Source organism: Photobacterium sp. 1_MG-2023 (genome assembly GCF_030547945.1).
Classification (GTDB): Bacteria; Pseudomonadota; Gammaproteobacteria; order Enterobacterales; family Vibrionaceae; genus Photobacterium.
In genome coordinates, this window is sequence record NZ_JAUORR010000005.1 from 57,672 (window position 1) to 115,342 (window position 57,671).

Genomic DNA, 57,671 nt, shown 5'->3' on the forward strand with positions numbered 1-57,671 from the left:
TGCCATCATCGTAGCCTCGGAAGCCGCCGTTGAAAAATATGGGCTGACCCCATTGGCTGAAATTCAAGGTTATGCGCAAGCCGGTGTTGCACCTGAGGTCATGGGATTAGGTCCTGTTCCGGCAGTCCAGAAAGCCTTGGAAAAAGCTGATTTAGGCATTGATGCTGTCGGTTTGTTCGAGTTTAACGAAGCTTTTGCCGGACAGGCATTAGGCGTGTTGCATGAGTTGGCTGACGCGTTGGATACCAAAGTCGAAGATTTGGCTGAGCGTAGCAATGTCAATGGTGGTGCGATTGCACTAGGTCACCCGCTGGGTGCCTCGGGTAATCGGATTATCGTGAGCCTGCTTCATGAAATGCGCCGCCGTGGCACAGAGCATGGTTTGGCCACACTTTGTGTCGGTGGCGGTATGGGTACGGCGATCGTACTGAAAAAAATCGAACAAGACTCTTGACCAAACTGGCGTTTGTTCCGGCAAACGCCTTTAAATAGCACTTAAATTGAAGGAAACATATTATGTATACGGAAATGTTTAAATCGTTCTCTGAGCAAACTGAAAAATCACTGGCACCTTACGTGAAATTCAACAAGCTGTTCACGAAGAATGTTGAAGAGCTGACTGAACTTCAACTGGCAGCCGTGCGTGCTTACAGTGATCTGGGTCTGTCTCAGCTGAAAGCAATCAGCGAAATCAAGGATCTGCAATCGCTGACTTCTTTCCAAAGCCAGCAGTTGGAAAACCTGACCAAACTGTCTCAGCAACTGGTTGAAGACAGCAATAAATTTTCTGCACTGGCGCAAGGCTTCAAATCTGAAGTTGAAGTCCTGGTAGCCGAAAACGTAAAGCAAGCTACGCCAGCTTAAGTTCGATTCCTACCCTAATGCCGTCCCAATTTGTGGGCGGCATTTTTAGTCCAAAAGCAGAGGTCATTGCGATGAACCCGAATTTTTTCACGGACTACTTTGCTAAACTCCAGGAAATGAACCAAGCGTGGTGGAAGGAGTTTGATTCCGGCAAGGCAGCCATTAACACCCCATTCAACAAAGCAATGAATGAGTTGAATCTGGAAGACACGACGGCTTGGCTGGAAAAAGCATCGGCGCAGCCAGCTGTGATTGCAAAAATTCAGATGGATTGGTTTGAGAACCAGATGAAGATTTTGCAAAGTGTGACCAACACTGGCGATAATCAGGAAGTTGTCACTCCGGCGCATGATGATAAGCGTTTCATCGATCCCGCATGGCAGAATGAAGCTTTTTATAACTACATCAAACAATCTTATTTGCTGTTCAGCAATAAGATGAAAGAAACCATCGATTCGATTGATGGCCTGGATGACAAAGCAAAAGAGCGTCTGAACTTTTTTTCTCGTCAGGCCATTAATGCGCTGTCGCCAACGAACTTTATCACCACGAACCCTGAGCTGGCCAAACTGACGGTTGAGTCCAATGGTCAGAACCTGATCAAAGGCATGGAATTGTTGCATGAAGACATGCAGTCCAGTGCTGATGTGCTGAAAATCCGGATGACAAACGGCGATGCATTCCAGGTAGGTGATAATATTGCGAACACCCCGGGAGAGGTCATTTTTAAGAACGAGCTGTTTGAATTGATTCAGTACAAGCCGTTAACTGAAAAAGTGAACGCGACGCCGATCCTGATTGTGCCGCCATTTATCAATAAGTACTACATCATGGATCTTCGTGAGAAGAACTCTCTGGCGCGCTGGTTGGTAGAACAGGGCCATACGGTGTTCATGATGTCGTGGCGCAATCCAGATGCGACGATGAAGGACGTTGACTTTGATCATTACGTTCTGGATGGTGCGCTGAAAGCGCTGGACGTTGTGGAAAGTGTTTCGGGTGAAAAACAAATCCACGCAGTGGGCTATTGTATTGGCGGAACTTTGCTGGCGACCGCCTTGGCCTACAGTGCTGCGAAACGGATGAGGAACCGGGTAAAAACGGCAACCTTCTTTACCACGATTCTGGACTTTTCACAGCCGGGAGAGATTGGCGCATACATTAATGATCCGATCATTTCCGCGATTGAAGCGCAAAATGAACTCAAAGGCTATATGGATGGCCGCTCATTGAGCGTAACCTTCAGCTTGCTTCGTGAGAACAGCCTGTATTGGAACTATTATGTGAATAACTACCTGAAAGGGAATAGTCCAATCGATTTCGATTTGTTGTTCTGGAATGGCGACAGCACGAATGTGGCTAAAGCATGCCACAGTACGCTGCTGCGTCAGTTCTATCTGGAAAACAAATTGATGGATCCGAAAGGATTTAAAGTGGGTGGCGTTTATATTGATTTGTCGAAAATCAAAATCCCGACCTACTTCATTTCAACGCAGGAAGATCATATTGCTCTTTGGCAGGGGACGTACCGTGGTGCTCAGGTGCTGAGCGGTGATTCAGTCTTTGTGCTGGGTGAATCTGGTCATATTGCAGGGATTATTAACCATCCTGATAAGAAGAAGTATGGTTATTACACCAACGAGAAGGCTGAGGCTGATCCGGAGAATTGGCTGGCAGGTGCCAAGCGACATGATGGCTCTTGGTGGACACATTGGAACACCTGGTTGAACGGCTATAACGCTGAAGAACAGATTTCTGCGCGTGACATTGGTAACGAGAGTTACCCGTCAATCAGTCCGGCACCGGGCCATTATGTGAAGCAAACCTTGCCGATTGAACTTGCGGATAGCAAATAAGACCATGTTCTATCGGCATCCAATGGATGCTCTCTGACAAAAGGTCGCATCAAGCCAGTGATTTTTTCACTGGCTTTTTTCTGGCGTTGATACAATCAAGGTTGTCTTTGAGGATGCAATTGATCGTGAGCGATCAATTGCATCCTGTCATCTCCCTGTATTTGCACACTTTCTTTGATAAGAAACCCTGCGACTAATGTTTCGCGCTCTATACTGAGTATGTAGGAGCGAATTCAGGTGGAGTGTCTATGGTTCAGGAAAAGCGTGAAGCAGGGATGACGGGTTGCGAAGAATGTGGCCTTGTTGTCAGCCTGCCCGTGCTCGAACCTGGTCAGCGTGCCAATTGCCCAAGATGTGGTCACCTGTTGATGAAAACCATCAAACACCCGCAACACCGGACGTTAGCCTACGGAATCGCCAGTTTAATCATGCTGGTGTTGAGCGTCAGTTTTCCCTTTATGTCGTTCAGTGTGCAGGGAATTCGTCAGGAAATCACCCTGATGCACTCGGCCGAAATGCTGAATCAATTCGAAAACAGTCTGCTGGCATTATTGTTGTTAATGACTGTTGTGATTTTGCCTGCCTGCTATATCAGCTCTGTGCTCTATTTATATTGGTTGTCGGGGAAGCATGGAAAAATTGAAAAAGACAGTGTGAATCATCAGGTCAAACAACTCTGTCGGCTGACATTGGGTATTGAACCCTGGCTGATGGTGGATGTGTTTTTAATCGGGATTCTGGTGAGTTTAATTAAAATCGCAGCGCTGGCAGATGTTGGCCTTGGGATGTCGTTCTGGGCATTCTGTATTTACACGGTGCTGGTCGTGAAGTGCGTTTCTATGGTCGACAGAACCTGGTTATGGCTGCAGTTTGCCCCGATGGTACCACTGAAAGAAGTGAAAGCGGGCGACAGTCATGATTCTCTGAATCACATTGCCTGCCATGTGTGCGGACAGCTGAATGCCGTGGCGGAGCATGGCAGGGCGAGATGCCTTCGCTGTCATGGCACGTTGCATCCTTATCATCCCTGGAAAAATCTGCAATACGCTTGGGCACTGTTACTGGCATCGGCCGTTTTTTTTCTGCCCGCAAATTTGTATCCCATGATGTATACCGTCAGCTTGGGAAAATCCGAAGGTTCAACGATTTTAGAAGGCGTGGTATTGCTTTGGCATCATGGTTCGTATCCGGTGGCGATGGTGATTTTTCTGGCCAGTGTGGTGATCCCGCTGGCGAAAATTTTCACGCTGGGTTGGTTGTTTTATACGGCAGGACGAAGTCAGTCTGATGAAAGCTGGAAGGCCATTCGTCGCTTAAAACTTTACCGGGTAACTGAGTTTATCGGGCGCTGGTCGATGATCGATATTTTTGTGGTGGCTTTGCTGGTTGCTTTGGTTCAATTGCAAAACCTGATGGCAATCTATCCGGGGCCGGCGGCATTGTCGTTCGCCTCCGTTGTGATTCTGACCATGTTGTCTGCGATGATCTTTGATCCGAGAATTTTTTGGCAGCATGTAAAACCGGAATCAAAACAAGATAACCAATCCGGTCATGACATTTCCCCATTTCAGAAGGAGCCGCGTTCATGAGTGATCAAACGCCGCCAAAAGCTGAAGTCAGCCCAATCCGGCAACTTTCACTGATCTGGCTGGTGCCAGTCGTTGCCTTGGTGATCGGCTTCTGGATGCTGATTCAGTTTCTTGCCAGTAAAGGTCCCGAAATTACGCTGAAGCTGACCACAGCGGAGGGAATTGAAGTTGGCAAAACTGAAATTAAAGCACTCAATGTCAAAGTCGGGGTGATTACGGATGTCAAACTCAGTGACGATTACAATTCCATCATGGCGGTTGCGCAGCTCGACAAAGATGCCGAAAGAATGCTGAAAACGGATACTCGCTTTTGGGTAGTGAAACCGCGAATTGGAAAGCAAGGGATTTCTGGCTTAGAAACGTTGCTTTCCGGGGCATATATTGAACTTCAACCCGGTGTGCAAGAAGAAGAGCAGCGCGCTTTTAACGTGCTGGATACACCCCCTGTCGCGCCTTTGGATGCAAAGGGACTTCGCCTTATTCTGTCACATCAAGAAGCTGGTAAGCTCAGTGTCGGTGATCCGGTGCTGTATGAAGGGTTTACAGTGGGGCGAGTTGAAAAAGTCAGTTTTGATACCCAGAGCAAGAAGGCCAATTATCAGCTGTTCATTTTTGAACCCTATGACAGTCTGATCCGGAAACGCACTCGTTTCTGGCTGTCCTCGGGCGTTGAACTGAAAATGTCTGCGGAAGGATTCAATCTGAAAATTGGCTCTGTGGAGTCTTTATTAACCGGTGGCGTCAGCTTTAATGTGCCGGAAGGATCAGAACCGGGTGAGCTGGTGACACGGCAAATGAGCCGGTTCCGGTTGTACAACAATCAAAATGAAGTGCGAGAACGATTCTACGATCAGTATCTGGAATACGTCATGCTGTTCGATGAGTCTGTCCGGGGCTTAAATGAAGGTGCACCGGTCGAATACCGTGGGATCAGGCTCGGGACTGTCTCCAAAGTTCCTTTGCGTTTGCCCAATCAAAGTAAAGGATTTTCGAATCAGCAAATCCCGGTGCTGGTTCGTATTGAACTGTCTCGGGTCCTGGAATACGTTGATACCCGCAATTTGCAGGAGTTGCATGACAACCTCAGTCTGCAGTTTAGCAAAGGGTTGCGTGCATCATTGAAAACGGCGAATTTCCTCACCGGGCAGCTCATGGTCGATGTCGAGTTTTACACCGAAGAACCACTGCCCAGTGCGCTGACCTATAAAGATTATGATGTGTTTCCGACCACGGCTGGTGGCTTTGCTGAGATTCAAAAGCAGGTGGCTTCGCTGCTGGATAAACTGAATAACCTGCCTTTGGAAACCACCTTATCAGAGCTGAATCAGACGCTGGCGGCCGCCGAGAAAACCCTGAAATCTGCAGAGCAGGCAGCCAGAAGTGTCGATGCATTAATGGCTCAGCAGGAGACAAAAGCTATCCCGGCCGAGTTGAGAAACAGTCTGACGCAAATACAGGCCACGCTCAGCAGCTATGGGGCTGAAGGGGCGCCATACCGAAATCTTGAAAATGCGCTGGTCCGCTTCGAACAGGTGATGAAGGAACTGCAACCTGTGCTCAGACAGGTGAATGACAAGCCGAATTCACTGATTTTTTCAGACAGCAAGGGTAAAGACCCGATTCCTGTCGCGGGGGAATGAACATGTTGAAACAAGATTGGCGATTGTTGCTGTGTGTACTGGCACTCTGGGGTTTAGCCGGATGTAGCAGCCAGCCGGAAGAGTCGGATATCACGACGTATCTGTTGCCACAGGCGACAGAGCAAACGGTACCGGCGATACTCAACCGTCAGCCTGTTTTGGTTGTTTCACCGGTTGAAATGGCATTGCATCTGACCGGAACAGGGCTGGTTTATCAAACCAGCGAGACGGCTATCGTTCAGGCGCAACAGAATCTTTGGGCGGAGGACGTATCTCGTCAACTGACCCGGCGAATTCAGGGGGATTTACGGATGAAACAAACCCGTTACTGGCCTTCTGAACTGTCGGCGGCGATTCAATCAACGGGTTTGCCCAAACTTCAGGTGCGGGTGAGTGAGTTTAATGGCCACTATTCAGGGCTGGCTCACTTCAGCGGAGAGTGGTTGTTGGTGAGTCAGCAAGGGGAGTTACAAACGATTCAGCCATTCAGCGTGCAGGTCCCCTTGAAAGCGGCCGGATACAGTGCTCAAGTGTCGGCATTGTCGGAAGCTGTCAGCCGACTGACGACACAGATTGCGCAGCGGCTCTCGACAGCTTCGCTTTATCAGTCGGACTAACGTTGTTGCAACCGGTAATACCCATTCACCCAACACTCCGGTAATCCTTCGCCGGATGGGAACGCCAGTTGCTGCTTCTCCAGTATGACGGGCTCCGCCAAATCTTCACCCGATTGAAATTGTACGGTGACATGGCGTTTGAATGGATTGGTCAGAGACGCCATGTCAACGACATCCACTAAGTCGCCTGTTCTCGATTCTTTCAGAAACATCACGCTAACCTCCTGTCGCTGGGGTACTCTAATTATGGCCGATTTTATTGCGGTCGTGAAAAAGGACAGGCTATGAACGACTTTTATTGGGGGATCGATCTGGGCGGTACCAAGGTCGAGTGCGTTGTGATTGATCGAAAAGACGACCGCTGCGTGCTCCGGGAACGGATACCGAGTGAGGCCGACCAGGGATATCGCCACATTCTGCATCGAATCAAAATTTTGGTTGATCAATGTGCCGCTCAAATCGGACATGACCCGGATGCGATTGGGTTTGGTACACCCGGCGCACTGGATCCTTCAACCGGGCTGATGAAAAACTGTAACTCGACGGCGCTCAATGGCCAGCCATTGCAGCAGGATCTCGCCGATCTGCTGGGTGTTGCGGTAACACTGGCGAATGATGCGAATTGTCTGGCGCTGGCCGAAACGCATCTGGGGATCGTCAGGCAGATCTGTCCGGATGCCGAAGTTGTTTTTGCGGTGATTATGGGGACAGGCGTGGGTGCGGGTATTGTTGTTCATGGCCGTTTGATCAATGGCTTACATGGGATTGCAGGTGAGTGGGGGCACAATGTGATTGAGCCCGACGGTCAGCTTTGCTATTGCGGAAAGCGGGGATGTTTGGAAACGGTGATCTCTGGGCCGGGGCTGGAACGGGCTTATCAGGCGCTGACCGGAGAAGTCTGCTCACTCAGTCGGGTGATGAAGCTGGCTCAATCCGGGCAAGCAGAAGCGCTGCAAGTGAAAGCCCGCCTGATTCACTATTTTGGACGAGCAGTCGCACAAATCATCAATGTGCTGGATCCAGACGTCATCGTGATTGGGGGTGGTGTTGGGAATATTGAAGATTTATATGATGCGGGCAGAGAAGCGGTGATGCCTCATTTGTTCAATCCGACCTTTCACACGCCAATTGTGAAGCCTATTCTAGGCGATAGTGCCGGGGTTTTTGGTGCGGCGATGCTGGTGAAATAGAACAATTTCTTCCGCTGAATGTGTGGATTGAAATAATTTCCGGGATAAAGTCTGCTGTGCTTGTAAGAGATATCTCACAATGACGTGGGAAATCTTGCTTCCTTTGATACGGAAAATACGATTAAAGAAATTACAATGCTCTATCTTTCATTGGCTTACATGGATTTTCGACTTTGTTTCTTTTGTTGACACTGAAAATGTGATCTTCGTTCGTTGCGCAGAATTCTGAATCAAGTAATCTTTACCCCGTCGGAAGGAACTGACGGAACGGAACAGGAACAGGCCAGGGAATTTGGCAGCTTCAGGATGAAGCAGGTACGTTAGGATGATGTATCTACAGGGACTGTGAAGGGAAGCATCGAATGGATTCGATACAGTGAGTAGGATGCTTACTGGTCAGGACGACATCACGGACCACTTCAGGATGAAGTAACGGACACCTCCAGGACGGAGACGAGAGTTGTAACAGGACGTTGCAATGGGTCAGGGTCAGACCAAAGGAACACCTCCAGGATGGAGTTTTAGGGAACGCTGAAGGATACAGCATTATCAAGGAATGATGCAGGGAGCACTATCGTAGCGGGATTGCTGCAAGTAAGACCTAAGGGCGCAACGAAAGTTGCGCCCGCTCTTTTTTCTGCTGAATGAAATTAACCAGCAACCACCTGAGGCTTTTGCTTCAGACTCACCATCAACATATACACCGCGGTACTTGCCAGCGAGATGAAGAAAAAGTTCATCAGCCCATTGGCATGATGTAAAAAACTGCCTGCGCCAAGTGGACCCGCCACAGATCCAATACTGTAACTGAACAACATCACCTGTGTGGCAGACACAATCTGGGTGGAATTCAGCGCATCACACGCCAGTGAAATCGCAATCGGGTACAACGCGAACGAGGACATCCCCAGTAATGCCAGCCCGATAACCATCACGGCGTAGCCTTCAAACAGCGTCATCATGCCGATTGCAAAAATGCCCAGTAAGCAAGCGGCAGCCATCAGCAGTGTTTTACTCATCTTGCAGGATAAAGCACTGACGACCGGCTGAATTGCCATGCCACCGAGCACAGTGGATGCCATCAAACCGCTGATCTGCTCGGCAGTCAATCCCTGAAGTTTCAGAGAAAATGGCAGCAGGCCATAAATGGTACTCATGACAATTCCGGACACCAGACACCCTAGGATTGCCGGTTTACTCAGCGCCAGAATTTGTTTGCTCGTCAGACTTGTATGTTGTTCGCAAGCGGGTTGTGAATGTTTGGAAACCAGTGCCGGAACCATCGCAAGCACGACCAGAGCCAGAATGCTGAAAAATGGCAAAAGCCCTTCAACACCGATGAACCCGATCCCAAACTGACCTAATGTGCCACCGCCGTATAATGCCGTCATATAGAAGCCCAAGCGTTTTGCTCGTTCTTTTTTATTGTCACCAATCAGTAACCAGGACTCGACGACAACAAAGATACCTGCAACCGCAATACCCGCGATAAAGCGTGCCAGCAGCCACACCCACTGCTCCGGCATGACAGGCATAATCATGATGGTTAAAGCAAGCAGAAACTGGAAGCCAATAAAGGACAAACGATGTCCAATCTTGGCAACGACTCTTTCAATCAGTAAAGCACCGATGAGCAGTCCTAAATAAAAGGTACTTGCCAGCCAGCTTGCCAGCGAAGCGGGCAGCTCAAAGTAGCTGAGTGTTAATGGAATCAGGCTCATGAGATAACCTGATGCAATAGCAAAAACCGCCAGTCCGGCTACGGGTACAAATATACCGCCGGACTGACGTGCCGCAGTGATATCACTCACGACAGAGATCTCCAAGTTTAGGGGGCAGGCCGGTGCGTGGCTGTCGAGAAGACAGTGATCTGGCCCGCTCAAGTCATTGCAGGAAGCGTATTCGGGTCAAATACCCAGGAATGATCGATTATCAAAAACCAGTCATTCTTGAAATTTGGGCAGAATATGGACTGAAAATGCGGTGAGGTAAAATGAGAAAAAGTAATAAACAAAGCGCATTTTTCTCACACAAAACATAAGGAAATAACAAACTTTAGAGCTATGAATGATACAGGGTGTTAAAACAAAGTTAATTAAATGATTTGTTCATTTTTATCAGCTGTTTGCCTAATGTGTAATGGTAATAAATAGCATTGTTTTGTGGTGTAATATTTTGCGTTCTATGTATTCTGATTGCCTGTTCATCTCAAAATAATTGCTCAATCATCTGAAAGAAATTATTGGCAGCGATTGATGATCCGGCGAGGGGCAAAGATGTAATTTTGGTGCACCCATTCACTGATATTGTGCATGATTGAGAATGTTGGCAGCAGGAGTGCTGAGGGAAAATATAAAAATTATTGAAAATCAACAGTTTAAAAAGTTGGCACGGTACGTGCAAAATTAACGGAAGACTGTGGTGGTGTTTTCTTGTGATGTAACAGGCTTAGATGACAAGTGATCTCCGCACTGCTGCAGGCTACTGAGTGTAGGTACATTTTGTCGATGATTGACTGTGGTGCTGTTCCGCGTAGCGGGGGAACAGCACCTTTTTTTATTATCTTTTGTTTCTCAGATAGCGCTTACGGCGCTCTTCTTTATTTTTGGCTTTTTCTGCTGCTTTTCGTTCGTTATCAAGCGCAACTTCAACCAATTCCTGTGTGATCATCTCTGGACGTTCCATTGTAATCTGGCCCAGTGTGCCATTTCGCAGTTCGTTGATCAGAATTTCAGATGCTTTATGCAGGTCTACTCTGCCGCCGGAACGCAAGCAGCCGCGCTTGCGACCGATGGCTTCCATCAGCTCGATTTCTGATTCAGGCAGTTCATCATCCAGCTCATAGCGCTGTTTGATGAGATCCGGATAGGCTTCTTTCAGGTACTCGACCGTGAAGAATGCAACATCAATGTAATCCATCGCGGTATCTTTCACGGCGCCTGTTGCAGCCAGACGAAAACCACTGTGCGGATTTTCGACTTTCGGCCACAGAATCCCTGGGGTATCCGACAACACAATGCCGTTTTGCAGGTTGATTCTTTGCTGCTGACGGGTCACGGCAGGCTGATTTCCGGTGATGGCCACCGAGCGGCCTGCCAGCGTGTTGATGATGGTGGACTTCCCGACATTCGGAATACCCATGATCATGGTGCGAATGTTTTTGCCCATTTCTTCACGATTTGGCGCAAGCTTGCGGCACAGTTCCAGAATTTTATGGACTTCATTCTGATTCTCTGTGGTGATCGCCATCGCTTTCACATTGTGTTCTTTTTCCAGATGCGAAATCCAAAGCTCCGTCATTTCAGGATCAGCCAAATCGCGCTTATTCAACACTTTGATGACTGGTTTTTCACCACGAAGCGAAGCAATCAGCGGGTTTTCACTGCTGAAGGGAATCCGCGCATCGAGCACTTCAATAATGACATCAACTTTCGGAATGGCTTCTTCAATCTCTTTACGGGCTTTATGCATATGCCCCGGAAACCATTGGATACTTGTACTAGACATTTGAAAAATAAACCTTTTACTTTGGTGTTAACGGTTTGGGGGTTATACAGGGTGCGTGAACACTGGGATCATTTTGGATGAACCCAATGTGAACCGTTTTCGGTGAATCAGAGAACCCGCAAAGCCGTGCTGATTTGCGGCGATCTTAACACTATAACGTCCGGACGTGGTAGGCGGGTTCTTGAGAAGGATGCATAACCGATACCGGTGAATCAGATTTCTCTTGAGTGCTGTGACACTCAGCCTTATAGTGCCTTGTGGTTTTTGAGGCTTTCGATTGATGTTCACGTATTTGATTCGTTTTTTCTGGCTGTTACTGTTTGCGTTGGCTCTGCCTGCGCAGGCGATGGCATGCCTGAGCGAACCCAATGCTGCGGCGTCACTGAAACAGATTGTTGCTGCGCTCCCCACTGCTCTGAAGCAGGACGTCCGGGAAGAGCAGCCACCTGCGCACAATCAACCTTCGTTACCCGCGACTCAAACCGGGTATGCCGGGTCAAACGTTGCAATTCTGCATTCTCTGCGCTGGAGCGCCCCCGCGCGATTTAATGCTCAGGGTGACGATCCGAACGCCGCGGATACAACCACACCGCTGATCCCCCAAACCGGTATCAGTCTTGCCTTGCGTGATCTGTCGCATTCAAGACATCTGCCGTATCTGAATTTCCATACTTCTTATCGTCTTTCTGGCTGGAAAGAGACCAATGCCATGTATGTGGCACTCAATAGTCAGTACTTCAGCTGATTCTCCCTTATCTCAGGTGACGTTGTCACAAATTAGTTTCTGCAACTCAGCATCATGCTGAGGGGATAATCATGAAGAAAAAAAACACAAAGGCATCCGCTCGGGTGCTGAACCGCTATGCTGCCTGGAAATATGTCGTTTTGGCGGTCACGATTGTTGTGCTTGCCTTGAGCGCGATTCCAACCTGGTTTGGTGAAAAGCCATCTATTCAGATTCATTTTGCGGATACCCGTCATGAACTGAACTCTGTGGTCGGGATTGATCATTATTTGAAGCAGCAAGGGATCGCTGCGCAGTCGATCCAACAGAAAAGTCACCAGATGGTGATCGTGTTTGAGAATGAAGCGACGCAGTCAAAGGCACGCGCTTCACTGGATCAGCAAGTGAAAACCGGAGACTCAATTACTTATGGCTATGTCTCTGTCGCGCCTGCCTGGTTTGGTCAATTTGGGCTTCACCCGATTCAGCTTGGGTTGGATTTACGGGGTGGCGTTCAGTTCTTATTGAATGTGGATGTGGAGAAAGCCTTTCAGGAACAGCGTGATACGCTGATGGATGATGTCCGAGACATGCTGACTGAGTCCCATGTCCGTGGGGCCAGGATGCAGCCACTGGGCAACGATGGCATTCGGGTTGAGTTGATGTCGGAGGCGGCACAGGGCCAGATCAGTCAGTATGTTGCACAGCATTATCCCGGATGGGAAATGAAGCGGAATTCTGGATCTCTGACCATCGCTCCAACCGCACAAAACAAGCTGGACTTCCAGGCGGCGACGGTCCAGCAAAACCTCAAAATCATGCGTGAACGGATTGAAGAGCTGGGCATTACCGAAGCACTGGTGCAGCGGCAGGGGGAACACAGTATCCGGATTGAGCTGCCGGGGGTACAAGACCCGTCTCAGGCCAAAAATGTCATTGGTGCGACGGCGAGCCTGGCATTTTATGAAGTGAAAACGGATTCCGAAGCGGGCGCTGGCCCGTACCTCACACTGAAAGATAACGAGGGCAGAACCGTAGTGCTGAACAAACGCCCGGTTCTGACCGGGGATCACATTGTGAATGCCAGCGCGGGTGTCGATCCGATGGGATTCTCTGAGGTGAACATCGCACTGGATCATGCCGGCGGCAAGAAGATGAGTGACTTTTCCGGGAAGCATATCGGCAAACCAATGGCGACGGTTTATCGTGAATATCAGACGAATAGCCGGGGCGAAACCGTGCGTAAGGAACGGGTGATCAGCGTTGCGACCATTCAGTCGCAGTTAGGGAATCAATTCCGGATTACCGGAGCTGGCAGCCAGGCAGAGGCGCAGCAACTCGCCTTGTTGCTCAGAGCCGGTTCATTGACGGCACCCGTGACGATCGTTGAAGAAAGAACCATTGGCGCGTCTCTGGGCGCTGAAAATATTCGCAATGGCTTTACTGCTCTGGCTTTAGGGATGGCAATGACACTGACGTTCATGGCGCTGTGGTATCGCCGGCTTGGCTGGGTGGCTAACGTTGCACTGCTGATCAATATGGTTTGTCTGCTGGGCCTGATCGCTTTGCTGCCAGGTGCAGTGTTGACCTTACCCGGTATTGCCGGTTTGGTGTTGACGGTGGGGATGGCTGTGGATACGAATGTGCTGATCTTTGAGCGGATCAAAGACAAGCTGGCAGAAGGGCGCAGTTTTGCGCAGGCGATTGATACCGGTTTTCGCAGTGCATTCAGTACCATCCTCGACGCGAATCTGACCACGATGATCACTGCATTGATTTTGTATGGGATCGGGAATGGGCCGATCCAGGGCTTTGCGTTAACCTTGGGGCTCGGGTTACTGACCAGCATGTTCACCGGGGTATTTGCTTCGCGTGCGTTGATTAATTGGGTCTGGGGACGCGACAGCCGTCGTGATGTGAGGGTTTGATGATGACTGAATTTTTCAAATTGCGGATTCGGAAAATCCGCTACCTGACCAGTGTGGTCTCCATTGCGTTGATGCTCATTTCGCTTGCGGCGTTTGCGATGCGCGGATTAAACATGGGTCTGGACTTTACGGGGGGCATGGTCACCGAAGCTGTTGTCAGTGCTGAGGTGACGCATCAGCAAATGCTGGAGGTACTCAAACCTGCACTCGGAGAAGCAACCACAGTGACTGCCGCAGGTGGCGAGGGGCGCTGGGTGATTCGCTATCCGCTGGCAGAACCGGATCAGGCACCGCCGGTTGTGGCAGATGTACTCCATCAGATTTCTGGTGAAGTTTCGGTGATCAGTAACAGCATGGTAGGTGCTCAGGTGGGTGAGGATCTGGTTGAACAGGGGGGATTGGCATTGCTGGTGTGCCTCTTGAGTATTCTTGCCTACCTGTGTTTCCGGTTTGAGTGGCGACTGGCCAGCGGGGCTTTGCTGGCGCTGATGCATGATGTTGTCTTAGTGCTGGGGTTTTTCGCGCTGACTCAGATGGAATTCAATCTGACCGTCTTTGCCGCAGTTCTGGCAATTTTGGGATACTCACTGAATGACTCCATCATTATTGCCGATCGGATTCGCGAACTGCTGGTCGCCAGGCAAGAGACGCCGGTTTCAGAGATCAATGATCAGGCTGTGATTGCAACATTTTCCCGAACCCTGGTGACTTCCGGAACCACACTCATTACCGTTGCGGCTTTGTGGCTGATGGGGGGCGCACCCTTGGAAGGTTTCGCCGCAGCGATGTTTATCGGGATCGTTTCTGGGACCTGGTCTTCGATCTCCATTGGAACGGTGTTACCCGAGTGGCTGAAGCTGGAACCGAAACACTATTTACCGGCCGAGGTTGATTCGGCTCCCTGATTGAGAAGATGGCACGAAGGTCAGCCGTTGCTGGCCTTTTTATCATTGTGAATCGACTGAATGAACCGAATCGGTGTATTGGCGCTGTTGAAATCATAGGACTATCTTTAAACGGAACTTTTTATGTGCAATGGAGGCAATATGGAAAATCCGTTTCAACAGCATGGGGCATTCAGTTGGGCTGAGCTCTTGGTTGATGACGCGCAGACCGCGATAGATTACTACACCAAAGTGATTGGCTGGGAGATTGAGTCCGTTCCTATGCCAGGCACAGAAAGCGGACAGCAGTATCATATCATCAAGGCGGGTGGGTCACCGGTTGCGGGTATTATGGAGCGGACGGCTGAGTTTCAGGATGCTCCAATTGGCTGGGGGAGCTATATCACGGTCGATGATGTGGACGCCTGTGCAGAGAAAGCAATCGCAGCAGGAGGCAAAGCTTTATACCCGCCGATGGATGTACCCAATGTCGGCCGGATGTGTGCCATGCTCGATCCTTGCGGGGCGATTGTGTCTGTGATCAAATATGTCGAGCAGACGTAAGCGGATTGCTGTATCATGGCACCTGTACACAGTTGAATCTTGCTTTTAATCGACCTTTTGTTCAACTGTCATTCAACTTCGCTATGCGAGGCTGAATTTCTGAAGGCAGGGATTCTCCTGCTTTCAGCCTATAAAGAGGTGTAAGATGAAAAATATCATTGCTGGTGTGATTGCGCTTGTCATTGGCTTTTTTGCGTTAACTTTCGCAACCGTGATGGGACTGACCATGGCTTTGGTGGCATTGATTGCGCAGCCATTCCTGAAACGTAAACTGGCCAAGCAGTACGCGACCTTTTACGCAGGGAATCCGGAAGCATCTTCGGGTCAGGGACGTGTGATTGAAGGTGAGTACGAGCCCGTGCAGAATCACAAATAACCCTCAGATACCAAACAACGAATACAGAACGCCAGCGAATCACGCTGGCGTTTGCTATTTTGGGACAGTCATTTAATTCGTGCGCAGGCAATGGAAAAAAGCATCCAGATCGCCATCTTCCAGATAGAAACGATATCGCCGATTGGCACTCTGTAATTCGAAGCGGCCTTCATCTTCAGCAATTAACCGGATCAGCAAATCAAAGGCTTGTCTTGGATTGTTTCCGCCCAGCCGGACCAAATGTGAAATGCTGTAACTACGGCGTGTGTCCGCCAGACTGATGCCGCCGTGGTATTTTTTCCAGTTTGCAGTAAAAATCTCAACGGGTTGGCCAGTCCGATAGTAACTGAAATTTTCAAACCCTCTCGGGTAAGCGATATCGGCTTTCAGCGCGACATAGCGGCGGTTGAAGTCCTGATCGGCAATAAAGGCAATCTGGAAATCAGTTTCTATCTGATTCCACTGATTTTTGGCCAGATGGTAGAGATCGAGCCGACAGAGCTGCTGTCCCAGCACGGTGGTGCTGGTGGGCAACAGATTGGCGGCGGCACTCTGCACAGTACCGATTGCGATGAATAACCATAACCAGCGTAAACTGGCAACAACCCGACACAACATTGCGATACGCCTTTGACTGCGAGGCGACAACATCCCCTGCATAACACTGAAAATCAGGACACGATACTAAAGCCCGGTCCTTGTTCTTTCTTTTCAGCATAGCGACTGGATGAATACACTTCCGCTGGCTGGATTGCTAAGCCTTTGATCCGATCTGGATTTCCTTTGTTCGTCTCACTCCTGAAGCGTTAAGCCTGATAAATTTTCGCTTTCACCATGTTCCGGTACTGCGCGGGACTGAGGCTGAATTCTTGCTGAAATCGGGTGCTGAAGTGGTGGGCATCTTTATAACCCACCTGTTCTGCAACATCTTGCAGGGATAAGCCGAAGTCACGCAGCAGGATTTGTGCTGCTTCCATACGCAGGGATTGCAGATACTCATGCGGTGTCTGTCCCACTTGGGCTTTGAAGCGGCGCTGGAATGTGCGAAGGGGTAAGCCGCATTGCCGGGCAATGTCTGCTGCGGTCATGCTTTGTCCCAGGTTTCGCTTCAGCCAGTCCTGAGCCAGGGCAATCGACTCATCGAACTGAACTTCGCCACCAATCTGATAAAAAGGTTGTTGATTTGACTGTGAAATCTCGTGGCCGAAATGTGTCTCCACTGTTTTTGCAACGTTTTGGCCAAAGTGTTCCCGGATCAGGTACAAAATCAGCTCCGACTGTGAGTTGATACTGACGGTGCAGTACAAGCCATTGGCGACGGTAATTGAGGCTTGTCGGTTCAGCGAAACATTGGGATACCGGGCCGCAAACTTATCGTAAAAATACCAGTGTGTGGTGGCGACCTGATGATTGAGCAGTCCGGTTTCGGCCAGCCAGCAGACGCCTGTCCCTGTGGCGATGATTTTGGCCCCCTGTCGGTACTGCTGACTTAACCATGGCACCAGAGTCGGGCATTGTTTGAGTGATGCCAGCGGGTTCCCCCAGATAGGCGGCAGGATAATAAAGTCAAAATGCTCCGGCTCTGACAACGTCATATCGGGCTGAATGTGCAGGCCTGAATTCAGTGTGATCGGGGCAAGGCTGGTGGCCACAACTGAAATCGTCACCGGCTGCGACTTTTGCACCCGCCGAGGGCGAAGGCTGGCTGCGCTGCTCAGCATCTCTGCTGCCAGCGAGATACCGGTGATGAGTGCGCGGGGATAAAGAACAAAAGCGATTTTCATGGTTGAATCCGTGACATGACCGTTTGGTCTCCGGGTTGCTGAACCATGGCTGAAATTTGACTCAGTCGTCCGGTTATTCAGCTGGTTTGGCGTGAATGGCAGTAATTATGGCGTAATATCCTAATGAAAAGCCAGTCCAAGCTGGTAATCTGTGTGGCAACTCCTATTAAAGCAAGAATCAAAACATGAAATTACCATTGATTGTCGGAATTGGCGGTATCAATGCCGCAGGTCGTAGCTCAGGTTTTCACAGTTATAAACGCATGCTGGCGGATATATTGCCGGCCAGCGAGATGCATTCGACCTGGCAGGATCTGGCACATCGAATGGGGCTGGAAAAAGATGACATCACGCCGTCCGTCATTGAAGCGATTCAAGCCGGCACCTTGATTCGCCGGATCGAAACCTTTGACCCGGATCGTGTCCTTCAGCAGTACAAAGCACAATTGAGTGCAGGCGATGATCAGATTCGCTTCACATTGCGTAAATCGAAACTGCCCGCGCAGATTCCTGCAAACTGGACACTGGAAGCAACCGGTTCGAAAGTTCAGGTGACGGTGCAGGGCGAACTGGATGCCTTGCTGGCAGATTACATCACTTTCCCGGTCAGCAGCGGCGGCAATATTCCCCGAGGCTTTGAGCCAGGGAAACTTTATCACTCCCGGCATCATCCAAGAGGGCTGCAACTGACCGTTTACGGCGCTTCAGATGCTCTGAATTCTCTGGGCGTTGATTGGGATGAAGTGCTGCAGCACATTCGTCCGGATGAAATTTCGGTTTATGCGGGCAGTGGTCTGGCTCAAATTGATGATCAGTCTCTGGCGGGAATGGTTGCCGCACCCCTGACGGGAGGCCGGGTCAGTTCTAAAATGATGGCGTTGTCGCTGGCGGAAATGCCCGCTGACTTTATCAATGGTTACGTGATTAACAGTGTCGGAACCACAGGCACGAACATGGGTGCCTGCGCCACTTTCCTGTATAACCTGCGTCAGGGCATACAGGATATTCAGAGCGGTCAGGCGAAAGTTGTGATTGTTGGTAATGCGGAAGCACCAGTTGTTTCGGAAATTATGGAAGGTTTCCGCATTATGGGTGCACTGGCGGAAGATGAGCAGTTAAAAGCACTTGATCAGAGTGAAACGGTTGATAACCGTCGTGCCTGTCGTCCGTTTTCCGACAACGCGGGTTTTACCATGGCCGAATCTGCACAGTTCACTGTGCTGATGGATGAAGAACTGGCACTGAAGCTGGGTGTGACCATTTACGGCTCAGCCGCAGACGTGTTTATTAACGCCGACGGGAATAAAAAATCTATTTCAGCGCCGGGCGTCGGGAACTATGTGACGGTTGCGAAAGCAGCGGCGTTGGCACAGGCGGTTCTCGGGCCGGACGGTGTTCAGAAAACTTTTGTTCAGGCGCACGGTACCGGAACGCCGCAAAACCGGGTCACGGAAAGCCATATCCTGAATGAGGTCGCGAAAACCTTTGGGATTTCAAACTGGCCAGTCACAGCGATTAAATCTTATGTGGGTCACTCAATGAGTGCAGCGGCAGGGGATCAGCTGATGGCGTCTCTGGGGGTCTGGCAGTACGGCTGGATTCCGGGCATTAAAACCATCGACCATATTGCAGACGATGTTCATCAGTCAAACCTTAATATTTTGATGGATCATTATTTTGCCGGAACGGCGGGTGATGACATGCAAGGGGTGATCATCAACGCGAAAGGCTTTGGCGGTAACAACGCATCGGCTCTGGTGCTGTCTCCGCAAAAGACATTATCCATGCTGGAGAAAAAGTATGGGCATGTTGCTGTCGCTGAATATCTGGCGCGAAATGTGAAAGTTCGGGAAGTCAGTGCCTCCCGTGATCAGCGGGCTTGTCAGGGTGAAGAAGAAATCCGCTACTACTTTGGTGAGTCGGTGATGGATGAAACCTCAGTCAGCCTGACACCAGACAGTATTCAGCTGTCGGCTTTTCAGGATGCCATCGCGCTGCCGACGGCAAATCCATATGTTGATTATGAGTGATCGGTCGCTCTGAGATTGGCGATAAAAACCGGGCAGCATTTGCTGCCCGTTTTGTTGAAAATGCCTGGTCATTGATTACTCTTCCCAACGGATGAGTTGATCTCTCGGCCAGTCGTTGCCCACATCGTGATACCGTTTTTCCAGCAAGTGGCGTTTGATCTTGAGCGTAGGCGTCAGGATACCGTTCTCAATACTCCATGGGTCGCTGATCATCAGTACGCCTTTAATTTTCGCGTGGGACTCCAGCTCTTTGTTGATGGTGCCAATGGCTTGTTGAATACGACGCGCATAGCGTTCACGGTCAAAATTCGGATAAGCATGTGGCACGGCCAGCAAAATCGGCGATGGCATGCCTGAGCCGATCAAACACATCATTTCGATACCGCTCAGTTCAAATAAACGCTTCTCAATCGGGACCGGAGAAACATATTTACCTTTGGCTGTCTTGAAGTTGTCTTTCTTGCGGCCCTGAATCGTTAGAAAACCGTCTTCGTCTAAGCTGCCCAAATCACCGGTGTGCAGCCACCCTTCACTGTTGAAGCTTTCTTTGGTCGCAATGTCATTTTTGTAATAGCCAGAGAACAGGCCCTGACTGCGAACCAGAATTTCATCGTCTTCGGCAATTTTGACTTCGACGCCGGGCCCGGCACTGCCGACGGTTCCGATTTTGTCGCTGCGGAATGGCAGGTTGAGGGTGCCGTAGGCAAAGTTTTCTGTCATGCCCCAGGCTTCAGTAATATTCAGTCCGACAGACTCGTACCAGCGCAGTAATGCTGGCGAAACTGGTGCAGACCCGCAGCCGAGCACCCGTGCTTCATTTAATCCCAAGCCGTCGGCCAGCTTCCGTTTGATGATCCCGGATACAAAAGGAATCTTCAGCAGGATATTGAGTTTGCTTTGCGGTAGTTTGTCCAGGATCCGCTGCTGGAACAGCGTCCACAAACGCGGAACGGAAATGAAGAGGGTCGGGCGGTGCATTTTGACATCTTCAATAAAAGTATCCAGCGACTCAGGAAAAGCAACCTGAACGCCTGCCATCATGGATGTCCCCAGAATGAAGACCCGCTCAGTGATGTGCGCTAACGGCAGGTAGGAGAACAAACGTTCATTTTCGATGATACCAATATGGTCGATCAGGTTTTGGGCAGAGAAAGCGAAGCCACCGTAGGACAGCATGGCGCCTTTCGGCAGCCCTGATGTCCCGGAGGTATACACCAGAGACATCATGTCATCATTCTGATGCGTTGGACGTTCTTCGGATGGAGTATGTTCTGCAATGAGCGCATTCAGTTCGTGCTGACAAGCCGGCGTATTGTCGTAAGGGAAACTGATTGTGATGAGATCCGTCAGTTTGTCTGTGACTGCGGTAATGGCTTTTGTATCGTCCAGTTTACCAATAAAGAGAAGCTTGGATTCACTATGGGTCAGGCAGTGCTCAATGGTGTCTTCTCCGGCTGTCGGGAAGACAGGCACGCTGACATAGCTGCCCAGCATCATGGCCAGATCGCAGATATACCATTCAGCACAGTTTTTCGAGATCAAGCCGATTTTATCGCCTGGTTGCAGCCCCAGGGCACGTAACGCGCTGACCAGTCGCAGTGCTTTATCTGCAACCTCAGCGAAAGTGAAATCCGTAAACTGGCGATTGATAATTTGTCGAAGAAAAATCTCATCCGGGCGTTCTTTCGCCCATTGCAACACGCGTTCGTGCGGTAATGCCTGCGTCATGAGTGATTCCCTTGAAGTATTTGGCTGTAAAGGCAAAGTCATTCTTCCATTCCTTGGTTGTTATTATCTTGTTAAAACAATTAAATGCATCTTTGCGGGATGCGTCAAGTGGGCACGGTGTTGATTTTTCAGAAAAAAATCGTACGAGTGACCGAAAGCAGCCCTTAACTTGTTGAACTTTAGACTGGAGTGAGACGTTGAGCCAGAATAATGCAGCTCTGTTTTTCTCAGAGCTGCGAGGCAGGTAGGTTTTATTTATGTTACAGGATGTGAATTCAGGGGCAATTATTGCGTCTGTACCGGTGTGGTTGGCATCTGATAGGCTTTTGTTCCCCACAGTGGCACGGTTGAGAGGCTGTGTTTGTAACTGCCGGAAGTTTCCTTGGTTGAATAAGATACATACATCAGTGTCTGGCTTTCAGGATCATAGATCCGGCGAATTTTCATCGTTTTGAAAAAGACGCTTTTTGATTTTTTGAACACCACTTCACCCGATTTAGAACGATCGATTGCTGAGATCATTTCGGGCGTGATTTCTCCTGTTTGACGACATGAAATGGAGGAATCACTCGGATCGGAAAAATCCAGATCGGCTTCAATACTGGCAATATGACAGGTCACACCCGGCACGAGCGGATCACTGAGGACATTCAGTTTAATGTCTTTGGTTGTAAAGACCCCCAGACTGACATCACCGACTTCGTTGTCTGAGCAGCCTGACAGTAAGGTGGTGCCAGCGATCATGGCGGTTAAGAGCAAAGCTCGTTTCATTGAAAGTCTCCATGGGTTTACAGTTTGCCAACGCATCGCTAGAGATGCAGCGATTACAGCTCCCTTTGATTCGGGGGTGGCTGGCGCAAGTCAGCGTTCAGAATTTGTTGACAGCATAACCGGAAAGTCATTGTTTTGCCTGACTGACCCTCAAATTTTTCCTCATTCATGAGGGCCACTTCGCTTCGATGGCGATCTTCGGGACTTTATCGCAGAGCAGGACAGCCATCCGCCCAGCATGACGCCAGCCAGATTAGCCAGAGCGTCAGCGAGAGAGCTTTCACGGCCTGGCTGAAGGAAGCTTTGTGAGGCTTCGAGCACCGTTCCGTACAGTCCTAACAAGAAAAGCAACCGGATATAGTGGGGTATGTATTTGTGAATCGGCAATGCCAGCATGGCCAGGAGCGCGTAGCAACCGGCATGCAGGATCGCATCCAGGCCAGTTACGCCATAGCTTTTTAAGTCGGTGAGCGATCCCGCTTCTGCTGCGGGCATCAAAGTCAGGCCGGTAATCAGTAATGCATGGAGCAGAAACAACCCCTTTGCCAGTGGAAGCAGGCTGTGTGCATGGCACCATTGATAGGCAGGATTGATGCTTGAATCACCCACGACCTGCTCTCCAGCCCGTTCAGGGCAGTTGCGTCATTAACTGGGCCAGGTAGCGAATCGGAATCGCGTATGTAATCGCACTGGGGTCAGATAAGGCATTTTCTTTACTCTTCTTCACCAGCACTTTGTTAATGATGGCAATCACTTCACCGGTGTTCTGATGATAAACCGGGCTGCCGCTGTTGCCGGGGTAGGCGGTTGCATCCAGCTGATAGACCAGATAGGGGTTTTTCAGTTGTTTGAGCCGTGCGATCGACAGCTCTTTTGCGGTTCTTGCCGGAATCGCAATCGGAGTAATACTGGAGATCATGCCCCGATGGGTAACGGGATAAAGCCCCAGAACTGCGCCGATGGGAAAACCGGTAAAGCTGTACATTTCGCCTTCCCGGACCGGATTTGCAGACAGGCGAAGGGGTCGAAGTGACTGTCCTGAAATTTTCAGTAATGCCAGATCGTGTTCATCGTCGCGGGCAATGACTCTGGCCGTGCGAACGTCTGGTGCAGTGCCTGTCCCGATAAAGACGACGATGTCGGTATTGCGATTGCTTGCAAGCGTTGCGGGCACGACATGGCTGTTGGTGGCGATGAACGAGCCATCCCCGACGGCAAACCCGGTTCCCATTAAATTGGCACGGGGCGTGTTCAGTTTGTGATAGGTGCCAACACCCACAACGGAAGGTTTAATTTGATGAATCACCTCGGGCAGTGCAGCCTGTACCGGGATCCCGGCGATCAGGAGGGCGAGCCAGAGACCCAGACTTTTGTATTGCAGACTGCAGTGATCCAAGATGGCGCGACAGATAACAGTGAACCGCATGTGCTGATGCCCTCACAATAATACCAATCGCAGTAAATAACTGGTCATCCTAGCTTGCTAAAATATTCGATAACTTCGTTAGATTTTTTGATTGTAGAATCAGGACTTATCTAAAAAATCCGCCTTGTTCTCAAACATTTTTCCGGCGCTATTTCTGATCATTGACTTACTTTGATGGGTATAAAAAAGATGCTGCACCCGCGGGCGGGTGCAGGCGATCCTGAGACTCCTTTCAGAGATTGATTTGCTTCTCCAGTTTATTTTTCAGATTCAGGAGTTCAGGGTCTGAAGTGTCTACGCCTGAAAGGATGGCTCTGGCATTGTCTGCTTTCTGGTTGGCCAGCAGGCTTTCCGCATAATGCAGGGCAATTTCGGCATTATTCCGGGCTTGCTTGTAGGCTTTCTCTAACATCGGCAGTGAGTTGGCTGTCTGTCCCGATTTGAGCAGGCAATAACCGTAAGTGTCCTGAATCTGCGGGTGCTCTTTTGCGAGTCCGAGTGCTTTCAAAGCATTGTCGCAAGCCTGTTTGTAGTCTTCCATCGTCATATAAATCCAGGCCAGATTGTTCAGCGCTACAACATTGTTCGGGTCTTTCTGGAGCACATCCCTGTACTGGCTGATGGCTTTCTCGGGCTGTTCTTTCAATTGAAGCTGAGCCAGCGGCAAACGTAATGGCGCCGCTTTGTCGCCATGTTCTTCGAGGACTTCTTCCAGAAATGCGATGGCCTGACTGTTTTGCTGATTCAGTGTATACGCACTGGCGACATCACCGGCGCTGAGGATACCGGGGTAAGCGTTATAGCGTTTCAATTGCCATTCAAGCGCCTGTTGATACTCTTTTTTCTGGGAATGAATCGCCGCCTGTAACTGCATAAAGTATTGCTGCGATCTGGCGTTCTCCGGGATTAAATCCAGTGTTTTCTGGGCGGCAGACAAATCTTCAGTTTTAATCTGAAGGCCAGCTTTCATCATGGTGAACATGGGCGTTTGCGGAAAAAGCGAAGCTGCTTTGTCTGCCAGTGCGATGCTTTCTTTCACCTTGTGATTCATCTCTTTGATCTGAATGTTGCGGACATAAGCCTGCTGATTCAGTACATCCATTTCCAGCCACTTGGCATAAGCGGGTTCTGTTTCCCGGTAGTCCTGCTTGCTGAAATAAAGATCCCCCAGCAGTCGCCAGCTCTGCGCCGTTTGTTGCTGCGGTGTCAGGGCGCGAATGAGTTGAATGGCTTGTTCGGGTTCTTTTTTCAGGATGTAGCCACGGGCCAGATCCAACTTCAGCGAAGTGTTATCCGGATGCGCTTTGACCTGGGCTTCAACCATGGCGAAAGCCTGGTCCAGTTTATTGCTCATCTGGGCATAGCGATACAGGGTTCGCGTGGTCAGGGAAGTGCCGGGCCGTTTCTCATACACTGCCTGCGCATATTGAAAGGCGGTATCCGGATTTTTCTCAATGGCAGCAATTTGAGCCAGGCCGAGTTTCGCCTGCAGGTTTTCCGGATCGTCATTCAGTACTTTCTGATAAATGGCTTTGGCCTGATCCGGTTTGTTTTCCACCAGATAGACCAGAGATTTCAGCATCAGTGCGGCCCGATCATTCGGATCCTGTGCAAGCCAGTCATTCACGACACCGTGGAGCTTTTCATACTCCCCTTGCCGGAGATAGAAGTAGGCCAGACCTAAATTGGCTTCCGGCAGATTCGGATCTTTCGCCAGCACCTGCTGGACAGTTTCAATACCGGTCGTGTCGTTGTTTGCCAGTTGCATCAGGCCAAGACGGAGTTGCGTATTGGTGCTGGGTGCCTCCGAAGCCTGCTCAGCCAGTGATATCGCGTAATCACTGCGGCCAATCCGGGCGAATTCCAGACTCATGGCGGAAATAAACTGACTGTTTTCTTGCTTTGATGCGTCGAAACCACTCAGGGTTTGCATGGCACCTTCAATGTCACCCAGTTTGAGTTGGCTGGAGGCATACAGGCGTTTCACCAGATTGTCTTCAGCAACAAAAGGCACGAGCTTTTCCAGCCGGTCGCTGGCCAGGTCATAATTGCCCTGGTGATATGCCACAACACCTGAAATGAGATAAGTCGTCAGGTTCCGGGAGCCATTACGAATCGCAAGGTCTGCATGTACTTTTGCTTCGTCCTGTTCCCCTTTGGCATAGAGAATCGTGGCTTTCATTTCATTGCTGAGGGCGTGACCACTGTAAGCCATCAGCAGTTGATCCACATAGGTCTCGGCTTCGTTATACTGCTCGGTTTTCACCAGCGCCTGTGCCAGATACAAAGTATTCTGCAGGGCTTTGGGCGCGGTCTGAACCGCTTTCCGGTAACTGGACGCAGCAGACTTGTTGTCTTTCATGCGGGTTTCAATGTGGCCTTTTAAAAGCCAGGCCTCACTGCTGTCCGGATAATCCTGAACAATCGACTCGAGTTGACTCAGCGCCAGTTCCGGCTGTTCGTCTGTGGCTTCAAGACTGGCTTTAGCCAGGCGTGTGTACAGGGTTTTCTGGCCAGTTCCCTGGGCCTGATAAAACGATTTCCGGGCACTTTCTGGATCGTTATCCAGCAGCAACGCCATGGATTCCATCGCATACAGATCAGCCAGTGCATCAGGGCGAAGGCTCCGTGGCCGTTTCGCCAGATCGATCACTTCTGTTGTTTTTTTCTGTCCCAGATAGGCCCGCGCCAGCAAAGGTTCTATGTCATCGATGGTCTCGGCGCCACGGACGGCTTTATAGAGTTCTTTTTCTGCACTGGCGTAATCGCCTTGCTGCAGATAGATTTTGCCTAACATCAGTCGGGCCTGGCTGGATTCAGGGTGCTGCTGAATGGCATTTTTCAGCTCAATCACCGCGGCATTCACTTCCTGATTCACGAGGTGCGTGTTCGCTTTCGACATGTATTCATCGACGGTCTGTTCACCACAAGCAGTCAGTGCCGCTGCAATCAGGCTTGCCAGTGCGAGCCGGTTGAGCGAATTGTGAGGTAACTGAGCCATAAGCATCCCTTTGAGAGTTTTTTGATGGACTTTTTTTAGGATAGTCACAATTTTGACGCTCAGACCAATCACATTGTGAAAAATCGTCTACAGAAAAATTTAACCTGAAAAGTCAAATGCTTTCCTTTTGCTATCATTGAAGCTAATGAATTTGAGTAATGTCGGACAGCAATGGATGGCTCGAAACAGTGATTTTTTTCAGTGTGAGTGGATCGCAAATCCGGATCCACAGTGGCTGAAAAGACAATGGATGGCACTTGAAGCACGAGCAGAGCCGAACCTGTTTCTGTCGTGGTTATGGATAGGGACCTGGTTGGATTGTTTTGTGGACGATTATTACGTGGTGCTGACGCGCAATGATGACACAACGGTCGGATTAGGCATTATTGTGGTGAAAGAAAAAAAATTGGCGACGCTGAATGTGGGTCGTCAGTTTTGTCTGCATCGCACCGGTGATCCGTTAATGGATCAAATCTGGATTGAATACAACGATTTCCTGCTCGACAGCACGGTGGCAGCATTGGTTCGGCCTTTGATGACTGCCTGTGTCATGGCCAACATGAAAGGGACAGACACCTTTGTGGTGGGCGCAAGTGAGGCGCTGGATTTTCTTGGCTACGCTGTTGCTGAAACCGGTACGCTCGCGGTGAATGGCGTATACGGGACAGACACTTTGATGGTGCTGGCCGATGGCAGTGTTGTGCAGCCAGAGCGGGAGGTGGTGTGGGATTCAACGGCATACCGGTTGGACTTTTCACCACTTCGCGAAGAAAATCAGACACTCGATCGCTATCTTTCGCGAAATGCCCGCTATCAGATCAAGCGCAGTCTGAAGAAGTATCAGGCACTTGGCACATTGAAAATCACGACAGCCAGCAGTGTGACACAAGGGCTTCATTTCTTTGAGCATGCGGCGGAGTATCATCTGAAACGCTGGGGGTGCTCGCCTCATCAAAGCGGCTTTGCCAATCCGAACTTTCTTCATTTTCATCAGGAGCTGATCCGCCGGGGATTCCCCAAAGGGCAGGTGGCGATTCATCATTTTCAGGCAGGAGAGCACGACCTCGGGGTGATCTATAACTTTCACTATGACCATTGGGTGCACTTCTATTTAAGTGCGCTGAATTATGAAGCACCAGCACCGTGTGTGAACGCGAAGGGTAACGAAGAAGCAAACGGAGCAAACGGGGACAGACACCTGAAGCCGGGGCTGGTGGCTCATTACCTGCTGATTGAGGACGCCATGGCGAAGGGCTTCGCGGGCTATGATTTCATGGGGGGACAGTCACGTTATAAGCAAACGTTCGCGAATCAGACCGTGGGGTTGTCGGTGTATCACTACCGGTTCCCCCACGTGGTGTATGCCATGAAAAAGGTTATTCGCGGGCTGAAGCGCCGGGTCTGGTCACAAAGCAGTTCTGACTGTCCTTAAATGCACCGGCAAAGCTGTCTTCCGGAGTGATCCGGTTGCCACAAAAATCAGTGACCTCATTGTGTGTCGCAATCGGGTAAGTGGTTGCCTGTGACATCAGTTTTGCTTTGCTGGCGTCGTCTCTGGGGGAGAAGTTGCCGATGGCCGGAGAGGTAAACCAGCGATCCAGCGGTTGTTTGTCGGTGAAGAACTCCCGGGAAAGCAGCAGGTTGTTCGAGGCCGTGGCTTTGCCCTGATCCCGCTCTCGGATCTGTCCGCTGACGACATTATTGACCAGATGCGCACTGGATTGCGGAAACCGGACATCAACCCCGGATGTATGATAGAAAATATTGTTATTGACCATGACATCGCTGGCTTTGTTGATGTAGAGGCCGACATCATTACAATGCATCACAATATTATTTCTGACCGTGTGGCGAAACCCTTCAGCGGAGGCCAGCTCCCGTCGGCTGTTTTGGCCCATGCCTCCGCCACCGAGGGATAATCCGACCTGAAAACCACCATACTGGCGACTGCTGGTATTACAGATCACCAGATTATTTTCGATAACACCGCCTTCACCGCCCCCTTTCATAAAAGCCCCGTAACTGACCTGATTGCCACCGGTTTTGATGAAATCGCGGATGATGTTCCGGTCAATCACCCAATGATTGCCGTGATCCAGATTGATGGGGGTGACGGAGCGGGAGGTGTCTCTGGGTGTGTTGTTGTAGAAATGATTCCGCCGGATCAGGCCGTGATCCGGAAACTGTTCCTGAATTCGGTTCACTTTGATGGCGGCATTGAAATCGATAAAGGTATTGTTTTCGATCCGGGTGTGATCTGCCTGACCCACGATGTGTAACGCATGATCACAACGGGAAACTTTTGCACAAACGCCCTGAAACGTCAGTCCGCTGATGATCCAGTGCGGCTGGTTGATCACGATGCCCTCGAGGCTGTCCATTTTCAGTAACACCCGACCTGACGCTTCCGCTCTCAGTGTCACCGGCCGGGATGCCGATGGTGTCACCTGGCTGATATTCAGGCGCTTGCCATGGAAATCATAGGTCCCTTTTTTCAGAACAATTTCCTGACCGGGCAGCACTTGTTTGAGCGCTTTTTTCAGACTGCGTGCATCACTGACCCACAAGGTACCCAGCGAAGCGGCTGGCAAAGAATTGGCTACGCTGGTTTGTGTGTCTGGCCCGATGGTTGGCCAGGATCTCGGGTCGAAATCACGCCAGAAATAAGTCGGGCTGGCAAGATTGGTTGCGACACTGGTGAGTACAGTCTGGACCGGTTGTAATTCAGGGATGTGCTGTTGCAGTTGGTTTGCCGATTGGCGCAGGCTCTCGGGTAATGTTTCCCCCTGAGAATACCAGTGTTTCACCAGCACGACACCGCAAAAGATCACCAGCAGATGAGCCAGTAATCCGACAGTGGCAAAATAGGTTTTCAGGCCATTACTTCGCATATTCTGACTTCCTCATCCGGCACTTGACTGAACATCCATCAGGTCAAAAAAATCCTGCGGTACTGACAAAAAGTATAGAAAAAATCCCCATGGCTGGGCGATGGATCATTTGTGAAGCGGACCAATCTTGTTTGTATGCCATATGAAATTTCAGGGGATCGGGTCTTTCATCAAGGATTTGAGGGCATTAATCCTCAGGCCATGCGCTTTAATGCTTGGCTCAGCCCCGGTTCTGAGGTGTGCTCCAGCCGGGACGCGGGTGGATTTTTGTGATCGCTATGGTTGCTCAGCAGTTCTTGTGCCATCTTTATTAAGTCAACCGATAACAAGAAAATACTGCGCCGAACGTACTTCGGATTGACTTGGGGCAGCTCTCCAAAGTTCGGGACCGTTCTGAAACCGCAATGGAACCAGGGGTAGAGATGGTAGCGAAACTGCTGGTCGTGATACATGCCGAAGAGGAATTTAACTGGGAGCAGGGATTCCACAGTCAGAATCAAGCTGTGACCCATCATCAGGCACTGATTCCGTTTATGGGTGAGCTGATCGGGTTAGGCGCAAAAATTACACTGGCGATGGATTATCCTTTTGTCGACAGCCCCGGTGGACGAGAAGTGATCTCGCATTATCAGCAGAGTGCCGACCAGCAGGTTGAATTTGCTGCACACCTTCATCCTTGGGTGAATCCGCCATATCATGCCAGCTCCAGCGCAGAATCAGAGTTTGAGTCTTACCCCTGCAATTTGTCGCCCGAAGTCGAGTACGAAAAAATTCGAGTTCTGACCGAAAAGATTCAATCCGTTTCCGGACTTCCCCCGGTGACCTATCTTGCCGGACGATTTGGCATTGGCCATCACACTAATCAGCATTTGCGCGCGCTGGGTTATCAGGTGGACTTGAGTATCAGCGCTTATTGCGACTTTAGTCATCAGCATGGTCCGGATTTCAGTGATCGAACCAATGCCCCTTTCATTGACAATACAATCTGCCATGTGCCGCATACCAGTTCCTGGTTGTCTCTGTCCCGGCAGATCGAGCGGAAAGCCAATCGCAGCCCTTCCTGGTGTAAGTCTATGAATCGATGGCATATTACACGACTGCTGGGGAAGGCATTTCGTCTGAGAAAATTCCGGCTCTCCCCGGAAGGCAATGATTTTTCTCAGTTGCGGGCCATTACTCAGGCACAGCTGAACATCGGGCAGAAGGTATTTGTGCTGTCTTTCCATTCGCCCAGTCTGATGGCAGGCATGACTCCCTACGTGCAGAGCACAGCGGACTGCCAGTTACTGAAATCAACCACCCGACAGTACATTGAATGGTTTCAGCAGGAACTGGGTGGTGAAATCGTTCTGGCGAAAGAGATGGCGGTTGCTCAGGGGTAAAGGCAGAACCTATGGCGGATCAATACACAAAAGCAATTTACGCCGGTGCCAAATGGTCCATGCTCAGAATCTGGTATAACCGTTTTATTGGTTTGATCAGCACCTTGGTACTCGTGCGTTTGCTTTCCCCTGAAGATTATGGGATTGCCAGTTTTGCGATGTTTTTTGTGTTCTTCTTCATTGCATTGTCGACGGTTGGGACGAAGCGTTATGTCATGATGGAAAACACGGAAGATGCTGAAAAGCTGAACAGCATCTGGTCGCTCAATCTGGTGTTTCGTCTGGCCAGTGCCGTCATTCTGTGGCTGTCTGCTGATTCTGTCGCTTCGTATGCCAATGAACCCAAAGTTGCGCTGGTGGTACAGGTTGTCAGCGTTATTCCGCTGATTCGTGCTTTTCACAATGTTGGCATGGATGTTTTTGAAAAAAATTTCAATTTTAAGATGGAAGCTGTGCTGCTGACCGTGGCCAAAACGATCAGCAGCCTGAGCACCATTGTTATTGCGCTGGTGATCCAGAATTATTGGGCACTGATTGCAGGCGTTATTCTGATGGCGGTGATTGAAGTTTTCTTCAGCTATCTGCTCAGTCCGTTCCGGCCAAAATGGAGTACGCGTTACTGGAAAGAGCAGTGGTCGATATCAAAATGGCTTTATCTTGTTTCGGTGTCCGGCTATTTGCGTTCACGCGTGGATATGCTGCTGCTCGGGAATATTTTGAGCAGCCGTGATGTGGGCTTTTACAATATGGCGCAGGAATTTGCCTGGCTGCCGCTGACTGATTTTTTAACACCGATGAACAAAGGTTCATTTACCGTACTGGCAAAATTCAGGCACGATGAAACCGGATTCCGGGAACGGCTGCATTCTCAGTTAGCCATGCTGATGTTGTTTGCGATGCCCATGGCATTTGGGATGTGCGCGATCAGTGAAGATTTTGTTTACGTGATTCTGGGGCAAAAATGGCTCGGTGCAATTCCTGTGATGCAGCATTTGTCATTTCTGATGATTGTGATGACGTTGTATATGCTGGTGCATTCAGTTCTGATCCTTCGGTCAAAAATGCCGATGCTGTTTCTGTGTGATTGTTTGACGGTCGCGATGGTCATCGGCAGTTTTTATGGCTTGGGTTACAACACGCCCGGCGATTTATCGATGGCCCGTTTGATGGTTGGCGGCGTTTTTCTGGTGTGTCTGTCCTCGATATTCCTGTTTGTGATTCGTTTGCAGGCCAGCCGTTTTCTGAGTGCTCTACTGGTTCCCTGCCTGGCTTCTGTGCTGATGTTTGTCTGCGTTCAAATCGTTTCTGATCAGATAGACAATCATTTGCTGAGCTTGCTGGCTTGCTTGTTGGCAGGTGGTATGACTTATAGTTTGCTGATGGTGCTGCTGTTGCCATTGAGCGTAAAAATGATACCTGAATACCGAAGTATTCAGGTGAGGCTGGGGCGCTTGTTCAGATTACCTTCTTACGAATAATCTTCGCAGATTACTTAAAGACACTGCCAATTTGCTGAATCAATGGTTGGGGCGCTTGTTCCGGTTGCTGCTGCGTAATCTGACGGATAGCTTGGCGGGCAAGCTTGCGGTAATCACTCGTTTTAAAACGATTGCTGCCAATGAAGTGGACTAGCGTCATGGAGCGCACGGGCTCTCCGGTCGGCGGAAAGCGATAGTTCTGATATTTCGGCCACGGCAACACAGTGGGACAGTCACTTTGCGAGATCAGACACAGAGAAGCGGTTTGTTCACTGCCCCAGGAAGCCCATTTTTCTGCACCGATATGGTGTGCGATGTCCTGCGATAACTGAATCAGAATGTCGGCACTGGCCGATTGCTTCGGATAGCCGCAGAATCCTGCGCAGCCTCTCAGATACCGTGTTCCGTTTCGGAAGAAATCGAGATGAATAAAGGCACGTTCAGCACAAACCTGAACATGTTCGCTGCGCCAGTGCTTGATAATCGCATGCAGGAAATGCACATCGACGGCTTCTCCCCATTCCTGGCTGCCGGCAACAAAACCATGATTTTGGGTGACTTTGTCATGGATTTCATAGAGAGGAGCGAGTGAGATGATGTCGCTGTCTAATTGGATCACATACGATGTTTTCATCAGTTCGATAATACGAAACAAACGCTTCCAGGAGATATATGTCGGGCATCCCCGAGTGTCGACATCTTTAGCCTGAGTGATTCTGACCCCAGGAATCAGTCGTGTCAGCGTTGCATGATCAGATGTGGTGAGAGTCCCGTCGTCAATCACTTCAATGGTGCCGTAACCGAAATTGTTTATGAAGGTTGTGATGGAAATCAGGTACATGTTCAGTGCATTGTGGCTGACCATCGACACAATGGTAACACTGGCATCCGGTTCGTATTCAAGCGGTGGCATGTGTTGAATCTGTTGCGCTGTCAGTTGAAATCGATACCGCTCTAAACGTTCTTTCAACCATAGGTAACTTTGATACATCTTCACACCCCCGCTTAATTTGAACGGATTGAATCCAACGATTGTTTTTATGGATTTGGCTTTTTCATGGCAGCCAATACCAAGTTCAGCGTTTGTCATTGCACTGACATTGATAAATGAATCATAGTCAAAATTTTGTTGCCCGGCGAAACCGGTTCTATAGTAAAGAAAGGCCGTTTTACCGGGGCGTGATTGCTCCAGTTCAGAGCTACTCTGCTGTATTTTCGACAAAAAATTGACGGATTTTCCAGTGGTAAGGAGTGAGGAATGGAGTCGATTCTTTTTGCATTCGGACTTTTTTTGCTGGTTTTTCTTTGTCACCGGTCTCTGAAGCAAGACAAAGAAGTGACAGCACCGAAACAAAAACGAAGAAGCCGTCTGAATCAAACATCTCAGCAGGCTGACAGGTAGCAAAGTCGACAGGAGGCAGAGCCATGAGAGACCTTATCTTTTTAGGTGTATTCCTGATTCTGGTTTGCTTTGCTTTCCGGCGACCTTATATGGCTGCTTCGATTTGGATCTGGTCGGGTTTATTTGTGCCCACGTATTGGGTGTACAGTTTTGCAAAACCCATCAGTTATAATACGGTTTTTGCGCTGATTACCTTCCTGACATATTTAGTGGCCCGCCATAAACCCCGGATGCTTTTTGATGTTGTTGCATTGCTGGTGTGCTTATTCTGGATTCATACCGGTATCACCAGCTACAACTCGATTGGGATTCCTGAATTGGTTTGGCCTGAATGGGAGAAGTTTTCCAAGGTGTTTCTCTCCTTCATCATGGTCACCCTGATTATCCGGCAACGGCATGAGTTTGAAATGCTGATTTGGGGCATACTCATGTCGGTTGGTTTTATGGGCGCAATCGAAGGGCTCAAATTTGTTGCCAGCCTCGGCGGGCATAAAATTCAGGGGCCATACGGACATTTACTGGCAGACAATAACCACTTTGCGACCGCTTTGTGCATGATCATTCCTTTGATTCTGTATCAACTCAAATCAGTAGAAGAGAAATGGATCCGATTGGGTCTGTTCAGCATGCTGGTGCTCTGTACCTTGTCTGTCCTCGGCACTTATTCTCGGGGAGGCTTCCTTGCACTGGCGATCATCGGCTGCTATTTCTGGCTGAAAAGTAAAAGGAAGCTGCTGACGCTGATTGCAGTTGGCATCATTGCTTCGGTGTCTGTCCTTTTATTACCGCAGAAATGGTACGACAGGATGGAAACCATTGAAGCCGCGGATGAAGATTCATCGTTCACCAACCGTGTGAACTCGTGGAAAATTCATACGTTGCTGGCATTGGAAAGACCTGCAACCGGTGGCGGCTATAAAACAGCGTATTATCAAACCCACTGGGACAGGCTCAGTACCAAAATTGATCAAATTGATGTGATCGAAACACCACCACCGGGTGAAAAACCGCGGGCTGCCCATAGTATTTACTTTCAGGTTCTTGGGGATCACGGCTTTGTTGGGTTGGGATTATTCTTACTGATCATCGCGCTTTCATTCCTGAAAATGCATTGGGTGATTGCGACCCTCAACCGTGCCCCGTGGAAGGCTGAAGACCATTGGCAGGTTGATTTGGCCAGAATGATGCAAGTCTCGCTTCTGGCATATTGTACCGCTGGCGCAGCGCTGTCATTGGCATATCTGGAATTATTCTGGTGCTTAGTCGCGGCTATGGTGGGTTTAACGATTCAGGTGAAAGTGATGGTGGCTCCGCAGCGCCGACGGCATGTGAATGCGGGGCAGGTTTTGGAGGACAGGCATTGAGAATAGAACTGGGACAGGCACAGTAGGCTGGCATCGTGGCACAGGGACCGGGCTCAAGGGACAGACACACATTTTAATTGGTTTTATTTTGGCCAGATCCGAGCAGCTTTCGTCAGGGGCGGAAGAGGATCGTTGGGTAATATCAGATCAAATTTGCAGAGCTATTCCTAAAAGGAGTTATTGGGTGGAGTTGAGCCGCGTGAATATCAACTCTGTTGTTTCAGTCAATATTAAGCAGGGGAAAGGCAGACGCCAGCTATTTTTTTGCGACCAAAGATCGCCAGTTTTGACTGGATCGTGGACTTCGTACCAATCAGGCAGCCACTTTCCATTTGTTCATAACATTTGAGCCAGAGCGTGGTTTCAAAGCCAAGTCTTTGCATCATTGGTGGTAAATTGTTTGATACTTGTCCTGAGCTGCCTTCCCTGAACTGCTTTCCCGTGAAATCTAATAATGCTAAATAATCCTTAAATCCAAATGGCAGACATGCTTTGCGATGCGGGTTTGGAGCGTCTGAGAATGGATGGAGATTACGAGCAAAACGATTGTGCTTCCTGAGTGAATCAACGCGGTGTTTGATGGAGGTATATTCAGATGATTCCGGTGTGGCCGCAATTCCGACCCGAACAGGATTCAGATCGACATAAGACATTGCCGCAGCCAGCGCTTTGTCATCCAGCAATGCCTGACTTTTGAATCTACCTTCCCAGAAATGCCCCGTACAGCCATCTTCTTTGTTTGCTTCAGCGGCAATGTATTGATTCAGCAGGCGCATAAACCAACTGATGCTGTAGATGCGCTGCCGCCAGGTACGAATGATCGTCTGAACAGACTGCTTTTCGCTTGGGCTTAATGGCTCGTTTCTGAGGAATCGTTGAATTAAAACAGGTGGTTGATGAAATTTTAGCCACCGGTGAATCACTTCAATATCTTTTAAAGATTCAGCTTGATCGCGGTTGATGTGAAGCACCAGATGATAATGATTACTCATGATTGCATAGGCGCAAATATCAATACAGAAGACTTTGGCCAGGTCGAATAACCGCGCTTCGACTTGATGTCGACGGTGTTCATAACTGTTCCCGGATGCCTCGTCGACGCCGCATAGAAAGGCTCTGCGGACACATCTGGACATGCAATGATAGTATGCCGTTGCGTCTAACTGGATTTGTCTGTGTCTGGCAATTGTCACAATGAAACCTCCGATACTGGATGAATGAACAGTATTTGGAGGGTGAGATGAAATAAAGGTGATGATGGTGAAATTGCGACGGCTTTATAAACAAATTGTAATTGAGTGTCTGGTTTTTCTTTGGAAATGCTCACTGAACTTTGAGATGTCTGTCCTCAATTTGGGAGGCGCTCAGCTTAAACAGTGCCTGTCCTGATTAACTGGTTCTGCTGATCTAAAGTGCGACTGTCCCACTTTTCCCCCCCTCAGCGTTTCCCGGTTAGTCTCTTGAAGATCGCCGTAATTTTCTCAGCATTCGCTTGCCAGGTCAGGTGCCTGTCCTTGATGGTTGCGGCCGCGTTTTGGCTCAGGCGTTGGCGTAGCGATGTGTCTGTGATCAGTTGTTCAATTTTAGACAGCATCTCGTTGAGATTGCCTTCTTGAAAAAGCAGGGCATTCTCGTCATTCGTTAACAGCTCTCGGATGTTTTCACTATCTGGTGCCACGATTGCTTTACCAGTGGCGAGATACTCAAGGAGTTTGAGCGGTGAGCACCAGGGAGTCACAGCAGGCTGGAGGGCGATATCAATCTGGGACAGCCAGTCGGCCATGTTTTCCCGTGATGCCAGTCCGGCGAGAATGATTTGATCGGTTGCATGGAGAGACTGTGCCTGCTGTTGGAGATCTTCCAGTACCGGGCCGTCTCCGATGATCAGGAACAGAATCGGAGGTTGCTCCGGTGGCCTTTGCTGATTGGCATTCACAATTAAGGACAGCACCTGATCCAACTGATGCCATTCCCGGCAAAAACCAGCAAACCCGACAATCAGGTGGTTGGCGAATTCTGGGCGCTTGGTGGCTGCATCAGGATAGAACTGGGTTGTGTCAACGCCATTGGGGATCACGCTGATACGTGCATCAGGGACACCGGCATTGTGCAAGTCCGTTGCAAGGACATGGCTGACTGGCAGGACGTGATCGGCGTTGCGCCAGACGAAAAGTTCAGACCACCTTGCCAGCCAGTCGAGATGAATACCGCCGTAGCTTTGACGTTCGTGATACAACGGGGCATTCACTTCCAGTGATAAAGGTAAACGAAACATGTATTTAGCGAGAATTCCTGAGATGAACAGCAGATTATAGCGCTCGTAAATCACATCCGGTCGGTGACGTATGATGGCATGACAAAGCCGGATGAAATCATAAGCACTGTAGCCAAACTCAAGTAACTCACATAGAAATCCGGGTAAAAGGCGCCGAATTTTACTGACCCAGCCACCATCTGCACCAAAATCAGCTTTTTCAGAAATCTTGGGGGCTACCAGGATCACCTCGTGCCCTAGTTGTTTCAGTTCATGGATGATCGCGTCAATGTGGACGAATTGTCCGTCTTTCGAAGCCACACGATGGTGATAGAGGATTTTCATGTCGCACTCCTGATCAAACGACGAAACAGATGGTACTGTCCTTCGGAAGTTGCGGACCAGTCAAACTGCTCTGCGTACCGCCGGGTTGCGGCACGGGGTAATGGGGTTGAAAGGATTTGCAGTAGTCCTGCAGCAATTGCATTTACATTACGTTCCACCAGAATACCTGCTCGGGGCTGTTGCACCACTTCAGGGGTGCCCCAGATATTGGTGGCAACGACAGGCGTGCCACAGGCCATCGACTCAAGAAGAACATTAGCCCAGCCTTCGCGATCAGAGGCCAGAGTGAGAACGTTGGCAGCACCATAATAAGCCGAAAGCTCTTCCTGACTCAGACGGCCAAGAAAGCGGACTCTGTCTGCAACGCCGTATTTCTCAGCAAGGACAGACAAGGTTTTACGCAGTGGTCCGCAACCAGCAATCAACAGGACGGCGCCCGGTATCTGACGCAACGCGTCGATCACCAGATGATGCCCTTTGCGTTCAATCAATAAGCCAACCGACAGGATGATTGGCGTGTTCAACGGCAGATCAAGCGCTCGTCGCAAGCCTGCCTGCTGAGATTCATCGCAGAAGGAAAACAGCTCAAGATCAACGCCATTGCGCAGAGTGCTGACCCGGTCGGGTGTCGCGCCAAGGTCTATCATGGCTGTTCTCAGGGCCTCACAGACGGCTAAATTATGATCGCTCGCAGACAGTACCTGTTGGATCTGCCTGCGCGCCGATGGATAATCCGGGATCAAATTGATGTCTGTCCCCCTTGCGGTCACGGTAAATGGCTTACGTAAAGCCTTGGCAACGGCGGCAATCGCCACGCCGTCCGGGTAGAAGTAATGGCCATCAATCAGATCAAATTCCAAGCCAGCGTTGATGAGGGTGCGAATCTGTTTTTTGAGGCACCAGGCCAGTGCAGCGGGTGTCCAGAACATGCCAATTTTGGGGATCACAAGATACCTTGGGTGATACACAGGGATCCCATACCGTGTTTCTTTTACGGGGACAGACGCATGTTCACCGTATCGGCCAAAGATTGGATGGCTGCTGGGAAACCAGGGCACGGGCGCGATGACAGTGATTTCAGTTTCCGGATAATGTTTTTTCAGCTGACGCAGCCGGGTCTCCACAAAAATACCATGTCTTGGATTAGCGGCGTTGGGATACAGGGTTGAAATCGTCAGGATTCTCATCAGGCTTGTCTCGATAAAAATTGGGCGAACATCAGTAAACTCCACAAAGCTGCACCATGATCGCCCCGGCCACTGACATGTTCAGTCACCAGCTTCTGTAATTGCCTGGGTTCAAAATAGCCGCTGTCCATCATTACCGGGGATAAGACCTGTTCATGTAACAGTGGCTGAAGCTGGTGCCGGAACCAGTGTGACAAAGGCAGGCTGAATCCCATTTTAGGACGATAAAGAATGGCCTGAGGCAGCAGCGGCTCCAATACTTTCTTGAAGCCGTATTTTCCGGTCTGGCGTCGGATATTGTCCTGACTCTCAATTTGGAAAGCCCATTCGATGAGCCTGTGATCCAGTAAAGGTGCGCGCACTTCCAGAGAATTCGCCATGCTGGCCCGGTCGACTTTGGTCAGGATGTCTCCCGGCAGCCAGGTTTTGAAATCCAGATACTGAATGAATTTCAGTGGATCATCCGTGGGCGTATTCAATGCGTGCTGTCTTAAGATTTCTGCACCAGTGTAACCACTCAGGCTGTGTCGGTAGGCCGCACTGAACAAAGACTGTCTGTCCTGATACCGAATTTTGGAGATGGTATTGGCGTAGGCATCAACACTGTCGAGTGCCAGAGACTGCAGGGTGGTTTTTGCCCGAAAGACGCGTGGCGCCCAGTCTGCTTTGGGATAGACCTGGCCGAGAAGTCCGAATAGAGGCTGCCGGATCGGGGAGGGTAGTAAGCCTCTGACTTTCTGCTCGGCCAGATGAAAACGGTAACGGCGGTATCCGGCAAAAATTTCATCTCCCCCATCACCAGACAACGCGACCGTGACATTCTGCCGTGCAAGTTTGCAGACGAGATAAGTCGGCAACGCAGAGTCATCGGCAAATGGTTCGTCATACAACTGCGCCAGAACTTCCACCAGACTGACATCATCCGTATTGACTTGCTGCTCCTGATGCTGTGTCTGAAATTGTTGAGCGATCAGGCGAGCATACTGAGTTTCATCAAATTTGGCTTGATCGAATCCGATGGCGCAGGTATTGACAGGCCCTGTGTTCAGTTGCGACATCAGGGCGACAATCGCACTGGAATCGACGCCACCGGACAAAAAAGCACCCAGCGGTACATCGGCGACCATGCGGATGCTGACGGCTTCCTTGATTTTTTCGAGTAAGGATTCCTGAATTTGCGGCCAGGTCAGGGTTGTGGTCGTCTCTGGCAGATCCCAATACTGGACAGGGACAGGCACTTGTCCCGGATGAAGTGTGAGCGTATGTCCGGCAGGAAGTTTGAAGATGTTACGATACGCCGTATGCGGATCGGGAATATAGCCATACATCAGGTAATCTTCTGCAAGTTCATGTCTCAGCGCGAGATCCACATCCGGATGCGCTGTCAGCACTTTGAGTTCAGAAGCAAAAATGAACTGTCCTTTCTGCGACATGGTGTAAAACAACGGCTTCTTCCCGAGCCGATCCCGCGCCAGAAACAGGGCTCGTTTGCGACTGTCCCAGAGTGCAAACGCGAACATGCCACGAAACCGGGACAGACACGCTTCGCCCCATTCCTCCCAGGCATGCACGATGACTTCGGTATCACTCAAGGTGCGAAATTCATGGCCCATTGACTTCAGCTCATGCGCTAATGCTTTGAAATTATAGATTTCCCCGTTGAAAACGATGGCAATGGTTTGGTCTTCATTAAACAGGGGCTGGTGGCCGCCGGACAGATCAATGATGGAGAGGCGCCGATGCGCCAGTCCGACCCATTGGTCGCAGTAATATCCTTCATCATCCGGACCACGATGACGCTGGGTCCGGTTAATATGCTGAAGCAGTCGAGTATCAATCCCGGCAGGCCGCTGCATATTCATCATTCCTGCGATACCACACATAGCTTTCCCCTTCACGCTAAATAGCAATGTTGACTGAATCTGACGGTGTTCACATGCTCGGGACAAGAATCGCTTGGTTTTGTCCCGCAAATTGTGCGATTTCGGTTTCGCCAAGCTCCGAACTGGCTACCGCAGTAACGTGAGAGACACCTTTCAGCCCAGCCAGCCGGTAAGACGCTCTGACCAACTTGATCGCCAGCGGATTACTGCTACAAAATTCGTTGATGCAATACCAGTACACCAGATGCATGGTGTCGCCTCTGGCATTGGCGATTGTCATGGTTTTCGCATGGACACCGGATTGAAGCTGTACGCCCCGGCTGCGCTGAAGGGACCAGGTGTCTTTATTAAAAAGCTGATTCGTGCTGCTGATTAATTCCCCATCCCGCTGCCAGAGGTTGTAACGGGCGGTATAGATTTCTGCCTTGCCTTCGGCGGCAGAGTGTCGCTGGCTGTTGATGGCTTTCGGGAAGGTGATTCCCCACGCTGCCAGCGGTGTGTTTGATGCGCCTGTCCTCGTTTCATTCACGGCGATGATGCCGGCTTCGGCGCTAGTCGTGTCTGTCCCCGTTCTGTTCGTGGCTGAATTGGGCAAAGCAGTGGTGATTTCAGCATGATGTGTTAAATGCAAATGCCAGAGCGCCGTGAGTCCAAACAAGCAAAATACCGGGATAAACACGCACCATTCCGCGCGAGGCGATGTTGTCCTGTTTACAGGTTTACGATCAATTTCAGATGACTCGGCATCAGAGAATCGGCTGGCCGTGAAGAAAATCACCAGAATAATCAGACTGAAAAAGACCCAACCATAGATCAGGTGATCCGCACCAGCAGCGTATTTCATGTCACTCCAATACCCAATGATGACGATGCCAAAAGCGCGGATACCATTGGCAATAATCGGGAAGATAAACGAAAAAGCCACAAAGCAGAGACGTTTGTATGTTTTTGTAAACTGCAGATAGGCAAATAACGTCCCCAGCGCAACACTCGACATCAGAAAACGAATGCCGGAACAGGCTTCAGCGACGTAGAAACGGCCATTCGGGATCGTCAGATATAACCCTTCTCGATAGACCGGAATATTGCTCAGATTGAGCAGCCACACCGAGAGATCTGCTGTAATGATCTGAAGCTGCGGCACCAGACTTTCACCAAAAGGCACGGCAAAGAAAAGGTAAAGTAATGGAAACCAAAGTACGCGCGCAATTGCGGTGCCAAGGATGGCCCACAGCAATAACTGCAGGCTCATCACGGCAGCGAGGTGCTCAAACAAACCAATGTCTGCTGCGCGCCCCATCAGCCATAGCAGGCAGGGAATCACGAGTAAGCAGGCTGCCAAGCCACTCACAGATAGTGGGATATTTCGGATTTCTTCCCGCTGACGCCAGACCAGCCACAGGCAGATCGGCAGAATCAGAAAACAATGCTCGTAAGTTTTTGAATTCAGCCAAACAGTGACCATGTGATTGATTGACGGCCAGAATAGCCACAACCAGGCAGCCAACGGGAACCCAAGCCGCAGCCAGAGTGACTTAGCCATGGTGTGCCTCCAGATAACTCAACACCGGGGACAGTCGCGCCTCCCAGCTGAAATGTGTTTTGATCCAATGCCGGGAAACTGTCGCGGGTTGCCGGGGAGCACTTAATTGAACACACACCCACTGAGCATTCTCTCGCGAATCATCGGAAACAAAGAGTGTCTGTCCCGGCAAGGATCCGATCGACTCTATCGTGCCTGTCCCCGTTGCTTTGGTGGCTTCCACAACTGCGCCTGTCCCCATTTGATCAGGTCCCGGCGGCAAAAGGTGCCTGTCCCCGTTGAAGGTGTTTGAGGCCTCATACTGTGCCTGTCCCAGTTGAAGGGCGAAAGGTGCCTGTCCCCGTTGATGGTGCAGCGCTTGACCCCACGGATACTGCTCCAGACCTTCGATGCCCAGAGGGCTGGTGAGGACGGGCTTTTCCATTGCCATGGCTTCCAGAATTTTATTCTGAATGCCGCGGGCAATTTGCATGGGGGCGACAGCGGCTTTGGCGTAAAACAGGAAAGGGCGGACATCGGCGACACGGCCGGTGACGACGACGCCGGGAACCTTCGACAGCGATTTCACTTTGGATGTGGGGGATGAGCCCACGATATAGAAGCGACTGTCCGGATGGTGTTGCAGGACGATGGGCCAGACCGTCTGCACAAACCAGCAGACCGCATCAACATTGGCCCAGTAGTCCATCGCACCGGTGAACACGACATAATTTTCTTGCGCAAGCAGATAATCCGTCTTGTGAGAAAAGGAAGCATCGGGTGAAAAATACTGACTGTCGATACCGTTTTCCAGTGTCCGGACTTTTAGGTGGAGCGAATCGGGCAGTTGCGCCGTGAAGGCATTTTTTTCCGTGTCTGTGACAAAGCAACTGACGTCAAATGCAGCGCAGACCTGTTTTTCGTATCGTGCCAGGGTGTGGTATTCTCGCTGATAAATCAGACGCATCAGGCCGGATTTTTTCTCCGCATATTGCCGCCATTTTTCAGAATCGAGATCCACAAAGTGCATGACTTTGTGAAGATCCGGGGAAACTGTCATCAGGTATTGAGCCATGCTGCTCGAGAAAACCAGTGCTTTTCGAATGGGGTGGTTATCCCGGCTACGGTCCAGACAACGATTGACCCACTTTCTCATGTCTGACGACGCATAATAGGGTAAAGTCATCGGTTGTCCGCTCAGCAGTGCGCGAAGGGATTTGAGTTTTGCCTGAGTTGGGTGAAGCGCGACATAGCAGGTTTCCCGGCACAATGAGTCGACTTTCGGGCAATATTGCCAGTCAGTGGGGTCATCAATAAAACAGCCCAGATAAACATCGTAATGCTGGCTGAGATATTTCAGCAGATGATAGCTGGCAATCTTATCGCCTTTATTGGGCGGATAAGGGATTCGGTGACACAGATACAGGATGGCTGGCTTCATCTTCACGTTCCCCTTAACCCAGATATTTTGAAAGCATGGGGCCGATTTGTTTGCTCAGGCCCATCGGCAGGTTTTGCCAGGCTCGGATGAAATATCGATATTTGGGATTGTTGGGCGACAGATTGGGAGGCCGTTTTGCCCTGACCAGCGCCATTCGGTAGTGCAAGGGCTGCTCTTCCATCCCCCAGTGTTTTTTGTAGTGATATGCGCCTGAATTGATCTTGCTGCGTCCGAAGTCAAACAATTCGGCCCCTCTTTCTTTTGCGATCAGCATCAGTTGGTAGTACATGAAGTCATTACTTTTCAGATCCCGGGCGGCCTGAGTCCCGCCGCCGTAGTAAGGCAAAACCTGATTTTTATAGTAGAAACTGAGAACACCTGACACGGGCTGACCCTGTACATCGCGGACGACCAGTGTTTCGCAACTGCTGCCAAAAGTGTCTTTCAGCGTTTGAAACAATGCAGGCGGAAACACCGGTGTTCCCAGATTCCGGACACTTTCCGCATAGAGTTCAAAACAGAGCGCCGGGTTATCTTTCGCATCCCAGCTCAGGTTATTTTTTTGAGCATGCCGGATGACGGCACGCTGTTTGCGTTTGATACCGGAGAGAAGGTCTTCTGCTGGCAACGCCAGTGTGTTTTTGAAAGTGGCATGATGACAGTGCCGGAACCAGGGGGATTCACAGGGATGTTCGTGACTGTCCCTTAATTCGATGTAATCGACATTGAGATCGCAGGCAAGATCGTAGGCTGCGTTTTCCAGTTCACGGCGGATATCATCCTGATCGGCAAGCGCGCCGCCATAGACGCAAAAAGGTGTTGAAATCAGCGCATGGCCGAACAGCAGACTTTTCTGTTCGAACAGGGGCAGCACACCGACAATCTGCTCCCCTTGCTGTGCGAACAGGTAGTGTGGCTGATGACCAAAAACGTCCTGAATCACATGAATCCATCCCGTCAGGTGAAAGAAGCTGCCGTGCTGGTGTGAATCAACGTAGCGATCCCAGAGGTTGTGCGCTTTTCGGGTCAGTGCTCGAATTGTCAGATCCTGTTTCATATTCATATCCATCCAATTGATAGGCTTCACTGATGGTGGTCCAATGGAAATCGTTCAGTAATCGGTGTAATCGGGGAACCATTTGCGCAAGATTGAGATAGTGTCGGAAACGGGCTTTGAAGGACGCCTGTTGAATACGCGGTTGATTGGCATCGATTTCCCAGGGATGAAAATAAAAGCAGAAGGGCTGCTGATACTGATCAGTGAATCCGCGAATCAGCTGTTTACTCAGTGCGTAAGGATATAAACGGAAATAACCTCCGCCACCGATTGGAATATTTGTGCCAAAGATTTGGCGTGTCGGGATAGGGATCTCAATGATGCCTTCCTGACGTGTATGAAGAAATCGCGGCCAGTCCGGACAGCCGTAATGATCATGTCTGACCGGGTAAGTGCTGCTGCTGAAAGTGAATCCCAGTTGTTTGAGAATATCAAATGCCCACAGATTCGACGGGTCAATAGAAAAACTGGGGGCACGATAACCCTGAACATATTTTCCGGCGATATCTTCAATCAGGAATTTACTTCTGCTGACATCCTGAAAAAACGCATGGCGAGACAACTGATTGGCTTTGTCGTGTGCATAGCCATGGCAGGCCAATTCATGGCCGCGCGATGCGATGTCCCGGATGAGTGCAGGACAGGCATCGGCCACCCAGCCGAGAATGAAGAAGGTGGCCTTGATTTGATGCGCCTCAAAAATATCCAGCACTTTTCTCGTACTGTAATCGACGCGGATCGGATATCTTTTCCCCCAGTCCTTTTTTTGAATCATGGAAGAAAATGCAGAGACGTGGAAATAATCTTCGACATCAACTGTCATCGCGTTATATCTGGTTCTAAAGTTTACAGGGGCTAATTCTTTCATCTTAGCGCCCCTTGCCAAATAAAACGATTTCAGAAGTTTTTATCAGGATTAATATATCAAACAAAAAGCTTCTGTGTTTGATGTAATAAAGATCGAATTTTAGTTTTTCTATTGCATCGTCAAGGTTTTCACCATAAGGGTATTTTAATTGTGCCCAACCTGTCAGTCCGGGTTTCACATATAAACGATGGTTGTAGTATGGGATCGTTTGTTCGAATTGATCAGAAAAATAGGGACGCTCAGGCCGGGGGCCAACGAAGTTCATTTCACCCTTCAGCACATTGATTAACTGAGGCAGTTCATCCAGTCGGTATTTCCGGATGAAATGACCGACCCTGGTGATGCGCGGATCGGCTCGGCTGGCCATTTGAGCTCCCATTTTTTCAGCATCAATCCGCATACTTCTGAACTTATAAATTAAAAATGACTTGCCTTTCAACCCGGTCCGTTCCTGTGTATACAGAACCGGGGCACGAAATCCATCTTCGAATTTGATCATCAGAACCACAGCAATCAGTAAAGGCCAGGTTGCAAGCAAAATCAGCAGCGCAATGCCGCAGTTAAATAGCCAGTACAAAAACTGCCCAATCCGGTTCCGGGTGGTCTGAGAATTGAAAATGACCCAGGAAGGATGAATATGATCGACGGCAACCTGGCCCGTCTCTCGCTCAATAAAATCAATAATATCGATGATCTGTACGCCATTCATTTTGCACTGGAACAAACTGCTGCTTGGTAGGTTGCCACGGCGTTCATCTGCCGCGATGATGATTTCTTTGATGTGGTGCTCGCGAACAAAGCTATCCAGCGATTTGTCTGTATCCAGAACCGGGGAAACGGCTGAAGAGGCGAGCTGGTCACCCGGCATCGGAATATATCCCACCAGATCGACGTGTACCCGGTCAGACTGGCGGCGCATACAACGGTTGATTAAACCGGCTCGAGCGCCTGCACCTAAAACTAAGACCTTCAGCCGCCCCAACATCTGGTATTGGGAGCGAATGGCAATGTAGCGCGTGATGACGAGTCCCAGAAAGGCCAGGCTGTACATCCATTCTCTGCTGAATGTTTGGGGAAACGGCAGTGGTGTGATGAGATAAAGACTGGTTGACAACATGTACGCCAAACTAATGGCGACTAATATTCTGACCGTAATCCCTCGAAATGACTCCCGGATTTTTTCATTATAAAGGCCAACCGATAGCAAAGTTAACTGTAAAGGAAGTGTATAAAAAATGAGATTTGCTATATTTAATACATCATCCATGTACAGATTTACCGACGCCTCCGGAATAGTTCCAAATCGTTGCACGCCCCAGAATATGCCAGAAAGCATTAATATATCTGAAAAAATAAGTACAGCATTGCTGATATTTAAATCATGAAATTTTGAGTACGTCATAATCACCTTGTCCCAGGTGTGAATTATTTAATTTCCCACTACGTCTAATGAGTATCGGCAAGCATAAAAAATCTGCAAAATAAAAAAATCATATATAGTTAAATTAGTTCAATGTTGCTTTGAACCGCAGTAATGACAAGTGCGTTGGACACCTCAATTCTTGATAAAGCGATGTAAGACATGGACTTAAATGCAGGATGGATGCTGTTATGACAAGACGCGGTCACCTATTGAAGATAACCAGTTTGACAGCAGCAGTGCTGATGACCTTTCTCGCCGGCTGTTCGTCAAATTCTTTGTCGTCTTTACCGACGGCAACGCCACAACCTTCCTTGACAAAAAACATTAATCAATACAAGTACCTGATTGGACCCGGGGATGCCTTAACCATTTTTGTGTGGGGGAACCCGGAAATTTCGGGCGGCTATATTGTCCGGCCGGATGGCATGTTATCGACCTCTTTAGTCGATGACGTGCCGGCATCAGGCCGAACGCCGACGGAACTTGCTCGCAGTCTGGAAGCACGGCTGGCTGAGTATGTGCGCGATCCAATTGTCAGTGTCATCGTGAATGGTTTTGTCGGGCCATACAGTGAGCAAGTACGCGTGATTGGTGAAGCTCAGCAACCGATGGCGATTAACTACCGGGAAAACATGACGTTACTGGATGTCATGGTTGCTGTTGGCGGACTGACAGATTTTGCGGATGGGAATGATGCCCGGTTGATCCGGGTGATCGGCGGTCAGCAGAAAGCGTTTGCGCTGTCGCTGGGAGATTTATTGCGGGACGGCGACATCCGGCGAAACGTCGATATTCTTCCCGGTGACATCATTATTATCCCGGAAGCCTGGTTCTAATTGGAGGTCACATGCAGGAGCAATTTCAGAACCTGATTGAGTACCTACAAGGGGTGTGGGTGCGGCGGCGTTGGATCATCGTCGCCAGTTGGATTGTATGTCCGCTGGGTTGGGCGGTTGTCACGCTGTGGCCGAATCAATACACCGTGGAGGCTCGTGTTTATGCGGATACGCGGTCTATTCTGCAACCCTTGCTGAAAGGGCTGGCAATTCCGAATGATTCAAATCAGGAATTGAGCCTGATGGTGAAGACATTACTCAGTCGCCAAAACCTGGAGACGATTGCCCGGTATACCGATGCTGATCTGAAAGCAACAACCAATGAAGAGTATGAGGAGATTCTGGCAGAGCTGAAAGACAATATTGAGATTGCGTCGGCTGGCCGGGAAAATCTGTTTACAATCAGCTACAGCGGTTCAGATCCGATCTTTGTGAAGAATGTGGTGCAGTCCGCGCTGGATGTGTTTGTTGAAAACACACTGGGCAAGAATAAGCAGGATACAGATAAAGCCAATGAGTTTATCGCCCGGCAACTGTCAGATTATGAAAAACGGCTCGCAGAAGCAGAAACCGGTCTCGCGGAATTTAAGCGGGAACATGCCGGTTATTTGCCGAGTGCAGAGCAGGGGTTTCGTCGTCAGCTGGATTTGCTGAGTACTGACATTGAAGACACACAGTTACAGCTTCAGGAAAGACGGACACAGCTTGAAACAGCGAAGCGGAAACTGAATGAAGAAACCGCGATCGCGGCCCGAAATCAGGGCGCAGCACCGACAGAGTTTGATGACCGGCTGGAATATCTGCAAACCCGCCTGGATAATCTGATGTTTCGCTATACAGACAAGCATCCCGATGTGAAGGAAACCAAACGTCAGATCGATGAATTGTCGCAGCAAAAGCAGGATGCAATTTCGGCAGCTGGCAGCAACAACAGTGATTTCCGTAACTCTGAGTTGTTTCAGAATCTGAAATTACTGATCAGCCAGTTGGAAAATGAGGTCGCGTCATTACAGGTTCGGGAAAAAGCGCAGCTGGAAAAAGCGGCCTATTTGCAGGAAAAACTGGTGCAAATGCCGGATGTTGAAGCGCAATTGACGGGCTTAACCCGAAGCTATGACATCACCAAAGCCAAGTACGAGGAGTTGCTGTCCCGTCGGGAATCGGCGCTGATTTCGCAAAAGGTTGGCGCTGCTTCAGATGACATCACCTTCCGGGTTGTCGATCCACCGCGAACGCCGATCAAACCTTCCGGTCCGATTCGTCCGCTTTTTCTTGGTATGGTGCTGGTTGCCGGGCTCGGGACTGGTCTGGGTCTGGCGTTCTTCGTGAGTCAGCTTTATCCGGTTGCAACGTCAGCCAGACAGCTGTACCAGATCACCGGACTACCCGTACTTGGCGGAGTGACTTCAACCCAGCAATCGGGTATCTCTGCCTCAGTTCGCAAAGAAAACTGGCGATTTCTATGGATGAGTACCGCACTGGTTGTTTGTTTTCTTGGTTTCATGGCACTGAATCTTGATACCTCGATTCATGCGCGTGTCATGCAGGAGATGGGGTGGTTATGAGCATCATTCAAAAAGCAATGGAGAAAACGACGCAGGGGAATCAAGGGGAATCGAAAGCCAAGACCTCTGAAAAGCAGCAGGGATGGGATGCGCCATCGAACAATCAGACCAGAGCTGATGTTCTCTCTCAGTCGTCCGGTCACACGGGGCTGGGGAATGGTTTTCCGCCTGCCTGGCATCCCCCTGCGGTGATTGAGATTGATATACATCGTCTGCAGGAGATGGGGATGGTGTCTCATACCAATGAGAAAGCGAATGTCACCATTACCAATGAATATCGCGCGATCAAACAAAAACTGTTTCATAACGCATTCAGTGCCGGTGCGCAGTTTCATCAGCGAGCTAATCTGGTGATGGTGACCAGTGCTTCACCGCAGGAAGGGAAAACATTTACCGCAGTGAACCTGGCGCTCAGCATGTCGTCGGAAAAAGATAAAACCGTGCTGCTGGTGGATGCCGATGTACTCAAACCTGGTGTCAGCGATTTGCTGGGAATCGAGACACGCCCCGGACTGATTGATTTTTTGCAGGGACAAGTGAGCACTTTGTCAGAGATTATTTATCCCACTTCCATCCCGAATTTGCGGATTATCCCGGCGGGCCAGCCGCATCATCTGAGTAACGAACTGCTGGCCAGTAACAAAATGGAACGTTTGATGAATGAACTGGCGCACCGTTACCCGGACAGGATGGTGATTTTTGACTGTCCGCCGGTGCTGGGTGTGGTTGAAACCATGACGCTCTCCAAATTACTGGGACAGGCACTGTTTGTTGTAGAGCAGGATAAGTCGCGTCTGGATGATATCGAAGTTGCAGTGTCACAGCTGAATAAGGATATGGCAATCGGGTTTGTGATGAACAAAGCCGTGCGCAATGTGTTGGGTCAATATAGACATGGACATGACTATGGCGCTACAGAGGATCAATCCTAGTGTGTATTTGCTTGGGGGCCTTTCTCTGATTGGGCTTCCCACGCAGGCGGCGGATGTGGAAATAACGCCTTATGTTGGCACAGAGCTGACGTTTACCGACAATGTGAACCGATCCAATACGAATCAACAGAGCAGTTTTATCACGGCACTGGAAACAGGCATTGAAGCGACCGTTGAGGGAAACCGGGGCTACCTTGGGCTGGATTATGAATTAAGGTACCTGTATTACACGGAAACCGACCGGAATGACAAACTGTACCAGAACCTTGATTTCTATACCTTTAAAGGGCTCGGTCGGAGTGGGTTTCAGGTTGATGCCAGTGCATCCATTGAAAACATTGCGGAAGATATCGCGACGGACGCCAATGCAGATGAGATCAGCGGGGATACCATTCAGAGTAATCAGGCACAGGTTGGTTTAAGTTACCGGACCAATCCACTCAGCACAATGGATCTGCGTTCGAGAATTTATACTCGCGTCATTGATAATGAGGACGAAATCGGAAATTACACGGGCTGGGGGGGCAACGTCAGTTATGCCAACGGCCGATCGGTGAAAGATGCTTTTTGGCTGCTCAATTTAAGCTACGATTACCGGGAAGGGCGGGATGATGAGGTGGCCACAGAGTTTTCCCGGATCAGTGAAGTGTTTGGCCTGCAGACGATTGGCGGATTCGCGCCGTTTCTGCGTCTGAATTATGAAAACTATAACGGCGTGACAGATTCTCCTGAAAACGAAATTCTGAACTGGGGAATCGGCACGCGCTACTTCTGGGATCGCTACTCGTATCTGGATGTCAGTTATAACTTCTCGGAAGATGATGTGAACTCAGATTTTTGGGCTGGTGCAATCAATCTGAGTCCCAGCGACAGAACGCGATTTTATTTTCAGTACGACAAGCGATTAAGAGGGGATGCTTACGCCGCTGAAATCCGCAATCGTACCCGGCGGTGGACAAACACACTGACGTATACGGAACAACCGGACAGTTATGAACGGGAACGTTTTGTGCTAGGGGGTCGGATAGACGAGCTCTATCTGAGAAAAGAAGCACGCTGGCGTTCAGAGCTGGGGCTCCGGCGGACACGATACACGGTATCACTGTTTCAGATTGACCGGGAAACGCTGGAATCGTTGTCGGATGTTGTTGAAGATAATTCACACGGGATTGAACTGGATGTGAGTCACCGGTTATCCCGTGCACTGTCCGGCCATATTGGATACGGATTTGAACGATATGAGTTCACTTATATCAGCTCGGGGGAAGAAAAAGATGATTACCATACCTTCAGTCTGGATCTGTCCTACGCTTTCAGACCGGAGTTGATCACTCAGGCTGGTGTCGAGTATTACGACCGTTCGTCATCGAATTCTGTCAATGACTACGATGAAACCCGACTTTTTCTTGATGTAAGGGTGGAGTTTTAATTATGTATGAAGCGCATTTTGGATTTACGGATAAACCGTTTAAATTAAGTCCCGACCCACGCTTTTTCTTTGCCAGTCCACATCATGAAAAAGCGCTATCTTACTTGCAGTATGGTTTATCTTTAGGGGAAGGATTCATTGTCGTTTCCGGCCCGATTGGGACAGGGAAAACCATTCTGGTCCACCGCCTGTTATCCAGTCTGGATGAGTCGATTATGGCGGTTCAAATCTCAACCACCCGATTATCACCTGACGAACTGGTCAAACTGGTCGCTTCAAAATTCAGTGTTGCTACCGAAGGGTTATCGAAAGCCGATATTCTGAAACGGTTTGAGCAGTTCTTGTTTGGCCTGAGACAACAGGGGCGGCGGGCTGTTTTGCTGGTGGATGAAGCCCAGAACCTGCCTGCAGAAACGATTGAAGAATTGCGGATGTTGTCCAACTTCCAGTTCAATGATAAACCGTTATTGCAGAGTTTTTTACTGGGGCAGGAAGAGCTGAAAGGGATTATCCGATTGCCGGAAATGGAGCAGTTGCGGCAAAGAATCATCGCTTCTTGCAATCTGCAGCCTTTCTCGGCCGATCAGGTGAAAGAGTATATTTTACATCGCCTGAATTGTGTGGGCTGGCAGGGGACACCCGCGTTGAGTGATGGTGTTTTTGAAGCCATCACCCGGTATACCCAGGGGGTGCCCAGAAAAATCAATATTCTGACCGATCGTCTTTTCCTGTTCGCCTGTATGGAAGGGCTGAATGCAATCAATACGGTGAACGTGGAAAAAGTGATCGCCGAAATGAATGAGGAATTACCCGGCCAGCAATCCAGAGAAACCAGACGACCTGCCCCGGATGAAAGCCAAGCATCCTCTCGGTATGAGTATTCTGCTCGTGAAGCTTATGACAATTACCCGGCACACTCAGGTTCGGAGCGTGTACCACAATCATCTGGATCCAGTAACGCATTCCAGGCCCTGAATGAAATTGAAAAAGTGCTGGATAATGTAATCGAGCGAAAAATTGCGACCATCCGTAAGCTGGACCAGCTCCTGGTTAAAAAGCGGAAAATGCTGCTTCAGCAAGGTGAGGAAGGCATCGACGATGAGCTGATACTGAATGAGGATTATCCCCCGGGCTTAAAAGAAAAGTATTGGGTGAGGCAGTTAATGAAATCGTCTGATTGATCGATTCCACAGATGATGTGACCTAAGCCGGCGGGAAACCACCGGCTTTTTTGTTGCGTTGATATTGCTCAAGTGGGACAGGCACTGTGGGAGTCAGGACAGGCGCAGAATAAAACTGGGACAGGCATAGAAAAGACAACAGGGACAGGCACATTATCGAGGGGGGATTTTTGAGGAAATGGCGTCTGTCCCGGTTCAAAGGTGCTCAGAAAACAGTGTCTGTCCCAAGATGTAATGGTGGTCAAATGTTGGGACAGACACTGATTCTGTCACTCATTCCTGACCATATATTTATCCATCAGGGAATAGAGCGTCGGGCGGGTGATCCCCAGAATGTTGGCGGTATTGGACATGTTGCCATCCGTCAGCGATAGGGCTTTGGTGATGGCTTGCTTTTCTGCCTCTTCGCGGACCTGACGCAGGTTGAGTGCTAAGGGTTCAGACTCAGCGTCGGTCGTATGCAAGGCCAGATCCAATGCGGTAATGAGTTTGCTGTCCGACATGATGACCGCTGATTTGACCTTATTTTGCAGTTCACGAATATTTCCCGGCCAGTTGTGCTGAAGCATGGCGCGAATCGCGTCGTCAGAGAAACCTGTGATTTTGTGAGCGTTCTGCTGGCTGGCCTGTTGCAGAAAATAGCGGGCCAATAGCAGGATATCCTGATCTCTGTCCCGTAAAGGTGGGTTCTGAATCGTGATTTCACTGATGCGGTAATATAAATCTTCCCGAAACGTTTTCTCTTCCATCATCTGTTCCAGGTTTTGGTGTGTGGCGCAGATAATTTTCACATCCACAGGGATTTCCTGACGCCCGCCAACGCGTTCAATCACCTTTTCTTGCAGGAATCTTAAAATTTTGGCCTGAAGCGGATAGGGCATATCGCCAATCTCATCGAGAAACAGCGTTCCGCCATCTGCACACTCAATTTTGCCTGCGGTTGTTTTGTGGGCACCGGTAAATGCACCTTTTTCGAAGCCGAAGAGCTCACTTTCCAGCAGATGTTCCGGAATGGATGCGCAATTGATGGCAATAAAAGGTTGATTGCAACGCGGGCCTTTCGTATGGATCGCACGGGCGATGACTTCTTTGCCTGTCCCGCTTTCTCCCAGGATCAGCGTTGTGATCTCTGTGGGGGCGATCCGATCGATCATTCGGCACACTTGCTGGACTTGCGGACTGTTGCCGATAAAACCATTGGCTTCCAGAGAGGACTGTTTCAACGTATTGTTTTCGGCTTCTAGATTCGCGACCACAAAAGCACGGTCGATGATCACGGCCAGTATGTCGTCGTCAATCGGTTTCTGGTAGAAGTCATGCGCGCCCAGCGCAATGGCTTTTAGCGCATTGGCTTTGTCATCATTGCCGGTGATGACAATGATTTTGATATGCGGGGACAAAGCCAGAATTTCTTGCAGTACGCTGAGTCCTTCTGAAGCATTGGCTTCATCTGGCGGTAAACCCAGGTCTAAAGTGACTACTTTTGGATCGTGACGGCGTAACGCGTTAATTGCTGATTTGCGGTCACCTGCCATGACGACTTCATACTGTGGAAAACACCATTTCAATTGTTTTTGAATGCCTGGATCATCTTCTATGACTAATAATGTGTCCATATTTGCTTTCCTTACTGGCAAGATTCACTGTCATGGGTGGGTTGGGCGGCGATGCTCAGCGGTAAATGAAGGTGGATAGTCGTGCCTTGAGCTGGCTCAGACAGCACATCAATGTAGCCACCCAGCTGTTCTACCATCATTTTGGCGTCGTATGCCCCAATGCCCATGCCTGCATTACCTTTTGTTGTATCAAAAGGTTTAAATAATCGGTTTTCGATGAAATCCCGGCTCATGCCACTCCCGCTATCCGAAATACTGATGCGGTAAAAATCGGTTGTGACCGCTGTCGAGACGTGAACATATCCCGAGTCATCTGTGGCTTCCTGAGCATTTTGAATCAGGTGCGACAGCACATTACTGAACCGCTCCCGGTCAGCCTGAAAACTGAAGGGAAGTACGGATGGACCAATGATTAAGGGAGCGGGAAGTTTGACGGCGCGATGTTCGCAGACCTGATGAATCAGCTGATCGAGTTCGATCGTTTCCATAGACTGGTGGTCGACCCGTTTGTTGTTGAGTTGAGTCAGGACTTTGGTTAACCGGTTGGCTGCAGAATCCACCGTCTCAAAGGCGTCCTCAATGAAAGCGGGGTTATTTTTGTGTCTGGCTGCATTTTTACTCAGCAACTGAAGCTGCGCTAAAACATTTTTCAGATCGTGAACCAGAAACGCAGACATGCGGTTGAAGGTATCGAATTGCTGGCTCTCAGCAAGCTTCTGGTTCGTTTCAAAGACATTGAGGAACACGGACAACTGGCGGCTGACCACATGCATGAGATCCCGATCTTCCCAGTTCACTTTTTCGGTTGATGTTGGTTTCGAGAGCAGACAAACGCCTTGGGTGCCGCTGCTGCTGGTTAACGGGACGACGTAAGCAAATTCTGTGATTGCCGCCAGCGTGTCCGGTTCGATCTCAAAAGGGGCGGGCTCCCGATGCTGTTTTGCTTGCTGAATGTCCAGGATCCACTGATGTTCCAGAACGGGGAATCCGACATGGGTAAGCAAGCGTTCAATTTCCGGATGCGGACTGTCAATGGCGATACTGGCCTGAACTTTCAGCCTTGGGCCTTGCCGCGTGGCCAGTACGCCTTTGTCACAACCAAATGGATGCATCATCGCGCGCAGGGCGGTGTCATATTCCGTTCCTTCGGGCTGCTCCAGTGTGGTGGTAAACCGCATCCATTCTTCACGGTATTCATATTTGTTGGCAAAGAAATGTTTAGTGATAAACACCATGATGTTTTTCCGAAAAGTCTCGGAGAGAAACAGGCTGGCCAGCACCAGCCCGCTGAGCGCAAAAAACAGGATCTGAATCGTGTCACTCCATTGCCCGCCCATCGATTTGATATAAAAACCTGCCAGCGACATCACCAGTAAGTACCCGGCTGCAACCAGTAACAGACTGCTGTGATAGATGATGTCCCGCGACACATAGACCCGGCTTTGCCAGTGTTTGGCTCGTCGTGCCGTCAGTAAGATCAGGGGCAGAGAAACCAGCATGATCCACCCCCGACTGAGCCAGAATCCGGGCGCGAGTACATTGGTCAGAAAGGCATCGGCATAGAGTGCAAAGTGGTAGGCAAAGTACATCCCAAGTCCGAGACAAAGCGGTTTAATTGCCCAGCGGTCTTCTTTCAGGGTTCTTCGGTAACGCAGTTCCGTAAACCACAGACCCGCGATGGTCTGGCACAGATGCAGAAACAGAAAACTGCGTTGATCCAGTAAGGGCCAGAAAAAACGCAGCCCTTCCAGAACGGCGATCCCCAGAATAGCAAAACACAGGAACGCCGGGACTTTTTCTGAAAATAAGCGCGAGAGCCGCGGTGTGTCGGTCAGGCTGCTGGTCACCAGCAGACACCAACCCAGCGTCAGAAGACTCTCGGTGAAGAGAACCGGCAGGATCGAGAGTTGGTACCGGATCTGAAAATAGGAAGCAATGGCCCAGCCCGTGCCGAGCAGGCAGGTCGATTGCAGTAACCGTTTTGGCAGGCTTTTCGCTTTTGTGGTTAATAACAGCAGAAAAATAAACAGAAAACCTGCTGCGGCTGACAGGTAGCCAATGGTGCCAAGCAGCGTGTCCAATGTGACGTCCTTTGTGAATGCTGGGATCAGTCAGCTGGCTGAATCAAGGTGTCCTTTTCTGTGGCAGAAAATCGCCAGAACAGAACATTTTTGTGATCTCTACTGAGAGAATAGTCCAGGAAAGGTTACTTGATGGTGGGCTGGAGGGAATCAAACAGTTCTGTAGCAGAAGTGCTACAGATCGCATGAATGCTGGATTCCGGCTGGTTGTTCAGCCAGTGGATGATTCCGGCCATGCCATTTTCACAGTGTTCGGGTAACAGCATGAAAGCTGCCATAAAGATCAGCAGCGGAACGAAGTTCAAGAACAGAATCAGGATCACTTTATTCACAACTACGTATCCTCTTTTTCCAGTGACCTCCTTCCTTAGTGGATATTTTTGGACTGACATTTTGAAGATAGCGCGCGCTACAGTGAGTTTTTGGCTTAATGTTAAGAACCTTTGTGCTTGCGATCTCCCACCGAAGCGACGTTTCTGCGAGGACAAGTTACAAAATGTGAACTCGATTCTGGTTCATGAAACCGACGCATTTCTCTCATCATTCTGAAGCCGAAATGACACGGCCGAGTCATAAATTTTTCTCATACTTGTCGTGTATACCCAAGTGACCTCCTGTCTGACGGTCGTTTTACGGACATGCCAGATGAGAACGCAGGCTGAGGTTGCTTGGGTATACACCCACTGAGGATGGAGACACTATGGAAACCACAAGTCCTTTTCGTTTACCACGGAAGACCCCATTTGGGGTTGGTGAAAAACTGACAGAATGGGCAACGGGTTTGCACAGATTGAGCCGTTTTTACGCACAACGGCCTGCTGGTCAGGATACCGAGGCGTTTTTGCGGTATGCCCTGGAAGTACTCGGGATTGATTATCAGGTTGTGAAAGGCGGATCGCATCATATTCCTGAGCAGGGCGCGGTGGTTGTGGTGGCCAACCATCCGTTGGGCTGCGCAGAGGGCATTATTCTGGCGAGCATTTTGCGGCGAATGCGGCCGGATGTGAAAATTCTTGCCAACCATTACCTGAAAACGGTGCCTGAGCTGGATGCGC

The 57,671-nt window shown here is 49.8% G+C and carries 48 protein-coding genes (2 of these 48 cut by a window edge); 23 read left to right on the forward strand and 25 right to left on the reverse strand.

The genetic code is table 11. From position 1 onward, the window contains the following. The 6 genes from Q4579_RS06525 to Q4579_RS06550 all read left to right on the forward strand — a co-directional run. A protein-coding gene (locus tag Q4579_RS06525; protein ID WP_303562635.1) for an acetyl-CoA C-acetyltransferase crosses the window boundary here: on the forward strand, positions 1–454 show its final stretch. The gene continues 764 nt to the left of window position 1, outside the view; the window shows 454 of its 1,218 coding nt (coding positions 765–1,218); its start codon lies beyond the left edge, outside the window; its stop codon occupies positions 452–454. A gap of 62 nt (positions 455–516) precedes the next feature. After that, a complete protein-coding gene (locus Q4579_RS06530) occupies positions 517–864 on the forward strand; it encodes a phasin family protein (protein WP_211650561.1) in 348 nt (115 codons plus the stop codon). Between the two features lie 71 nt (positions 865–935). Beyond that, a complete protein-coding gene (gene phaC, locus Q4579_RS06535; RefSeq protein ID WP_303562637.1) occupies positions 936–2,720 on the forward strand; it encodes a class I poly(R)-hydroxyalkanoic acid synthase in 1,785 nt (594 codons plus the stop codon). A gap of 248 nt (positions 2,721–2,968) precedes the next feature. Further along, the gene (locus tag Q4579_RS06540) at positions 2,969–4,309 is read left to right on the forward strand and encodes a paraquat-inducible protein A (RefSeq protein ID WP_303562639.1); all 1,341 of its coding nucleotides are present in this window, start codon (positions 2,969–2,971) and stop codon (positions 4,307–4,309) included. Next, a complete protein-coding gene (gene pqiB, locus Q4579_RS06545; protein WP_303562641.1) occupies positions 4,306–5,949 on the forward strand; it encodes an intermembrane transport protein PqiB in 1,644 nt (547 codons plus the stop codon). Before Q4579_RS06540 ends, pqiB begins: the two co-directional genes overlap by 4 nt. Positions 5,950–5,951: 2 nt before the next feature. Further along, the gene (locus tag Q4579_RS06550; RefSeq protein ID WP_303562642.1) at positions 5,952–6,566 is read left to right on the forward strand and encodes a membrane integrity-associated transporter subunit PqiC; all 615 of its coding nucleotides are present in this window, start codon (positions 5,952–5,954) and stop codon (positions 6,564–6,566) included. Here Q4579_RS06550 and Q4579_RS06555 read toward each other — a convergent pair. Then, complete coding sequence (locus Q4579_RS06555) at positions 6,563–6,778, reverse strand: acetyltransferase (protein ID WP_303562888.1); 216 nt, start codon at positions 6,776–6,778, stop codon at positions 6,563–6,565. The two genes, Q4579_RS06550 and Q4579_RS06555, sit on opposite strands and share 4 nt — an antisense overlap. A gap of 72 nt (positions 6,779–6,850) precedes the next feature. Between Q4579_RS06555 and Q4579_RS06560 the strand changes: the two genes are divergently transcribed. After that, complete coding sequence (locus tag Q4579_RS06560) at positions 6,851–7,756, forward strand: ROK family protein (protein ID WP_303562644.1); 906 nt, start codon at positions 6,851–6,853, stop codon at positions 7,754–7,756. A gap of 650 nt (positions 7,757–8,406) precedes the next feature. Here Q4579_RS06560 and Q4579_RS06565 read toward each other — a convergent pair. Together Q4579_RS06565 and ylqF are read right to left on the reverse strand one after the other, a co-directional pair. After that, the gene (locus Q4579_RS06565) at positions 8,407–9,567 is read right to left on the reverse strand and encodes an MFS transporter (RefSeq protein ID WP_303562646.1); all 1,161 of its coding nucleotides are present in this window, start codon (positions 9,565–9,567) and stop codon (positions 8,407–8,409) included. 748 nt (positions 9,568–10,315) lie between these two features. Further along, the gene (gene ylqF / locus Q4579_RS06570) at positions 10,316–11,263 is read right to left on the reverse strand and encodes a ribosome biogenesis GTPase YlqF (RefSeq protein ID WP_303562648.1); all 948 of its coding nucleotides are present in this window, start codon (positions 11,261–11,263) and stop codon (positions 10,316–10,318) included. A 280-nt stretch (positions 11,264–11,543) separates the two neighbouring features. On the opposite strand from ylqF, the gene Q4579_RS06575 reads away from it, so the two are divergent. From Q4579_RS06575 to Q4579_RS06595, 5 genes are all read left to right on the forward strand, one after another. Further along, positions 11,544–12,008, forward strand: a complete 465-nt coding sequence (locus Q4579_RS06575) for a hypothetical protein (RefSeq protein ID WP_303562649.1) — start codon at positions 11,544–11,546, stop codon at positions 12,006–12,008. A 71-nt stretch (positions 12,009–12,079) separates the two neighbouring features. Continuing rightward, positions 12,080–13,915 (forward strand): protein translocase subunit SecD, encoded by a 1,836-nt coding sequence (gene secD, locus Q4579_RS06580; protein WP_303562650.1) that lies wholly within the window; start codon positions 12,080–12,082, stop codon positions 13,913–13,915. A gap of 2 nt (positions 13,916–13,917) precedes the next feature. Then, complete coding sequence (gene secF / locus Q4579_RS06585) at positions 13,918–14,820, forward strand: protein translocase subunit SecF (protein ID WP_303562652.1); 903 nt, start codon at positions 13,918–13,920, stop codon at positions 14,818–14,820. Between the two features lie 141 nt (positions 14,821–14,961). Next, entirely contained in the window at positions 14,962–15,363 is a 402-nt protein-coding gene (locus Q4579_RS06590) for a VOC family protein (protein WP_303562653.1), read from the forward strand. A 145-nt stretch (positions 15,364–15,508) separates the two neighbouring features. Beyond that, a complete protein-coding gene (locus Q4579_RS06595) occupies positions 15,509–15,739 on the forward strand; it encodes a hypothetical protein (RefSeq protein WP_303562655.1) in 231 nt (76 codons plus the stop codon). Positions 15,740–15,811: 72 nt separating this feature from the next. Here Q4579_RS06595 and Q4579_RS06600 read toward each other — a convergent pair whose 3' ends face one another. Continuing rightward, positions 15,812–16,357, reverse strand: coding sequence for a hypothetical protein (locus Q4579_RS06600; RefSeq protein WP_211650528.1), 546 nt, complete (start codon positions 16,355–16,357; stop codon positions 15,812–15,814). Positions 16,358–16,545: 188 nt separating this feature from the next. Then, on the reverse strand, positions 16,546–17,523 hold the full coding sequence (locus Q4579_RS06605) for a GlxA family transcriptional regulator (RefSeq protein ID WP_303562657.1): 978 nt from the start codon (positions 17,521–17,523) through the stop codon (positions 16,546–16,548). Positions 17,524–17,708: 185 nt separating this feature from the next. On the opposite strand from Q4579_RS06605, the gene Q4579_RS06610 reads away from it, so the two are divergent. After that, entirely contained in the window at positions 17,709–19,553 is a 1,845-nt protein-coding gene (locus Q4579_RS06610; protein ID WP_303562658.1) for a beta-ketoacyl synthase, read from the forward strand. Between the two features lie 75 nt (positions 19,554–19,628). On the opposite strand, the gene Q4579_RS06615 is transcribed toward Q4579_RS06610, so the two are convergent. The 5 genes from Q4579_RS06615 to prsT form a co-directional block, all read right to left on the reverse strand. Then, entirely contained in the window at positions 19,629–21,281 is a 1,653-nt protein-coding gene (locus tag Q4579_RS06615; protein WP_303562659.1) for an AMP-binding protein, read from the reverse strand. Positions 21,282–21,566: 285 nt separating this feature from the next. Next, positions 21,567–22,052 carry a CreA family protein gene (locus tag Q4579_RS06620; protein ID WP_303562660.1) on the reverse strand — a complete coding sequence of 162 codons (486 nt, stop codon included), beginning with the start codon at positions 22,050–22,052 and terminating at the stop codon, positions 21,567–21,569. A gap of 162 nt (positions 22,053–22,214) precedes the next feature. Next, on the reverse strand, positions 22,215–22,661 hold the full coding sequence (locus Q4579_RS06625) for a hypothetical protein (RefSeq protein WP_303562661.1): 447 nt from the start codon (positions 22,659–22,661) through the stop codon (positions 22,215–22,217). A 19-nt stretch (positions 22,662–22,680) separates the two neighbouring features. Then, positions 22,681–23,478, reverse strand: coding sequence for a serine protease (locus tag Q4579_RS06630; RefSeq protein WP_303562663.1), 798 nt, complete (start codon positions 23,476–23,478; stop codon positions 22,681–22,683). Positions 23,479–23,710: 232 nt separating this feature from the next. After that, entirely contained in the window at positions 23,711–26,479 is a 2,769-nt protein-coding gene (gene prsT, locus Q4579_RS06635) for an XrtA/PEP-CTERM system TPR-repeat protein PrsT (protein ID WP_303562665.1), read from the reverse strand. Positions 26,480–26,654: 175 nt separating this feature from the next. Here prsT and Q4579_RS06640 point away from each other — a divergent pair, with 175 nt between their 5' ends. After that, complete coding sequence (locus Q4579_RS06640) at positions 26,655–27,911, forward strand: GNAT family N-acetyltransferase (protein ID WP_303562667.1); 1,257 nt, start codon at positions 26,655–26,657, stop codon at positions 27,909–27,911. Here the strand turns inward: Q4579_RS06640 and Q4579_RS06645 are convergent. After that, the gene (locus tag Q4579_RS06645) at positions 27,856–29,370 is read right to left on the reverse strand and encodes a chondroitinase-B domain-containing protein (RefSeq protein WP_303562668.1); all 1,515 of its coding nucleotides are present in this window, start codon (positions 29,368–29,370) and stop codon (positions 27,856–27,858) included. The two genes, Q4579_RS06640 and Q4579_RS06645, sit on opposite strands and share 56 nt — an antisense overlap. A 422-nt stretch (positions 29,371–29,792) precedes the next feature. Here Q4579_RS06645 and Q4579_RS06650 point away from each other — a divergent pair, with 422 nt between their 5' ends. Then, positions 29,793–30,752 carry a hypothetical protein gene (locus Q4579_RS06650; protein ID WP_303562669.1) on the forward strand — a complete coding sequence of 320 codons (960 nt, stop codon included), beginning with the start codon at positions 29,793–29,795 and terminating at the stop codon, positions 30,750–30,752. Positions 30,753–30,763: 11 nt separating this feature from the next. Beyond that, the gene (locus Q4579_RS06655) at positions 30,764–32,230 is read left to right on the forward strand and encodes an oligosaccharide flippase family protein (RefSeq protein WP_303562671.1); all 1,467 of its coding nucleotides are present in this window, start codon (positions 30,764–30,766) and stop codon (positions 32,228–32,230) included. A 10-nt stretch (positions 32,231–32,240) separates the two neighbouring features. On the opposite strand, the gene Q4579_RS06660 is transcribed toward Q4579_RS06655, so the two are convergent. Both Q4579_RS06660 and Q4579_RS06665 read right to left on the reverse strand, forming a co-directional pair. Then, positions 32,241–33,221, reverse strand: coding sequence for a hypothetical protein (locus Q4579_RS06660; RefSeq protein WP_303562673.1), 981 nt, complete (start codon positions 33,219–33,221; stop codon positions 32,241–32,243). 208 nt (positions 33,222–33,429) lie between these two features. Then, complete coding sequence (locus tag Q4579_RS06665) at positions 33,430–33,657, reverse strand: hypothetical protein (protein WP_303562674.1); 228 nt, start codon at positions 33,655–33,657, stop codon at positions 33,430–33,432. Here Q4579_RS06665 and Q4579_RS06670 point away from each other — a divergent pair. Continuing rightward, positions 33,656–34,996 (forward strand): putative O-glycosylation ligase, exosortase A system-associated, encoded by a 1,341-nt coding sequence (locus Q4579_RS06670; RefSeq protein WP_303562675.1) that lies wholly within the window; start codon positions 33,656–33,658, stop codon positions 34,994–34,996. The genes Q4579_RS06665 and Q4579_RS06670 overlap by 2 nt on opposite strands. 230 nt (positions 34,997–35,226) lie before the next feature. On the opposite strand, the gene Q4579_RS06675 is transcribed toward Q4579_RS06670, so the two are convergent. The 9 genes from Q4579_RS06675 to Q4579_RS06715 all read right to left on the reverse strand — a co-directional run bounded on the left by Q4579_RS06675 (position 35,227) and on the right by Q4579_RS06715 (position 46,955). Beyond that, positions 35,227–36,189 (reverse strand): transposase, encoded by a 963-nt coding sequence (locus Q4579_RS06675; RefSeq protein ID WP_303562677.1) that lies wholly within the window; start codon positions 36,187–36,189, stop codon positions 35,227–35,229. Positions 36,190–36,434: 245 nt separating this feature from the next. Then, positions 36,435–37,595, reverse strand: coding sequence for a glycosyltransferase family 4 protein (locus Q4579_RS06680; RefSeq protein ID WP_303562679.1), 1,161 nt, complete (start codon positions 37,593–37,595; stop codon positions 36,435–36,437). Continuing rightward, on the reverse strand, positions 37,592–38,782 hold the full coding sequence (locus tag Q4579_RS06685) for a glycosyltransferase family 4 protein (protein WP_303562680.1): 1,191 nt from the start codon (positions 38,780–38,782) through the stop codon (positions 37,592–37,594). The genes Q4579_RS06680 and Q4579_RS06685 overlap by 4 nt, the downstream gene beginning before the upstream one ends. Further along, a complete protein-coding gene (locus Q4579_RS06690; RefSeq protein WP_303562682.1) occupies positions 38,782–40,665 on the reverse strand; it encodes an XrtA/PEP-CTERM system amidotransferase in 1,884 nt (627 codons plus the stop codon). The genes Q4579_RS06685 and Q4579_RS06690 overlap by 1 nt, the downstream gene beginning before the upstream one ends. A 49-nt stretch (positions 40,666–40,714) precedes the next feature. Then, a complete protein-coding gene (gene xrtA, locus Q4579_RS06695) occupies positions 40,715–42,208 on the reverse strand; it encodes an exosortase A (RefSeq protein WP_303562684.1) in 1,494 nt (497 codons plus the stop codon). Further along, on the reverse strand, positions 42,201–43,628 hold the full coding sequence (locus Q4579_RS06700) for a TIGR03087 family PEP-CTERM/XrtA system glycosyltransferase (RefSeq protein WP_303562686.1): 1,428 nt from the start codon (positions 43,626–43,628) through the stop codon (positions 42,201–42,203). Before Q4579_RS06700 ends, xrtA begins: the two co-directional genes overlap by 8 nt. Positions 43,629–43,641: 13 nt before the next feature. Beyond that, on the reverse strand, positions 43,642–44,685 hold the full coding sequence (locus Q4579_RS06705) for a FemAB family XrtA/PEP-CTERM system-associated protein (protein WP_303562688.1): 1,044 nt from the start codon (positions 44,683–44,685) through the stop codon (positions 43,642–43,644). Then, positions 44,618–45,508, reverse strand: a complete 891-nt coding sequence (locus Q4579_RS06710; RefSeq protein ID WP_303562690.1) for an XrtA system polysaccharide deacetylase — start codon at positions 45,506–45,508, stop codon at positions 44,618–44,620. The genes Q4579_RS06705 and Q4579_RS06710 overlap by 68 nt, the downstream gene beginning before the upstream one ends. Positions 45,509–45,554: 46 nt before the next feature. Next, complete coding sequence (locus Q4579_RS06715; protein WP_303562691.1) at positions 45,555–46,955, reverse strand: TIGR03013 family XrtA/PEP-CTERM system glycosyltransferase; 1,401 nt, start codon at positions 46,953–46,955, stop codon at positions 45,555–45,557. A gap of 263 nt (positions 46,956–47,218) precedes the next feature. On the opposite strand from Q4579_RS06715, the gene Q4579_RS06720 reads away from it, so the two are divergent. The 5 genes from Q4579_RS06720 to Q4579_RS06740 are packed head-to-tail and all read left to right on the forward strand — an operon-like array spanning position 47,219 to position 52,919. Next, positions 47,219–47,812, forward strand: a complete 594-nt coding sequence (locus tag Q4579_RS06720; RefSeq protein ID WP_303562693.1) for an XrtA/PEP-CTERM system exopolysaccharide export protein — start codon at positions 47,219–47,221, stop codon at positions 47,810–47,812. Between the two features lie 11 nt (positions 47,813–47,823). Next, the gene (locus Q4579_RS06725; RefSeq protein WP_303562695.1) at positions 47,824–49,377 is read left to right on the forward strand and encodes an XrtA system polysaccharide chain length determinant; all 1,554 of its coding nucleotides are present in this window, start codon (positions 47,824–47,826) and stop codon (positions 49,375–49,377) included. Beyond that, on the forward strand, positions 49,374–50,309 hold the full coding sequence (locus tag Q4579_RS06730) for an XrtA-associated tyrosine autokinase (protein WP_303562697.1): 936 nt from the start codon (positions 49,374–49,376) through the stop codon (positions 50,307–50,309). Before Q4579_RS06725 ends, Q4579_RS06730 begins: the two co-directional genes overlap by 4 nt. Next, on the forward strand, positions 50,284–51,738 hold the full coding sequence (locus Q4579_RS06735; RefSeq protein ID WP_303562699.1) for a TIGR03016 family PEP-CTERM system-associated outer membrane protein: 1,455 nt from the start codon (positions 50,284–50,286) through the stop codon (positions 51,736–51,738). Before Q4579_RS06730 ends, Q4579_RS06735 begins: the two co-directional genes overlap by 26 nt. A gap of 2 nt (positions 51,739–51,740) precedes the next feature. Continuing rightward, the gene (locus tag Q4579_RS06740; RefSeq protein WP_303562700.1) at positions 51,741–52,919 is read left to right on the forward strand and encodes an XrtA/PEP-CTERM system-associated ATPase; all 1,179 of its coding nucleotides are present in this window, start codon (positions 51,741–51,743) and stop codon (positions 52,917–52,919) included. Between the two features lie 269 nt (positions 52,920–53,188). Here the strand turns inward: Q4579_RS06740 and prsR are convergent, their stop codons facing one another. The 3 genes from prsR to Q4579_RS06755 all read right to left on the reverse strand — a co-directional run bounded on the left by prsR (position 53,189) and on the right by Q4579_RS06755 (position 56,948). Then, positions 53,189–54,535: a PEP-CTERM-box response regulator transcription factor gene (gene prsR / locus Q4579_RS06745; RefSeq protein WP_303562702.1), complete on the reverse strand. Its 1,347-nt coding sequence runs from the start codon at positions 54,533–54,535 to the stop codon at positions 53,189–53,191. A gap of 11 nt (positions 54,536–54,546) precedes the next feature. Further along, positions 54,547–56,616, reverse strand: a complete 2,070-nt coding sequence (gene prsK, locus Q4579_RS06750; protein WP_303562703.1) for an XrtA/PEP-CTERM system histidine kinase PrsK — start codon at positions 56,614–56,616, stop codon at positions 54,547–54,549. 125 nt (positions 56,617–56,741) lie between these two features. Beyond that, on the reverse strand, positions 56,742–56,948 hold the full coding sequence (locus Q4579_RS06755) for a hypothetical protein (protein WP_303562705.1): 207 nt from the start codon (positions 56,946–56,948) through the stop codon (positions 56,742–56,744). Between the two features lie 368 nt (positions 56,949–57,316). On the opposite strand from Q4579_RS06755, the gene Q4579_RS06760 reads away from it, so the two are divergent. Further along, positions 57,317–57,671: the beginning of a lysophospholipid acyltransferase family protein gene (locus Q4579_RS06760; protein ID WP_303562707.1), read on the forward strand. The gene runs 1,427 nt beyond the window's last position; the window shows 355 of its 1,782 coding nt (coding positions 1–355); its start codon is at positions 57,317–57,319; its stop codon lies beyond the right edge, outside the window.

What these genes read in the sequence shown, in the direction of transcription:
- Q4579_RS06530 (WP_211650561.1), top strand. Translation starts at nt 517, where the DNA reads ATGTATACGGAAATGTTTAAATCGTTCTCTGAGCAAACTGAAAAATCA.
- phaC (WP_303562637.1), top strand. Translation starts at nt 936, where the DNA reads ATGAACCCGAATTTTTTCACGGACTACTTTGCTAAACTCCAGGAAATG.
- Q4579_RS06540 (WP_303562639.1), top strand. Translation starts at nt 2,969, where the DNA reads ATGGTTCAGGAAAAGCGTGAAGCAGGGATGACGGGTTGCGAAGAATGT.
- pqiB (WP_303562641.1), top strand. Translation starts at nt 4,306, where the DNA reads ATGAGTGATCAAACGCCGCCAAAAGCTGAAGTCAGCCCAATCCGGCAA.
- Q4579_RS06550 (WP_303562642.1), top strand. Translation starts at nt 5,952, where the DNA reads ATGTTGAAACAAGATTGGCGATTGTTGCTGTGTGTACTGGCACTCTGG.
- Q4579_RS06555 (WP_303562888.1), bottom strand. Translation starts at nt 6,778, where the DNA reads ATGTTTCTGAAAGAATCGAGAACAGGCGACTTAGTGGATGTCGTTGAC.
- Q4579_RS06560 (WP_303562644.1), top strand. Translation starts at nt 6,851, where the DNA reads ATGAACGACTTTTATTGGGGGATCGATCTGGGCGGTACCAAGGTCGAG.
- ylqF (WP_303562648.1), bottom strand. Translation starts at nt 11,263, where the DNA reads ATGTCTAGTACAAGTATCCAATGGTTTCCGGGGCATATGCATAAAGCC.
- Q4579_RS06575 (WP_303562649.1), top strand. Translation starts at nt 11,544, where the DNA reads ATGTTCACGTATTTGATTCGTTTTTTCTGGCTGTTACTGTTTGCGTTG.
- secD (WP_303562650.1), top strand. Translation starts at nt 12,080, where the DNA reads ATGAAGAAAAAAAACACAAAGGCATCCGCTCGGGTGCTGAACCGCTAT.
- secF (WP_303562652.1), top strand. Translation starts at nt 13,918, where the DNA reads ATGACTGAATTTTTCAAATTGCGGATTCGGAAAATCCGCTACCTGACC.
- Q4579_RS06590 (WP_303562653.1), top strand. Translation starts at nt 14,962, where the DNA reads ATGGAAAATCCGTTTCAACAGCATGGGGCATTCAGTTGGGCTGAGCTC.
- Q4579_RS06595 (WP_303562655.1), top strand. Translation starts at nt 15,509, where the DNA reads ATGAAAAATATCATTGCTGGTGTGATTGCGCTTGTCATTGGCTTTTTT.
- Q4579_RS06600 (WP_211650528.1), bottom strand. Translation starts at nt 16,357, where the DNA reads ATGTTGTGTCGGGTTGTTGCCAGTTTACGCTGGTTATGGTTATTCATC.
- Q4579_RS06605 (WP_303562657.1), bottom strand. Translation starts at nt 17,523, where the DNA reads ATGAAAATCGCTTTTGTTCTTTATCCCCGCGCACTCATCACCGGTATC.
- Q4579_RS06610 (WP_303562658.1), top strand. Translation starts at nt 17,709, where the DNA reads ATGAAATTACCATTGATTGTCGGAATTGGCGGTATCAATGCCGCAGGT.
- Q4579_RS06615 (WP_303562659.1), bottom strand. Translation starts at nt 21,281, where the DNA reads ATGACGCAGGCATTACCGCACGAACGCGTGTTGCAATGGGCGAAAGAA.
- Q4579_RS06620 (WP_303562660.1), bottom strand. Translation starts at nt 22,052, where the DNA reads ATGAAACGAGCTTTGCTCTTAACCGCCATGATCGCTGGCACCACCTTA.
- Q4579_RS06630 (WP_303562663.1), bottom strand. Translation starts at nt 23,478, where the DNA reads ATGCGGTTCACTGTTATCTGTCGCGCCATCTTGGATCACTGCAGTCTG.
- prsT (WP_303562665.1), bottom strand. Translation starts at nt 26,479, where the DNA reads ATGGCTCAGTTACCTCACAATTCGCTCAACCGGCTCGCACTGGCAAGC.
- Q4579_RS06640 (WP_303562667.1), top strand. Translation starts at nt 26,655, where the DNA reads ATGGCTCGAAACAGTGATTTTTTTCAGTGTGAGTGGATCGCAAATCCG.
- Q4579_RS06645 (WP_303562668.1), bottom strand. Translation starts at nt 29,370, where the DNA reads ATGCGAAGTAATGGCCTGAAAACCTATTTTGCCACTGTCGGATTACTG.
- Q4579_RS06650 (WP_303562669.1), top strand. Translation starts at nt 29,793, where the DNA reads ATGGTAGCGAAACTGCTGGTCGTGATACATGCCGAAGAGGAATTTAAC.
- Q4579_RS06655 (WP_303562671.1), top strand. Translation starts at nt 30,764, where the DNA reads ATGGCGGATCAATACACAAAAGCAATTTACGCCGGTGCCAAATGGTCC.
- Q4579_RS06660 (WP_303562673.1), bottom strand. Translation starts at nt 33,221, where the DNA reads ATGTATCAAAGTTACCTATGGTTGAAAGAACGTTTAGAGCGGTATCGA.
- Q4579_RS06670 (WP_303562675.1), top strand. Translation starts at nt 33,656, where the DNA reads ATGAGAGACCTTATCTTTTTAGGTGTATTCCTGATTCTGGTTTGCTTT.
- Q4579_RS06665 (WP_303562674.1), bottom strand. Translation starts at nt 33,657, where the DNA reads ATGGCTCTGCCTCCTGTCGACTTTGCTACCTGTCAGCCTGCTGAGATG.
- Q4579_RS06680 (WP_303562679.1), bottom strand. Translation starts at nt 37,595, where the DNA reads ATGAAAATCCTCTATCACCATCGTGTGGCTTCGAAAGACGGACAATTC.
- Q4579_RS06685 (WP_303562680.1), bottom strand. Translation starts at nt 38,782, where the DNA reads ATGAGAATCCTGACGATTTCAACCCTGTATCCCAACGCCGCTAATCCA.
- Q4579_RS06690 (WP_303562682.1), bottom strand. Translation starts at nt 40,665, where the DNA reads ATGTGTGGTATCGCAGGAATGATGAATATGCAGCGGCCTGCCGGGATT.
- xrtA (WP_303562684.1), bottom strand. Translation starts at nt 42,208, where the DNA reads ATGGCTAAGTCACTCTGGCTGCGGCTTGGGTTCCCGTTGGCTGCCTGG.
- Q4579_RS06700 (WP_303562686.1), bottom strand. Translation starts at nt 43,628, where the DNA reads ATGAAGCCAGCCATCCTGTATCTGTGTCACCGAATCCCTTATCCGCCC.
- Q4579_RS06705 (WP_303562688.1), bottom strand. Translation starts at nt 44,685, where the DNA reads ATGAAACAGGATCTGACAATTCGAGCACTGACCCGAAAAGCGCACAAC.
- Q4579_RS06710 (WP_303562690.1), bottom strand. Translation starts at nt 45,508, where the DNA reads ATGACAGTTGATGTCGAAGATTATTTCCACGTCTCTGCATTTTCTTCC.
- Q4579_RS06715 (WP_303562691.1), bottom strand. Translation starts at nt 46,955, where the DNA reads ATGACGTACTCAAAATTTCATGATTTAAATATCAGCAATGCTGTACTT.
- Q4579_RS06720 (WP_303562693.1), top strand. Translation starts at nt 47,219, where the DNA reads ATGACCTTTCTCGCCGGCTGTTCGTCAAATTCTTTGTCGTCTTTACCG.
- Q4579_RS06725 (WP_303562695.1), top strand. Translation starts at nt 47,824, where the DNA reads ATGCAGGAGCAATTTCAGAACCTGATTGAGTACCTACAAGGGGTGTGG.
- Q4579_RS06730 (WP_303562697.1), top strand. Translation starts at nt 49,374, where the DNA reads ATGAGCATCATTCAAAAAGCAATGGAGAAAACGACGCAGGGGAATCAA.
- Q4579_RS06735 (WP_303562699.1), top strand. Translation starts at nt 50,284, where the DNA reads ATGGCGCTACAGAGGATCAATCCTAGTGTGTATTTGCTTGGGGGCCTT.
- Q4579_RS06740 (WP_303562700.1), top strand. Translation starts at nt 51,741, where the DNA reads ATGTATGAAGCGCATTTTGGATTTACGGATAAACCGTTTAAATTAAGT.
- prsR (WP_303562702.1), bottom strand. Translation starts at nt 54,535, where the DNA reads ATGGACACATTATTAGTCATAGAAGATGATCCAGGCATTCAAAAACAA.